General features: G+C 66.7%; 50 protein-coding genes and 1 tRNA gene. 18 read left to right on the plus strand and 33 right to left on the minus strand.

Annotated elements, in window-relative coordinates; all coding sequences use genetic code 11:
* Together MBTS_RS09410 and mobA are read left to right on the plus strand one after the other, a co-directional pair.
* Window positions 1–761 (plus strand): Mrp/NBP35 family ATP-binding protein (locus tag MBTS_RS09410; protein WP_192215493.1); only part of this gene is annotated, 761 nt, incomplete at its 5' end.
* Window positions 762–767: 6 nt separating this feature from the next.
* On the plus strand, window positions 768–1,382 hold the full coding sequence (gene mobA, locus MBTS_RS09415) for a molybdenum cofactor guanylyltransferase MobA (protein ID WP_147833239.1): 615 nt from the start codon (window positions 768–770) through the stop codon (window positions 1,380–1,382).
* 3 nt (window positions 1,383–1,385) lie between these two features.
* Here mobA and MBTS_RS09420 read toward each other — a convergent pair whose 3' ends face one another.
* The 7 genes from MBTS_RS09420 to MBTS_RS09450 form a co-directional block, all read right to left on the minus strand.
* Entirely contained in the window at window positions 1,386–2,474 is a 1,089-nt protein-coding gene (locus MBTS_RS09420) for a nucleotidyltransferase family protein (RefSeq protein ID WP_147833238.1), read from the minus strand.
* 125 nt (window positions 2,475–2,599) lie between these two features.
* Window positions 2,600–3,058: a peptidylprolyl isomerase gene (locus MBTS_RS09425; protein ID WP_018043013.1), complete on the minus strand. Its 459-nt coding sequence runs from the start codon at window positions 3,056–3,058 to the stop codon at window positions 2,600–2,602.
* Window positions 3,059–3,062: 4 nt separating this feature from the next.
* On the minus strand, window positions 3,063–3,563 hold the full coding sequence (locus MBTS_RS09430) for a hypothetical protein (protein ID WP_147833237.1): 501 nt from the start codon (window positions 3,561–3,563) through the stop codon (window positions 3,063–3,065).
* Window positions 3,560–4,126, minus strand: a complete 567-nt coding sequence (locus MBTS_RS09435) for a peptidylprolyl isomerase (RefSeq protein WP_018043011.1) — start codon at window positions 4,124–4,126, stop codon at window positions 3,560–3,562. The genes MBTS_RS09430 and MBTS_RS09435 overlap by 4 nt, the downstream gene beginning before the upstream one ends.
* Window positions 4,127–4,170: 44 nt before the next feature.
* Window positions 4,171–4,671, minus strand: coding sequence for a pantetheine-phosphate adenylyltransferase (gene coaD / locus MBTS_RS09440; protein WP_056144642.1), 501 nt, complete (start codon window positions 4,669–4,671; stop codon window positions 4,171–4,173).
* A 444-nt stretch (window positions 4,672–5,115) separates the two neighbouring features.
* Window positions 5,116–7,872 (minus strand): DNA gyrase subunit A, encoded by a 2,757-nt coding sequence (gene gyrA / locus MBTS_RS09445; protein ID WP_018043009.1) that lies wholly within the window; start codon window positions 7,870–7,872, stop codon window positions 5,116–5,118.
* Between the two features lie 358 nt (window positions 7,873–8,230).
* Window positions 8,231–8,605, minus strand: a complete 375-nt coding sequence (locus MBTS_RS09450; protein ID WP_192215494.1) for a YciI family protein — start codon at window positions 8,603–8,605, stop codon at window positions 8,231–8,233.
* A 127-nt stretch (window positions 8,606–8,732) separates the two neighbouring features.
* On the opposite strand from MBTS_RS09450, the gene MBTS_RS09455 reads away from it, so the two are divergent.
* Window positions 8,733–9,425 (plus strand): HAD family hydrolase, encoded by a 693-nt coding sequence (locus MBTS_RS09455; RefSeq protein WP_192215495.1) that lies wholly within the window; start codon window positions 8,733–8,735, stop codon window positions 9,423–9,425.
* A gap of 251 nt (window positions 9,426–9,676) precedes the next feature.
* Here the strand turns inward: MBTS_RS09455 and ssb are convergent, their stop codons facing one another.
* The gene (gene ssb / locus MBTS_RS09460) at window positions 9,677–10,246 is read right to left on the minus strand and encodes a single-stranded DNA-binding protein (RefSeq protein ID WP_192215496.1); all 570 of its coding nucleotides are present in this window, start codon (window positions 10,244–10,246) and stop codon (window positions 9,677–9,679) included.
* 181 nt (window positions 10,247–10,427) lie between these two features.
* Window positions 10,428–11,444, minus strand: coding sequence for an NADP-dependent oxidoreductase (locus MBTS_RS09465; RefSeq protein WP_192215497.1), 1,017 nt, complete (start codon window positions 11,442–11,444; stop codon window positions 10,428–10,430).
* Window positions 11,445–11,620: 176 nt separating this feature from the next.
* On the opposite strand from MBTS_RS09465, the gene MBTS_RS09470 reads away from it, so the two are divergent.
* The gene (locus MBTS_RS09470; protein ID WP_056144630.1) at window positions 11,621–12,025 is read left to right on the plus strand and encodes a DUF4174 domain-containing protein; all 405 of its coding nucleotides are present in this window, start codon (window positions 11,621–11,623) and stop codon (window positions 12,023–12,025) included.
* A gap of 73 nt (window positions 12,026–12,098) precedes the next feature.
* Here the strand turns inward: MBTS_RS09470 and MBTS_RS09475 are convergent, their stop codons facing one another.
* Entirely contained in the window at window positions 12,099–12,566 is a 468-nt protein-coding gene (locus MBTS_RS09475; RefSeq protein ID WP_056144627.1) for a hypothetical protein, read from the minus strand.
* 224 nt (window positions 12,567–12,790) lie between these two features.
* On the opposite strand from MBTS_RS09475, the gene MBTS_RS09480 reads away from it, so the two are divergent.
* Window positions 12,791–13,552, plus strand: a complete 762-nt coding sequence (locus MBTS_RS09480) for a phosphodiester glycosidase family protein (protein WP_147830211.1) — start codon at window positions 12,791–12,793, stop codon at window positions 13,550–13,552.
* A 10-nt stretch (window positions 13,553–13,562) separates the two neighbouring features.
* Here MBTS_RS09480 and MBTS_RS09485 read toward each other — a convergent pair whose 3' ends face one another.
* The 4 genes from MBTS_RS09485 to MBTS_RS09500 all read right to left on the minus strand — a co-directional run bounded on the left by MBTS_RS09485 (window position 13,563) and on the right by MBTS_RS09500 (window position 17,529).
* Window positions 13,563–13,919: a hypothetical protein gene (locus MBTS_RS09485; protein ID WP_056144625.1), complete on the minus strand. Its 357-nt coding sequence runs from the start codon at window positions 13,917–13,919 to the stop codon at window positions 13,563–13,565.
* 20 nt (window positions 13,920–13,939) lie between these two features.
* Window positions 13,940–15,058: an NADH:flavin oxidoreductase/NADH oxidase gene (locus MBTS_RS09490; protein WP_192215498.1), complete on the minus strand. Its 1,119-nt coding sequence runs from the start codon at window positions 15,056–15,058 to the stop codon at window positions 13,940–13,942.
* A 164-nt stretch (window positions 15,059–15,222) separates the two neighbouring features.
* A complete protein-coding gene (locus tag MBTS_RS09495; RefSeq protein WP_192215499.1) occupies window positions 15,223–17,166 on the minus strand; it encodes a propionyl-CoA synthetase in 1,944 nt (647 codons plus the stop codon).
* 180 nt (window positions 17,167–17,346) lie between these two features.
* Window positions 17,347–17,529 carry a YdcH family protein gene (locus tag MBTS_RS09500; RefSeq protein WP_018042998.1) on the minus strand — a complete coding sequence of 61 codons (183 nt, stop codon included), beginning with the start codon at window positions 17,527–17,529 and terminating at the stop codon, window positions 17,347–17,349.
* A 222-nt stretch (window positions 17,530–17,751) separates the two neighbouring features.
* Between MBTS_RS09500 and MBTS_RS09505 the strand changes: the two genes are divergently transcribed.
* The 3 genes from MBTS_RS09505 (at window position 17,752) to MBTS_RS09515 (ending at window position 19,751) form a co-directional block, all read left to right on the plus strand.
* Window positions 17,752–17,970, plus strand: a complete 219-nt coding sequence (locus tag MBTS_RS09505; RefSeq protein ID WP_018042997.1) for a YdcH family protein — start codon at window positions 17,752–17,754, stop codon at window positions 17,968–17,970.
* Between the two features lie 183 nt (window positions 17,971–18,153).
* The gene (gene purE, locus MBTS_RS09510) at window positions 18,154–18,651 is read left to right on the plus strand and encodes a 5-(carboxyamino)imidazole ribonucleotide mutase (RefSeq protein ID WP_018042996.1); all 498 of its coding nucleotides are present in this window, start codon (window positions 18,154–18,156) and stop codon (window positions 18,649–18,651) included.
* The gene (locus tag MBTS_RS09515; protein WP_373321309.1) at window positions 18,648–19,751 is read left to right on the plus strand and encodes a 5-(carboxyamino)imidazole ribonucleotide synthase; all 1,104 of its coding nucleotides are present in this window, start codon (window positions 18,648–18,650) and stop codon (window positions 19,749–19,751) included. The genes purE and MBTS_RS09515 overlap by 4 nt, the downstream gene beginning before the upstream one ends.
* Window positions 19,752–19,758: 7 nt before the next feature.
* Here the strand turns inward: MBTS_RS09515 and MBTS_RS24120 are convergent, their stop codons facing one another.
* A complete protein-coding gene (locus tag MBTS_RS24120) occupies window positions 19,759–20,511 on the minus strand; it encodes a helix-turn-helix domain-containing protein (protein ID WP_210322739.1) in 753 nt (250 codons plus the stop codon).
* A gap of 959 nt (window positions 20,512–21,470) precedes the next feature.
* Here MBTS_RS24120 and MBTS_RS23520 point away from each other — a divergent pair.
* From MBTS_RS23520 to MBTS_RS09535, 4 genes are all read left to right on the plus strand, one after another.
* Window positions 21,471–21,698 (plus strand): hypothetical protein, encoded by a 228-nt coding sequence (locus MBTS_RS23520; protein WP_210322740.1) that lies wholly within the window; start codon window positions 21,471–21,473, stop codon window positions 21,696–21,698.
* Between the two features lie 1,140 nt (window positions 21,699–22,838).
* Window positions 22,839–23,711 carry a tetratricopeptide repeat protein gene (locus tag MBTS_RS09525; protein ID WP_043764308.1) on the plus strand — a complete coding sequence of 291 codons (873 nt, stop codon included), beginning with the start codon at window positions 22,839–22,841 and terminating at the stop codon, window positions 23,709–23,711.
* A 10-nt stretch (window positions 23,712–23,721) separates the two neighbouring features.
* Complete coding sequence (locus MBTS_RS09530; RefSeq protein WP_147830195.1) at window positions 23,722–24,231, plus strand: lysozyme inhibitor LprI family protein; 510 nt, start codon at window positions 23,722–23,724, stop codon at window positions 24,229–24,231.
* Between the two features lie 261 nt (window positions 24,232–24,492).
* On the plus strand, window positions 24,493–25,536 hold the full coding sequence (locus MBTS_RS09535; RefSeq protein ID WP_147830193.1) for a YihY/virulence factor BrkB family protein: 1,044 nt from the start codon (window positions 24,493–24,495) through the stop codon (window positions 25,534–25,536).
* Between the two features lie 71 nt (window positions 25,537–25,607).
* On the opposite strand, the gene MBTS_RS09540 is transcribed toward MBTS_RS09535, so the two are convergent.
* The 4 genes from MBTS_RS09540 to MBTS_RS09555 form a co-directional block, all read right to left on the minus strand.
* A complete protein-coding gene (locus MBTS_RS09540; protein ID WP_147830191.1) occupies window positions 25,608–26,063 on the minus strand; it encodes a GNAT family N-acetyltransferase in 456 nt (151 codons plus the stop codon).
* A gap of 5 nt (window positions 26,064–26,068) precedes the next feature.
* Complete coding sequence (gene glpX / locus MBTS_RS09545) at window positions 26,069–27,064, minus strand: class II fructose-bisphosphatase (RefSeq protein ID WP_026175788.1); 996 nt, start codon at window positions 27,062–27,064, stop codon at window positions 26,069–26,071.
* Window positions 27,065–27,112: 48 nt separating this feature from the next.
* Entirely contained in the window at window positions 27,113–28,435 is a 1,323-nt protein-coding gene (locus MBTS_RS09550; RefSeq protein ID WP_192215500.1) for a homoserine dehydrogenase, read from the minus strand.
* A gap of 187 nt (window positions 28,436–28,622) precedes the next feature.
* A complete protein-coding gene (locus MBTS_RS09555; protein WP_056144593.1) occupies window positions 28,623–29,345 on the minus strand; it encodes a ceramidase domain-containing protein in 723 nt (240 codons plus the stop codon).
* Window positions 29,346–29,431: 86 nt separating this feature from the next.
* On the opposite strand from MBTS_RS09555, the gene xth reads away from it, so the two are divergent.
* The 4 genes from xth (at window position 29,432) to MBTS_RS09575 (ending at window position 32,975) form a co-directional block, all read left to right on the plus strand.
* The gene (xth, locus tag MBTS_RS09560; protein WP_147830187.1) at window positions 29,432–30,226 is read left to right on the plus strand and encodes an exodeoxyribonuclease III; all 795 of its coding nucleotides are present in this window, start codon (window positions 29,432–29,434) and stop codon (window positions 30,224–30,226) included.
* Window positions 30,227–30,385: 159 nt separating this feature from the next.
* Window positions 30,386–31,633, plus strand: coding sequence for a BtaA family protein (locus MBTS_RS09565; RefSeq protein ID WP_056144588.1), 1,248 nt, complete (start codon window positions 30,386–30,388; stop codon window positions 31,631–31,633).
* A gap of 26 nt (window positions 31,634–31,659) precedes the next feature.
* Window positions 31,660–32,286 carry a class I SAM-dependent methyltransferase gene (locus MBTS_RS09570; protein WP_147830220.1) on the plus strand — a complete coding sequence of 209 codons (627 nt, stop codon included), beginning with the start codon at window positions 31,660–31,662 and terminating at the stop codon, window positions 32,284–32,286.
* A gap of 65 nt (window positions 32,287–32,351) precedes the next feature.
* Window positions 32,352–32,975, plus strand: a complete 624-nt coding sequence (locus MBTS_RS09575) for a glutathione S-transferase family protein (RefSeq protein WP_056144801.1) — start codon at window positions 32,352–32,354, stop codon at window positions 32,973–32,975.
* Between the two features lie 141 nt (window positions 32,976–33,116).
* Here the strand turns inward: MBTS_RS09575 and MBTS_RS09580 are convergent, their stop codons facing one another.
* From MBTS_RS09580 to MBTS_RS09630, 11 genes are all read right to left on the minus strand, one after another.
* On the minus strand, window positions 33,117–34,016 hold the full coding sequence (locus MBTS_RS09580; RefSeq protein ID WP_056144582.1) for a tetratricopeptide repeat protein: 900 nt from the start codon (window positions 34,014–34,016) through the stop codon (window positions 33,117–33,119).
* Window positions 34,003–35,733 (minus strand): dihydroxy-acid dehydratase, encoded by a 1,731-nt coding sequence (gene ilvD, locus MBTS_RS09585; protein WP_192215501.1) that lies wholly within the window; start codon window positions 35,731–35,733, stop codon window positions 34,003–34,005. Before ilvD ends, MBTS_RS09580 begins: the two co-directional genes overlap by 14 nt.
* 417 nt (window positions 35,734–36,150) lie before the next feature.
* A complete protein-coding gene (gene eutC / locus MBTS_RS09590; RefSeq protein WP_147830185.1) occupies window positions 36,151–36,960 on the minus strand; it encodes an ethanolamine ammonia-lyase subunit EutC in 810 nt (269 codons plus the stop codon).
* On the minus strand, window positions 36,957–38,357 hold the full coding sequence (locus MBTS_RS09595) for an ethanolamine ammonia-lyase subunit EutB (RefSeq protein WP_147830183.1): 1,401 nt from the start codon (window positions 38,355–38,357) through the stop codon (window positions 36,957–36,959). The genes eutC and MBTS_RS09595 overlap by 4 nt, the downstream gene beginning before the upstream one ends.
* 69 nt (window positions 38,358–38,426) lie before the next feature.
* Window positions 38,427–39,182 (minus strand): hypothetical protein, encoded by a 756-nt coding sequence (locus MBTS_RS09600; protein ID WP_192215502.1) that lies wholly within the window; start codon window positions 39,180–39,182, stop codon window positions 38,427–38,429.
* Window positions 39,183–39,439: 257 nt separating this feature from the next.
* The gene (locus tag MBTS_RS09605; protein WP_192215503.1) at window positions 39,440–40,300 is read right to left on the minus strand and encodes a transglutaminase-like domain-containing protein; all 861 of its coding nucleotides are present in this window, start codon (window positions 40,298–40,300) and stop codon (window positions 39,440–39,442) included.
* 149 nt (window positions 40,301–40,449) lie between these two features.
* Complete coding sequence (locus MBTS_RS09610; protein ID WP_192215504.1) at window positions 40,450–41,043, minus strand: LutC/YkgG family protein; 594 nt, start codon at window positions 41,041–41,043, stop codon at window positions 40,450–40,452.
* A gap of 163 nt (window positions 41,044–41,206) precedes the next feature.
* The gene (locus MBTS_RS09615) at window positions 41,207–42,796 is read right to left on the minus strand and encodes a lactate utilization protein B (protein WP_056144566.1); all 1,590 of its coding nucleotides are present in this window, start codon (window positions 42,794–42,796) and stop codon (window positions 41,207–41,209) included.
* The gene (locus tag MBTS_RS09620; RefSeq protein WP_018042973.1) at window positions 42,793–43,536 is read right to left on the minus strand and encodes a (Fe-S)-binding protein; all 744 of its coding nucleotides are present in this window, start codon (window positions 43,534–43,536) and stop codon (window positions 42,793–42,795) included. Before MBTS_RS09620 ends, MBTS_RS09615 begins: the two co-directional genes overlap by 4 nt.
* A 93-nt stretch (window positions 43,537–43,629) precedes the next feature.
* A complete protein-coding gene (poxB, locus tag MBTS_RS09625; RefSeq protein WP_192215505.1) occupies window positions 43,630–45,390 on the minus strand; it encodes a ubiquinone-dependent pyruvate dehydrogenase in 1,761 nt (586 codons plus the stop codon).
* Window positions 45,391–45,471: 81 nt separating this feature from the next.
* Entirely contained in the window at window positions 45,472–46,071 is a 600-nt protein-coding gene (locus MBTS_RS09630; RefSeq protein WP_056144559.1) for a cysteine hydrolase family protein, read from the minus strand.
* A 298-nt stretch (window positions 46,072–46,369) separates the two neighbouring features.
* On the opposite strand from MBTS_RS09630, the gene MBTS_RS09635 reads away from it, so the two are divergent.
* A complete protein-coding gene (locus MBTS_RS09635; RefSeq protein ID WP_056157678.1) occupies window positions 46,370–46,660 on the plus strand; it encodes a GCG_CRPN prefix-to-repeats domain-containing protein in 291 nt (96 codons plus the stop codon).
* A gap of 185 nt (window positions 46,661–46,845) precedes the next feature.
* Here MBTS_RS09635 and MBTS_RS09640 read toward each other — a convergent pair.
* From MBTS_RS09640 to argC, 3 genes are all read right to left on the minus strand, one after another.
* Window positions 46,846–46,922, minus strand: a tRNA-Arg gene (locus MBTS_RS09640).
* A gap of 716 nt (window positions 46,923–47,638) precedes the next feature.
* Window positions 47,639–48,172: a Ros/MucR family transcriptional regulator gene (locus tag MBTS_RS09645; protein ID WP_056158029.1), complete on the minus strand. Its 534-nt coding sequence runs from the start codon at window positions 48,170–48,172 to the stop codon at window positions 47,639–47,641.
* 1,433 nt (window positions 48,173–49,605) lie between these two features.
* On the minus strand, window positions 49,606–50,541 hold the full coding sequence (argC, locus tag MBTS_RS09650) for an N-acetyl-gamma-glutamyl-phosphate reductase (RefSeq protein WP_056144549.1): 936 nt from the start codon (window positions 50,539–50,541) through the stop codon (window positions 49,606–49,608).
* 217 nt (window positions 50,542–50,758) lie between these two features.
* Here argC and MBTS_RS09655 point away from each other — a divergent pair, with 217 nt between their 5' ends.
* Complete coding sequence (locus MBTS_RS09655; protein ID WP_192215506.1) at window positions 50,759–51,286, plus strand: DUF5872 domain-containing protein; 528 nt, start codon at window positions 50,759–50,761, stop codon at window positions 51,284–51,286.
* Window positions 51,287–51,394: the final 108 nt, after the last annotated feature.

Here is a 51,394-nt window from a genome sequence, read left to right on the forward strand (position 1 = left end):
GCAAGGGCGGCGTCGGCAAGTCCACCACCGCCTGCAACCTCGCCCTCGCCCTCTCGGCGCAGGGGCTGAAGGTCGGGCTGCTCGATGCCGACATCTACGGCCCCTCGGTGCCCAAGCTGTTCGGCCTCTCCGGCAAGCCGAAGGTGATCGAGGAGCGCCTGCTCGCGCCGATGGACGGCTACGGCATCAAGGTGATGTCCATCGGCTTCCTGATCGAGCCCGAGACGGCGATGATCTGGCGCGGCCCGATGGTGCAATCGGCCATCACCCAGATGCTGCGCGAGGTCGCCTGGGGCGAGCTCGACATCCTCGTGGTCGACATGCCGCCCGGCACCGGCGACGCCCAGCTCACCATGGCCCAGGCGACGCCGCTTTCCGGGGCCGTCATCGTCTCGACGCCGCAGGACCTGGCGCTGATCGACGCGCGGCGCGGGGTGACGATGTTCCGCAAGGTCTCGGTGCCGATCCTCGGCGTCATCGAGAACATGGCGACCTTCATCTGCCCGAATTGCGGCCATGCCTCGCACATCTTCGGCCATGGCGGCGCGCGTGAGGAAGCGGCGCGGCTCGACGTGCCGTTCCTCGGCGAGATCCCCCTGAACATGACCATTCGCGAGACCTCCGATTCCGGTCGTCCCGTGGTGGCGGTGGACCCGGACGGGCCGCACGCGAAGGTTTATCGCGGCATCGCCGCCCAGCTCTGGGCCAACCTCACCGGCGGGCCGGCCCCCCGCGCCGCGCCGCGCATCGTCATCGAGTAGCCCGGCGTGGCGCCCGTGCTCGGGGTGGTTCTGGCCGGCGGCCTGTCCCGCCGGATGGGCGGCGGCGACAAGCCGCTGAGACTCCTGGCGGGGCGCACCCTCCTCGACCGGGTGGTGGAGCGGTTCACGCCGCAATGCGGTCTCGGCATCGTCCTCAACGCCAATGGCGACCCGGCCCGGTTCGCAGAATTCCCCGGTCCGGTCTTGCCGGACGGGGTGCCCGACAATCCGGGGCCGCTCGCCGGAATCCTCGCCGCCCTCGACTACGCCGCCGCGCGCCACTCCTCCGCAACGCATGTGGCCAGCGTCACGGGCGACGCGCCGTTCCTGCCCCTCGACCTGGTGGACCGTCTCCGGACTGGCCTGTCCGGCGCGCCCATCGCCATGGCCTCCTCGGCCGGGCGAGAGCACTTCACCGTGGCGCTCTGGTCCGTGTCCCTGCGCGACGATCTCCGCGCCTCCCTCGTCGAGCGCGGCGAGCGCCGCGTCGGCGCATTCCTCCGCCGCCACGGTGCCGTGGCGGTGGACTGGCCGGCGGACCCGGTCGACCCGTTCCTCAACGTCAACACGCCGGAGGATCTGGCGCTGGCGGAGGCGCTGCTTCGTCAGGCCGATCGGTGATCGCTACGCAGGAGATGCGGGAAACCCGACCTGCGTCGGCTCGTAGCCCAGCATTTCGCCATGCGTGCAGACGGCTTGCGTGATGGCGATGCGCCCGGTCTCGTCTAGGCGTGCGACGCCTGTTTCCAGGTGACGGCGCCAGGAGGGACCTCGGCTCCACGCCTCGACCCAGGAGGCTGCCAGGGCAACGGGCTGGTTCCTGGCCAGGGCCGCGATCAGGAAGCTCGCCTGAGTCAGGTCCTTCGCCTGTTTCTCTCGCTCGGTCCGCTCGTTCGCCACGATGAGTTTGTGGACGGCGTAGCGCTCTGGAGCAGGCACCGTGACCGAGATTCCGCCGGCATGGAGCAGCGTCGAGCGGACCGGGTCCCTGATGAGGAAATCGAGATAGCGAAGCGGCTGGGCGCTGACACCGCCGAGGGCCGGCATCGGGATGAGCGCCCCGGTCAGATCGTCCGAGCCGCGGTTCGAGACGAGAAACTCGACCCGAAACCCGTTGGCGTTCGCGAAAGCGCTCGTGCGGTCCGGCCGCGACAGGTTCGGCACCGGACGGAAGCTCGCATCCACGGCCTGAAGTTCCTCGTGAACGGGAGGCATGCTCTCTCCGATCGCGACCGAGATGCCGTAATCCTGTGCGAGATCGATGTCGCCGGTCCTGAGCGCTCTCATCGGGCGCTCTCCGACGAGGCCCGGATAGGTCTGGAACGCCACCGTGCCGACCAGAACTCCGCGCAGCCGAAAGAAGCCTGCCTGCGCCAGACGTTCGACGACCCGGCCCGTCAGGGCGTCCGCTGTCGGAAACCCGGCGCTCCGCAACATCCGAACCGCGTCGATACGGGTGCGGTAATCGACTCGTTGGCGGTCATGGGCCTCGACTCGCCGCGTGGTCTCGGAATCCGCCACCGTGCCGACATAGCGGTTGGACTTCGTGCCGGTGGCGGCATCGTAGCCCTGGTAGTACCAGTATTCGCGCGCCTTGATGGTGCGCTTGATGAACTTGCCGTTCTCCGGAAAGTCGCGGTCGAACTCCGCATCGGCGCAGCGCTGATTGAGATCGGCGAAGACCGTCTGCGCGGCGGCATCGATGGACGGCATGGCTCGTACCTGCGTTACAGGAAAATCGCCGTTTTCCTGTAACGCGCGGGGCTGAGCCCCACAAACGAGAAAGGGCGTCCGCGCGGGTCACGCGCGGACGCCCTTTTCATGGACAGGCTGTCGGATCAGGCGGTGCCGACCGTGGCCTTGACGATCTTGTCCGGCGAGCGGGGCGGCTCGCCCTTGTTGAGGCTGTCCACCACGTCCATGCCTTCGGTCACCTTGCCCCAGACGGTGTATTGCTTGTCGAGGAAGCGGGCGTCGCCGAAGCAGAGGAAGAACTGCGAATTGGCCGAATGCGGGAAGTTGGTGCGGGCCATCGAGCAGGTGCCGCGCACATGCGGCTCGTCGTTGAACTCGGCCTTCAGGTCCGGCAGGTCGGAACCGCCCGAGCCGGTGCCCGTCGGGTCGCCGGTCTGGGCCATGAACCCGTCGATGACGCGGTGGAACGGCACGCCGTCGTAGAATCCCTGTCCCGCCAGCGTCTTGAGGCGCTCGACATGGTTGGGGGCGAGATCGGGGCGCAGCCCGATGACGACGCGGCCCTTGGTGGTTTCGAGGATGAGGGTTTCGGTATCGGCCATGGGGTCAGACTCCTTGTCCCTGGGGACCTTGGTAGATGAACCGCAGGGCGATCGGGCGCCCCGCGATGGCGGCGCCGAGCGCCGGCGTGATCGCGACCGGCGTGCAGCGCCGGATCGCGTCGAGGGTCGAGCGGGTCAGGATGTCCCTGCCGCGCTGATCGGCATTCTGCATCGAGAAGGTGATGCGAGGCTCGCCGATGACGGACCCGTCGCGGCGGAGCGCGAAACGGGCGGTGATCTCGGTACGCGGGAAGCCGGCGAGGCCCTGCGGCACCTCCCAGCAGGCGGCGAGTCGGGGGTAGAGCTCTTGGAGCGTGTTGGCCGGACTCGCGGCGATACCGCCCTCCGGGGCCTGCACCGTGGAGCGCAGGGACGCGGGCGGCGTCAGCGGCAGTCCGGCTCCCGCCAGGGCGGCCGATGCAAAACCCGCCGCGAGCGGGATGGCGACCGCCGACGCGGCGACGGCGAGGCGCGTCGGGCGCCTCACTGTCGCGCCTCCGGTCATTTCGCGCCTTGGGCCATCTGCATCTTCACGATCTTGTCCGGGTTCTGGACCGCGCCGCCCGGAGCGCCCGCCGCCGCCTTCTTGATCTTGTCGACGACCTCCATCCCGGAGGAGACCAGTCCGATCACGGTATACTGGCCGTTCAGGAACGGCGCGTCGCCGAGGCAGATGAAGAACTGCGAGTTCGCCGAGTTCGGATCCGACGAGCGGGCCATGCCGAGCGTGCCGCGCCGGAACGGCGATTGGGAGAATTCGGCCGGGATGTTCGGCAGGGAGGAACCGCCGGTGCCGTTGCCCTTCGGGTCGCCGGTCTGGGCCATGAACCCGTCCATGACGCGATGGAACTTCAGCCCGTCATAGAAGCCCTTCTTGATGAGGGTCTTCAGCTGGGCCACGTGCTGCGGCGCGAGATCGGGGCGCAGCTCGATGGTGACGCGGCCGTCCTTGGTGTCGAGATAGACCGTGTTGTCGTCCGCCGCCCGTGCCACGGGCGCGAACCCGATCATGGCGGCAAGCGCCAGGGACAGGAAGGCGGTCCGCCGATGGAGGGTCCGATGAGTCATGAGGGGGCGGTCTCCGGTCCGTTGAAGGAGGTGGATGGAAGGGATCAGGCTTGCGCGAAGCGCGCGGCGAGCCGTTCCGCCACGAGGGGAGGAACGAAGGGCGAGACATCGCCGCCCATGGCCGCGATCTGGCGCACCAGGGTGGCGGTGATCGGCCGAACGCCGGTGGAGGCGGGCAGGAACACGGTCTGCACCTCCGGCGCCATGGCGCCGTTCATGCCGGCGAGCTGCATCTCGTAGTCGAGATCCGTGCCGTCGCGCAGGCCGCGGATGAAGATGCTCGCGCCCGAGCGCCGTGCGGCCGACACCGCCAGATCGCCGAACGTGACGATGTCGAGGCTGGCGCCTTCGGCCTCCGCCAGGGGCGCGCAGGTCGCTTGCAGCAGATCCGCCCGTTCCTCGGGCGAGAACATGGGGGCCTTGCCCGGATGCACGCCGATGGCGATCACCAGGTGCTGCACGAGCCGGCATGCCTGACGGATGACGTCGAGGTGTCCGTTCGTGACCGGATCGAAAGAGCCAGCGTAGAGCGCGGTGCGGATCATCACCGGTGGGCGTAGAGCATTTCGCCCCGAAACGGAACCGCCCGCGACCATCCCGGCGCGCTCGGGGGCTCCCGGCGATCGAGCGGCGCACGAAAAAAGGCGGATGCCCCGATGGAGCGCCCGCCCGAAGTTTCGGTCTTCGAAGTCTGGTCGACGACGTCCGGCTTATGGATTCGCCAAGCGAGGTGCCGGAACGGCAGAGCCTTTTCGCAACTCCACGCTGCGCCGAACGTCTCGTTCGGTCCGGCGCGGACGATGGAGCGATATCTCTCTGGGGCCGAACTTATCCGTGCACCGCGGCGCCGGATATGACTTGGCTGCAACACCGAAGATCAGTGACCGAAACGAGAATGCCGGCCAAGTCTTGCGACATGACCGGCATTCGGGTCGAAAGTTTTCAGACTGATTCCGAATGATTCCAGATCAGTTGGAATAAGGCCTCTTTCAGGGGGCGTCTCCCGTGGGATCGATTGCCGTCACCTCTCCGGCATCGTCCTCACCTTCGCCTTCACCCTCGATATGCTCGACCGAGACCACGCGCTCGGTCTTCTCGGTGTTGAACACCGTGACACCCTGCGAGGCGCGGCCGACGATGCGGATATCGTCCACCGGCACACGGATGAGTTGTCCGGCATTGGTCACCAGCATGATCTGGTCGGAGGGCTGGACCGGGAAAGACGCGACGAGGTTGCCGTTGCGCGGGTTGACCCGCATGGCGGTGATGCCTTTGCCGCCGCGACCCGAGATCCGATACTCGAAGGACGAGCTGCGCTTGCCGAAGCCGCGCTCGGAGAGGGTGAGCACGAATTGCTGGGCCGCGCCCATTTCGGCGTAGCGCTCCTGGGAGAGAAGCGGCGCATCGGTGGCGATGTCCTCGGAATCGGCATCGCCGCCCTCGGTGTCGCCGATCACGGCCCGCTGCATCTTCAGGAAGGCGCCACGCTCCTCGGGCGTCGCGTCGAAGCTGTTGAGGATCGTCATCGAGATGACGCGGTCGTCCTGCGCCAGGCTGATACCGCGCACGCCGGTGGAATCGCGCCCCTTGAAGACGCGGACATCCTCGACGGGGAAGCGGATGCACTGGCCGGCCTGCGTGGTGAGCAGGACGTTCTGATCGGCGCGGCAGATCTCCACGTGGACGATGTGGTCGCCTTCATCGAGCTTCATGGCGATCTTGCCGGCGCGGTTCACCTGCACGAAGTCGGAGAGCTTGTTGCGCCTCACGCCGCCGCTGGCGGTGGCGAACATGACGTCGAGCGTCTCCCAGGAGGCTTCGTCCTCGGGCAGCGGCATGATCGTGGTGATGCGCTCCGTGCCCGCATCCATGGCGAGGATGTTGACGAGCGCCTTGCCGCGCGCGTTGGGGGCCGCCATCGGCAGGCGCCAGACCTTCTCCTTGTAGACCTGGCCCTGGTTCGAGAAGAACAGGACCGGCGTATGGGTGCTGGCCACGAACAGGCGGGTGACGAAATCCTCGTCGCGGGTGGACATGCCGGAGCGGCCCTTGCCGCCCCGGCGCTGGGCCCGGTAGGTCGAGAGCGGCACGCGCTTGACGTAGCCGGCATGGGACACGGTGACGACCATGTCCTCTCGCTGGATCAGGTCCTCGTCCTCGACGTTGGAATCCCAGTCGAGGATCATGGTCTTGCGCGGCGTCGCGTAGGCCTCGCGGACTTCGCGCAGCTCGTCCTTGACGATGGTCATGATGCGCAGGCGCGAGCGCAGGATGTCGAGGTAGTCGGCGATCTCGTCGGCGAGCTTCTGGAGCTCGTCGCCGATCTCGTCGCGGCCCAGAGCCGTGAGGCGCTGCAGGCGCAGGTCGAGGATGGCGCGGGCCTGGATCTCCGACAGGCGGTAATTGCCGTTCTCGTCCACGCGGTGGCGCGGGTCGTCCACCAGGGCGATGAGCGGCGCGATGTCGAGGGCCGGCCAGAGGCGACCCATCAGCGCCTCGCGGGCGGTGTTCGGATCGGGCGAGGTGCGGATGAGGCGGATGACCTCGTCGATATTGGCCACCGCGATGGCGAGACCGCACAACACGTGGGCGCGCTCGCGGGCCTTGCCGAGGAGGAACTTGGTCCGCCGCGAGACGACTTCTTCGCGAAAATCCACGAAGGCCGTGAGCAGGTCCTTCAGGTTCATCAACTCGGGGCGGCCGCCGTTCAGCGCCACCATGTTGCAGCCGAAGGAGGATTGCAGCGGCGTGAAGCGGTAGAGCTGGTTCAGCACCACGTCGGCCATCGAATCGCGCTTGATCTCGATGACGATGCGCATGCCGTCGCGGTCGGATTCGTCGCGCAGGTCGGAGATGCCCTCGACCCGCTTCTCCTTCACCAACTCGGCGATCTTCTCCATGAGAGTCGCCTTGTTCACCTGATACGGGATCTCGGTGAAGATCAGCGCCTCGCGCTCCTTGCGCAGCTCCTCCACATGGGACTTCGCCCGCATGATGACCGAGCCGCGGCCCGTGGCGTAGGCCTGCCGCACGCCGGCGCGGCCGAGGATCGAGCCGCCGGTGGGGAAGTCCGGGCCGGGGACGTATTCGGTCAGCTGCTCGATGGTGAGGCCGGGATCGTCGATGAGGGCGATGCAGGCGTCGATGAGCTCGCCGAGATTGTGCGGCGGGATGTTGGTGGCCATGCCCACCGCGATGCCGCCCGCTCCGTTGACGAGGAGGTTCGGGAAGCGCGCCGGCAGAACCTTCGGCTCCTCGCGCGACTCGTCGTAGTTCGGCTGGAAGTCGACGGTGTTCTTGTCGATGTCGGCGAGCAGCGCGTTGGCGGGCTTGGCCAGACGCGACTCGGTGTAGCGCATGGCCGCCGGCGGATCGCCGTCCACGGAGCCGAAATTGCCCTGCCCGTCGATGAGCATGAGCCGCATCGAGAAGTCCTGGGCCATGCGGACCAAGGCGTCGTAGATCGATTGGTCGCCATGCGGATGGTAGAGACCGATCACGTCGCCGACGATGCGGGCCGACTTGACGTATTTCCGCTCGGGCAGGTGCCCGCTCTCATAGGCCGAGTAGAGGATGCGCCGGTGCACCGGCTTCAGGCCGTCCCGCGCGTCGGGCAGAGCCCGGCTCACGATCACGCTCATGGCGTAATCGAGATAGGAGCGGCGCATCTCGTCGGTGATGGAAACGGGCTTGATGTCCGAGGCGGGCGGCGTCGCGCCGGCGCCGGTATCGTCTTTCTCTGCCAAGGTCTTCGATCTCTGCCTGTGACGGTCCCGGCGGGCCGGGTCCGCGTGGAGCGACGGGCGCTAGGGAAAGTGGGGGGCGGGGCGTTCCGCGTGGCCTCGAAAAGGCCGGCCGCGTCACGTTCCGTCTCAAGCGTCCTTCATACGCCATCCAATCCCGCCGCGCCACCGCCGCACGTCGCGACGACAGCGACAAACCCCATGCGTCGCAAGCGTTTGCGACGCCGATTTCAGCCCCTGTGGAGCCGTCGCCCTCCATCCCCATCCCCGGACGGCCGGGGCGTCGGCGGAACCCTATCCGGGCGCTGGCTCGGAATGCCACAAGGCGACCCGAAAAGCCGGGATCGGCGCGTCGTGCCGCTCACCCCGCCATAGCCCCGGCGAAATCGGACATCTCGTAGAGCGGCCGGATCTCGATCTCGCTCGGGCCGGGCATCGGGTTGGGACAGCGCTTCACCCAGTCCAGCGCTTCCTCCATGTCCTTCACCTGCCAGAGCCAGAAGCCGGCGACCAGTTCCCCGGTCGCGGCGAAGGGACCGTCGCTGACGGTGCGGGTGGCGCCGTCGAAGGCGACCCGCTTGCCCTTGGCGGAGGGGTGCAGGCCCTCGCCGGCGAGCAGGATGCCGGCCTTGGCGAGTTCTCCGTTGAACGCGCCCATGGCGGTGAGCAGGTCGAGGGAGGGCATGATCCCCGCCTCGCTGTCTGTGGTCGCCTTGACCAGAACCATGACGCGCATCGATTCGGCTCCCCTGCTCGATCGAGCCCATGGAAGCACGAAGGCACGGTTCGTGTGAACTCACAGACCGCTGGGCCGGTTACCCGACGCCATCGATCCCGCCGCATCCATCGACAGGGGCAAAGTCATGCTCACTCGCCCGAAAGCCGTCGCTTTCGACATCATCGGCACCGTGTTCAGCATGGAGCCGATGCGGCCCGCCCTGGTGGCGATGGGCCTGCCGCCGCTCGCCCTGGACTTCCTCTACACCGCCGGCCTGCGGGATATGTTCGCCCTGGCGGCGACCGGCACCTTCGCGCCGTTCCAGTCCGTCCTGTCGGGGTGCCTGGACGAGGTGCTCGCCATGCACGGCCTCTCCGCCTCGCTGGAGGACAGGAATGCGGTGGTCGGCATGATGAAGGCTCTTCCGCCGCACGAGGACGCCAAGGCGGCATTCGAGGTTCTTGCCGATTCCGGCATCCGGGTCTTCGCCCTGAGCAACGGCGCGGCCGCCACCACGACGGGACTGCTCCGCGCGGCAGGCATGGAAGGGCTCGTGGAGCGGGTTCTCTCCGTCGAGGACGTGAAGCTGTCCAAGCCGCGCGCCGAGGTCTATTGCCACGCCACGCGGGCCGCCGTCCTCGCTCCGGGCGACATGGCGATGATCGCAACCCACCCCTGGGACCTCCACGGCGCCAGGATGGCCGGCCTCATGACCGGCTACGTCGCTCGGGGTGTGCCGTACTCACCAGCACTTGAGCCGCCGGACCTGACCGGGGAGACCCTGCTGGAGGTCGCATCGGCGATGGCGCGGCTCGCGCCGTCGCAACCCGACGCCTGATGCCTGTTGTCTATCGGGGAGCCCGTCCGTCCGCTCCGTGAGCGGCTGCTGGAGTCACCCATCTGCTCTACGTCTGTTCCTCGGTTCACGAGGGGGCGATATGAGGCTCAACGGCACTCCCTCTCCTTCCAGGAAAGGGGACCCGCGCTGTCCGCGAGATATGTGACTATCGTAGCCGTGAGCGGACTTGGTGGAGGCCGATACACAATGCGTCCTGTCTGTCGGATGCCGACGACGGGAACGGCAGATCCCTAGAACGGGATATCGTCGTCGAGGTCGTAATTGGGCTTCGACGAAGCCGCCGCCGGCCGACGCTCGCCGCCCGAGGAACGGCCGCCGCCGTATTCGCCGCCGCGATCGCCGCCCCGGTCTCCCCCGCGGTCTCCGCCACGGCCGCCGCCGTAATCGCCGCCGCGGCTGATCTGGCCGCCGCCCTCGTCGTCGGCGCCCATCTCTCCGCCGCCGCCGCTGCGACCGTCGAGGAGCGTGAGTTCACCGCGGAAGCGCTGAAGAACCACCTCGGTGGTGTATTTCTCCACGCCGGACTGGTCCGCCCATTTCCGGGTCTGGAGCTGGCCCTCGATATAGACCTTCGAGCCCTTGCGCAGGTACTGCTCGGCCACGCGGGCGAGGTTCTCGTTGTAGATCACCACCGCATGCCACTCGGTCTTTTCCTTGCGCTCGCCCGACGCCTTATCCTTCCAGGACTCGGACGTGGCGATGCGCAGGTTGACCACGGGATCGCCGGAGGCGAGGCGCCGGGTCTCGGGGTCGCGCCCGAGATTGCCCACCAAAATCACCTTGTTGACGCTGCCGGCCATGCCGCTCTCCTCTCGATCGATCTCACTGACGGAAAGGGCCTCACACGCCGTCCGTCCCGTTGGCCCTTCATGAACTTCGGACAGGCGGCCCGCAATCGGGAGGGCGAATTTGTCCCCACCGATCACAGGTCGATGTTCTATCTTTGTTCGTTTTGACGCGCAAGGATCGCGCGCCTGGCCGTCACGCGATCCGCACCAGCATCTTACCGAAATTCCGGCCCTTCAGCAGCCCGATGAAGGCCTCCGGCGCCGCCTCCAACCCGTCGACGATGTCTTCCCGATGCTTGATCCGCCCGTCCCGCAGCCATGTTCCGACCTCGCTCAGGAACTCCTCTTCCTGGTCGGCGAAATCCCACACGATGAAGCCGCGCAGAGTCAGGCGCTTGGTCAGGATGGCGCGCATGACGACGGGGCTGCGGTCCGGTCCCGGCGGCAGTTCGGTAAGATTGTAGCCCGAGACGAGGCCGCAGACGGGGATGCGGGCGAAGTCGTTGAGGAGCGGCAGCACGGCGTCGAACACCGCACCGCCGACATTCTCGAAATACACGTCGATCCCGCCGGGACAGGCGGCAGCGAGCGCGCCGGGCAGGTCGTCGGTGCGGTGATCGACGGCCGCGTCGAAACCGAGCACGTCGGTGAGGTAGGCGCATTTCTCAGGGCCGCCCGCGATGCCGACGGCGCGCGCGCCCTTCAGCTTGGCGATCTGGCCGACGAGGGAGCCCACCGGCCCGGCGGCGGCGGCGACCACCACGGTCTCCCCCGCCTTCGGCTGGCCGATGGTGAGGAGGCCGGTATAGGCGGTCATGCCCGGCATGCCGAGGACACCCAAAGCCGTGCTGACCGGCGCGGCCTCGGGATCGAGCTTGCGCAGGCCACGGCCATTTGAGACGGCGAAGTCCTGCCAGCCCCCGAAGCCGGTGACCACGTCGCCCTCATGGAAATCCGGATGCCGCGAGGCCGCGACCTCCGACACGGTGGCCCCGACCATGGGCGCGCCGATGGCGACGGGCTCGGCATAGGATTTCGCCGCGCTCATCCGCCCGCGCATGTAGGGATCGAGAGAGAGGATGCGGTTGCGCAGCAGCACTTCCCCCTCCCCCGGCGTCGGGGTGCGGTTCTCCTCGAGCCGGAAATGCGCGGCCGTCGGCTCTCCGTGCGGGCGGGAGGCGAGGACGATGCTGCGGTTCATAGCGACCATGATCTGACGCTCCGGTTGGGGTGAAGGATCTTCTGGACGGGCGTTCCAGTCTCAGGGGACTTCTCGACAAGGCCGATCGGGCGCCGGTGTTCCAGCACAACGAGGCCGAGGCACCGCCTGCGCCGAGCGGCGTTGATGCGCAAGTATTCCTGCTCCGTCCCGATAGGACCGTCTCGATGACCCGCATGCTCCCCCTCGCCGCCATCGCCGCGATGTCCGGCTTCGCAGCGCCGGCTTCGGCCGACGACCCCCTCGCCGCCCATCGCTGGAAGTCGCGGGTGCTCGTCATCGTGGCCCCGGAAGGCGGAGATCCGCGCATCGAGGCGCAAAGGCGCGAGGCGCGGGCGAGACGGGCGGATTACGCCGAGCGCGACCTCGTTCTGGTGGAAGCGATCGGGACCGGTGCCGAGGCGGACCGCATCCGTCATCGGTTCGGAATCGGCGCGGGGGATTTCCGCGTCGTGCTGGTGGGCAAGGACGGCGAGGCGAAGCTCACCGAAGCCGCACCAATTCCGGCGGCCCGCCTGTTCTCGACGATCGATGCCATGCCGATGCGCAGGGATGAGAAGGTCCGGCGATGAACGCGGCGGCCGTAACGAAAAAGGGGCCGCCGAAGCGACCCCTTCCCAGATAAATCCTCCCGAGCGGAACCGCTCAGTAGCAGCGCTCGATCAGGACGCGGCGGGGTCCGTAGGGGGTCCAGCGGGTGCGCGGGACGGTGTAGCAACCGCCACCGTAGCCGCCATAGGCCGCAGGAGCGTAGCCGTAGCCATAGGCCGGGTATCCGCCATAGCCGCCGTAGCCGCCATAGAGCCCACCGGCGGCGAGGCCGAGGCCGACACCGAGGCCGAGACCGCCGAGGCCGTAACCGTAGCCACGACCGTAACCGCCGCGCCAGCCGTAGCCGCGATGTCCACCCCAGCCGCCGCCATAGCCGCGGAAGCCCGCGCCACGGAAACCGCCTCCATAGCCGCGGAAACCGCCGCCGTGTCCACCCCAGCCACCATGGCCGCCATGCCAACCACCGTGGCCACCACCCCAGCCGCCGCGGGCTTCCGCCGTCGCCGGGATCATCGCCAGAGCGCCGACCATCGCGGTCGCTGCCAGAACAATGCGTTTCATCGTCTTGTCTCCAAAGACAGGTTCTTGTCCCCAGTGGTTATAGAACACCCATGGTCCATGAACGGTTCATGGCACATTTTGTCCTGCACGCATCCGGCCGATCACAGGTCGGTGAGAGCGGCGGTCGGCACGCCTTGAAAACGCCTTCCGTTTCGGGCGAGGACACCGCGCGCCACCTCGTCCGCACGAGAGGGCGGAAGATAGCTCCGCCTCGGGATTCAACGATGATGTCACTGCGACGCGCATTTGCCGGAGCCATGCTGTTCGCGTTCGCTGCGGGTCTCGCTCCCCAGCCCGCGCGGGCCGCGCCCGCCGTCGCGTCGCCGTGCAAGGCGGTTCAGTCCGAGGGCGAGACCTTCACGGTCTGCACGGTGGATCTGCGCCGCGAGCGGGTGCGGGTGTTCTGGCTCGGCGCCGACGGTCTGCCTTATTCGTCGCTGTCGACGCTGGGGGAAAAGATCGGGCCCAAGCTCAGCTTCGCCATGAATGGCGGCATGTACGACAAGGGCCAGGCGCCGGTGGGCCTCTATGTGGAGGAGGGCCGCGAGATGAAGGGCGTCTCCACCGCCAACGGGCCGGGCAATTTCCACCTCAAGCCCAATGGCATCTTCTATGTGAAAGGCGAGCGCGCCGGCGTCGCCGACACGGCCCGCTACCTGCGCCAGAAGATCAAGCCGGATTTCGCCACCCAATCGGGGCCGATGCTGGTGATCGACGGCAAGATCCACCCGAAGATCTCCACCGACGGGCCGAGCCAGAAGATCCGCAACGGCGTCGGCGTCCGCGACGACGGCCGCACCGCCATCTTCGCCATTTCCGAGCGCCCCGTGACCTTCGGTTCCTTCGCCCGCCTGTTCAAGGACACGCTCGGCTGCGCCAACGCCCTGTTCCTCGACGGCAGCGTCTCCAGCCTCTACGCGCCGGGCATCAACCGGTCGGACATCAGCCGGCCGTTGGGGCCGCTGGTGGGGGCGGTGGCGAAGTAGGGCGGGCGGATCAGGCCAGCCGTGCCCGCTTGCCGAAGGCGACCCTGAGCCGCGCCTTGGCGAGTTCGGCGATCTCGGTCATCGATTCGATCCGCACCATCGGCATCTCCGCCCCGATGAGGCTCGTCGGCTCGAAGCTGAAGAGCAGGTGGCGCACGCCGATCTCCAAAGCCGTCACCCCGTCGGATTGGGTGAGATCCTCGCCGAAGATCTCGATGAGCGGCCCGTCCGGGTCGCCCTTCTCGATCTGGACGATGAAATAGCCGGCGGGTTCCTCCTCGTCGTCCGCGCCGGAGATCAGGCTGATGCCGTTCTCCTCGTCGTAGCGGACGCGCTGCACCGTGATCGTCGTGATGTCGTCGTCCATTGTCTTTGCCTGAAATCGGGTCAGCGTTGCCCGAACTGGGTGTCGCGGAACAGGGTCTTGAACTGGCGCGGCTGGCAGCGCCAGTACTGCTTGGGCGCGCTGACCTGCGCGCCGAGTTCGGCCGCCGCATGCCACGGCCAGCGCGGATCGTACAGCATGGCGCGGGCGAGCGAGACCGCGTCGGCCTTGCCCTCGGCCAGGATCGATTCCGCATGGGCCGCCTCGGTGATGAGGCCGACCGCGATGGTGGTGAGCCCGGTCTCGGCCTTCACCCGCTCGGCGAAGGGAACCTGATAGCCGGGCGAGAGCGGGATCTCCTGGCGGGTGGAGAGGCCCCCGGTGGAGACGTGGATCGCCGCCGAACCGCGCCGCTTGAGCGCATGGGCCAGTTCCACGGTCTCGTCGAGCGTCCAGCCGCCCTCGACCCAATCGGTGGCCGAGACCCGCATCCAGACCGGCTTGCCCGCCGGCACGACTTCGCGCACCGCCTCGAAACATTCCAGCGGAAAGCGCATCCGGTTCGCGAGGCTGCCGCCGTAATCGTCCGTGCGCTGGTTGGAGAGCGGCGACAGGAACTGGTGCAGCAGGTAGCCGTGGGCGCCGTGGAGTTCGAACCCGTCGATCCCGATGCGCAACGCGCGCTTGGCCGTCTCCACGAACTCGTCACGGATGCGCTTCAACCCCTCCGAATCGAGGGCATGGGGCGGCACCTCGCCCTCGCCATGGGCGATGGCTGACGGCGCCTCGGTGCGCCAGCCGTCGGGCGCCTCGGGATCGATCTGCGAGCCTCCGTCCCAGGGCGCCCGGCTCGACGCCTTGCGGCCGGCATGGTTGATCTGGATCGCGATGGGGATCGGCGCACGGAGCCGCACCGCATCGAGCACCCGGCCCAGCGCCAGCTCGGTCTCGTCCGAGTAGAGGCCGAGATCGGTGGGCGAGATCCGCGCCTCCGGCGAGATCGCGGTGGCCTCCAGTGTCAGCAGGCCGGCGCCCGACATGGCGAGCTGCCCCAGATGCATCAGGTGCCAATCGCCGGCTTGGCCCGCATGGGCCGAATACTGGCACATGGGGGCGACGATGATGCGGTTGGGCAGCGTCAGGCCTTCGAGGGACAGAGGCTCGAACAGGCGTGCGGTCATGTGCGGGTTCCGGTCTTCGGCTGACAGCCTAGATGGAGCACCTGAGTCGCCCGCGCCAGGGATGGACGGCTCCGTATCCGCGTTTCCATGGCGCTACGCATCTCTTTATAGCTGGCCCCCGGTTCGGGTTCCGCTGGAGCTGCACCGGTCGAGGGAGGGAACGCTCACCCCCCGATCCCCCTCCCCTTCAAGCTCTCGCCGATCTCGTCCAGCACGGCGGCGTCGTCGATGGTTGGCGGGGTGGTCCAGGCTTCGCCGTCGGCGATCTTCTTCATGGTGCCGCGCAGGATCTTGCCCGAGCGGGTTTTGGGCAGCCGTGCCACGGTGAGCGCGAGCTTGAACGCCGCCACGGGGCCGATGCGCTCGCGGATGGAGGCGACGAGTTCGCGCTCGATCTCGGCGGTGTCGCGGGAGACGCCGGATTTCAACACCACGAAGCCGCAGGGCTGTTCGCCCTTCAGCGCGTCGCGGATGCCGATGACGGCGCATTCGGCGACATCGGGATGGGCGGCCAGAACCGCCTCCATGCCCCCGGTGGAGAGCCGATGCCCGGCGACGTTGATGATGTCGTCGGTGCGCCCCAGCACCGTGACGTAGCCGTCCGCGTCGACGATCCCGGCATCCGAGGTGTCGTACCAGCCCGGATAGGTGGTGAGGTAGCTCTGGCGGAAACGCTCGTCCGAACCCCACAGGGTCGGCAGGCAGCCGGGCGGCAGCGGGAGCCGCAGGGCGATGGTACCCATCGTGTCGGGCGGCAGCGGCTTGCCGGCCTCGTCGAGCACCGCGAGGTCGTAGCCCGGCATCGGCACGCAGGCGCTGCCATGCTTCACCGGCAGCATGCCGACACCCACTGGATTGCCGGCGATGGCCCAGCCGGTCTCCGTCTGCCACCAATGGTCGATCACCGGCCGGTCCAGCGCCCGCTCGGCCCAGGCCACGGAATCCGGGTCGGCCCGCTCGCCGGCGAGGAAGAGGGAGCGGAAGCCGGAGAGGTCGTAGGAGGCGACGAGTTCGGCGCGCGGGTCGTCCTTCTTGATCGCGCGCAGGGCCGTCGGCGCCGTGAACAGGCAGGCGACGCCGTATTCCACGGCCACCCGCCAGAGCGCCCCGGCATCGGGCGTCCCCACCGGCTTGCCCTCGTAGAGAACGGTGGTGCAGCCGTGCAGAAGCGGGGCGTAGACGATGTAGGAATGGCCCACCACCCAGCCGATGTCGGAGGCGCAGAAATACACCTCGCCCGGTTTCACGTCGTAGAGGTTGGGCATCGACCACGACAGCGCGACGCAGTAGCCGCCGGTATCGCGCACCACGCCCTTCGGCTTGCCCGTCGTGCCCGAGGTATAGAGGATGTAGAGCGGGTCGGTGGCCGCGACTGGGACGCAATCGGCGCTGATCCCGGCGGCCTTCGCCCGGGCCACGGTCTCGGCCCAGTCGCGGTCCCTCCCCTCCACCAGGCCCGCCTCGGCCTGCGGGCGCTGGAGGATGAGGCAGGCCTCGGGCTTGTGCGGCGAGGCCGCGATGGCCGCGTCCAGCAGCGGCTTGTACGGCACGATCCGGCTCGGCTCGATGCCGCAGGAGGCGGCGAGCACCACCTTCGGGGCGGCGTCCGTGATGCGGATGGCGAGTTCGTTGGCGGCGAAACCGCCGAACACCACGGAATGGACCGCGCCGAGGCGCGCGCAGGCGAGCATCCCGAACAGGGCTTCGGGGATCATCGGCATGTAGATGACGACCCGGTCGCCCTTCTCCACGCCGAGCAGCGAGAGGATGCCGGCGAGCGTCGCCACTTCGTCGCGCAAGGCCGCGTAGCTGATCGTCCGCTTCGTCCCGGTGACGGGTGAATCGTACAGGATCGCCGCCTGCTCGCCCCGCCCCATCGCCACGTGGCGGTCGACGGCGTTGTGGCAGGCGTTCAGCGTCGCGTCGGGGAACCAGCGCCCATAAGCGCCCGCCTCCGGGTCGAAGGCGCGGGAGGGGGCGGTCTCCCAGTCGAGGGCAGCGGCGGCGTTCAGCCAGAACCCTTCGGGATCGGCGAGGGACGCCGCGTGGATGGGGCGGTAGGCGTCCGTCCCTTCGGTCGAATCGGGAGGTGTCGCAGCGGCCTGCATGGCGGTTCGTCCCCGGGCGGCCGGTCTGAGGATGCCGGCATCTGCGGGGGAATGTAGCCCAACCTGCCCATGACGATACAAGGGATGGCGATACAAGGGATGGCGGTACAAACGAAAACCGCCGCGCTGGGCAGCGCGGCGGCGAAGGTCAATCAAGGAAGGGGAATGATGGGGAGCTGGCTAATGCACCGAGTCCGTTTCGGCACGCAGCCGATTGATCTCGTCCTTCAGGTGAAGTTTGCGTCGCTTCAATTCCGCGATCCGTAGATCGTTCTCGGAAGGGCTTTGAATCGCGGAGTGGATTTCCCGCTCGAGGGCTTCGTGCTTGAGGGCGAGCTGGCTCAGATGCGTCTGCAGCGACATGAGTCGTTTCTCCTGTCTCGTTCCGACTCAGGCAGATTGGCACAGTATGAGCCGGCTGTCGAAACCGAAATCGGCCCTGGGGGCAACATTGGTTAATCACGATCGCCGGAGCCCTCCCCGGTGGAAGACGCGTCTTCCAGAGCCAATTGCGGGCATCGTCTTGCCGCAAGAGCGCCTGTGCCGCATGGTTTCGGGACGGTGCGTGTCGAGGCTGCAGGTGCGATGGCGGGCGAGTTCGAGGATAACGGGACGGCGGAATTCGTCGAGGAACTGGCGCGGCTCCGCCAGGAGCACCGCGACCTCGACGGGGCCATCGACGCATTGGAACTGAGCGTCGCCGGCGACCAGCTGCAGATCCAGCGCCTCAAGCGGCGCAAGCTCGGCCTGCGGGACCGGATTTCCTATTTGGAAGACCAGATCACGCCCGACATCATCGCCTAGCTTCGGTTTGCCTTGATTACAGGATTGGCCCGGGCACCGTCTTGCGGGCGGTCGCCCGCCCGCGTATGCGGCACGGTCCGGGTGCAGGATCGCGTCCCGGGATCGCGCCGCCACGAAGACATGGCCTGAACCCGGCCACGCAGACCAGGCGACCGCGATCGTCTCGGGAAGGGAGTGACGACGATGGCGGGAGCGCCCCCGGTCGCGATCATCATGGGAAGCCAGTCGGACTGGGCGACCATGCAGCACGCCGCCGACACCCTCGACGCCCTCGGCGTGCCGCACGAGGCGTTCATCGTCTCCGCCCATCGCACGCCGGATCGCCTCGTCGCCTTCGCCAAGGGTGCGAAGCAGGCGGGCTACAAGGTCGTGATCGCCGGCGCTGGCGGGGCCGCGCATCTGCCCGGCATGACCGCATCCATGACCCCGCTGCCGGTCTTCGGCGTTCCGGTGGAATCGAAAGCCCTGTCCGGCCAGGACAGCCTGCTCTCCATCGTGCAGATGCCGGCCGGCATTCCCGTGGGCACCCTCGCCATCGGCCGGGCCGGGGCCGTCAACGCGGCCCTCCTCGCCACCGCCGTCCTGGCGCTGACCGACACCGCCCTCGCCGAGCGCCTCGATGCGTGGCGGGCCGCGCAGACCGCATCCGTGGCCGAGAGGCCGGAGACACAGATTCCGTGACCGACATGTCCCTCGCGCCCGGTTCCACCCTCGGCATCGTCGGCGGCGGCCAGCTCGGCCGCATGATCGCTCTGGCCGCGGCCAATTACGGCCTCAAGGTCCATGTCTACGCCCCCGATGCGGCGAGCCCGGCCTTCGATGTCGCGGCCGAGACGACCTGCGCCGCCTATGACGATGCCGAGGCGCTCGCCCGCTTCGCGGCGAGCGTCGATGCCGTGACCTACGAGTTCGAGAACATCCCGCGCGAGACCGCCGACCTGCTGGCGCGCCACGCGCCCCTACGTCCCAGCGCCGACGCATTGTCCACCACGCAGGACAGGCTCTCCGAAAAGAGCTTCATCAACGGCCTCGGCATCGCCACCGCGCCGTTCCGGCAGGTGGACACGCCGGACGACCTCGCCCGTGCGCTGGAGGCGATCGGCCTGCCGGCCGTGCTGAAGACCCGCCGCTTCGGCTATGACGGCAAGGGCCAGCGCATCATCCGCACCGCCGAAGAGGGCGACCGGAACGCGATCTTCGCCGAGTTCGGTGGCGCGCCGCTGATCCTCGAAGGGTTCGTGCCGTTCGAGCGCGAGGTTTCGGTGGTGGCAGCGCGGTCCCCCGACGGGAGCTTCGCGGCCTTCGACCTGTGCGAGAACGAGCACCGCGATCATATCCTGGCCCTCACCCGCGTGCCCGCCCCGAACCTGTCGGAGGAGACCGCCCGGATTGCGGTGGAGATCGCCCGCCGGATCGCCGAGGCGCTGGATTATGTCGGGATTCTCGCCGTCGAGATGTTCTTGGTGCGCGACGAGGCCGGCGAGCGTCTGATCGTCAACGAGATCGCGCCGCGGGTGCACAATTCCGGTCACTGGACCATCGAGGGCGCCGTGACCTCGCAATTCGCCCAGCATGTCCGCGCCGTCTGCGGCTGGCCCCTCGGCGATGCTTCGCGCGTCGCCGGCGCCTCCGTGGAGATGCGGAACCTGATCGGCGACGACATCGACGCGTGGCAGGCGCTCCTCGCCGAATCCGGCGCGCATCTTCACCTCTACGGCAAGGGCGACGCCCGGCCGGGCCGCAAGATGGGCCATGTCACGCGGGTGATCCCGGCTTCGTGAGGACGGCTCAACCCTGCCGGAGGGCGCGGACGTCCTTCGCCGACATGCCGAACCGCCGCTTGAAAGCCTTGCTGAAGCCGGGTGCATCGGTGAAGCCGCAGGCATGCATCAGGACGTTGATGGGCGTGCGGTCGTTGGAGGCCGATGTCAGCCAGCGATGGATGCGGTCCAGCCGGGCATCGCGGATCTCGGCGGCGATCCCTTCGCCGTCGGCGAAGGCACGATAGAGTTTCGAGCGGGAAACGTTGAGCGCCGCGGCCATCGCTCGAGGCCCATACGACGCGTCATGCGAATGCCGTTCGATGTGCACGCGCGCGAGAGACTGGAGCACCTCGGACGAAGCCCGATCCCCATCGTCCCGATCTCCGACGAGCGAGCGCACGATGTGAAGCGCGCCCTCGACCGCGAGCCCGGCTTCGGCCTCCGACATCCCCGTGGCAGATCGCGCGACGTCGTGCATGTATGTCGTCAGCAACTCGGTGGAGGGACTCGCGCGGATGCGACGGCCGGTCAGGGCGTCGGCGTTCCCGACCCGTGCCTCGAAATTCACGCGAGGGACGCTGAAACGGAGCTCCCGATACGGCGACAGACCTCCCACGGCAAAGGGGCGGTCGAGCCTGATGAAGCCGATATCCCCGACGCCGACCACATGACCGCAACTGCCCTGTTCCAGGTAGCCATGCCCCGACAGGAAGAAGCTGACGACGACCTCGTCGCGGCCGGCCCGCCGGATATGGCGCAGATCGCCCTCGACGCTCACCGGGCTGCTCTCCGTGAGAAGCAACGTCGTGTGCGCTGAAAGGGCGGCCAACCGGTTGGCGGAAAATGCTTCGTGGGGGTTCGGCCGGTCCACGATGCCGAGATTCTTCAACGCGGTGTTTCGCCAGAATTCGAAGGCTCGAACAGGCTCGACGTGCTTCGTCGTTTCGACAACCGTGAGCACCTTCGCGGGGGGAAACACGCACTACTCCTGGTCTCGTTCGAGGGGAACTCATGGCCGGCGCCCGCCGCACGCGTGGAGGGGCGCATCACGTCGTGCCGACGTCACGAGCGTAATCGTCAGCCGACCCAACAACATTCGATGGCGCTGTTGGTTCACTGATGAAGTCTTGTGGTAGACTGCGTAAGTATGGAGCGGCCTGTCGCGCCGCTGCATCCGCAGCCATGATTTTGGGACGGAGAGACAATTTCTGAACGTTGACCCAATCCGCTCGATGCGGGTATTTCCATTAGCGCAGCCCGCACGTTGCGCCATCTATGATGATTGAAAGTAATAAGTATTTCTTCCAATGTCTCCTAAAGGATGCGATCATATCAAATGGCATATTTCTTATAATAGAACGGTATTTTGCATTCTATAACAAGAATTATTCCTGTAGAACGTTATGCAATTGCGGGCTGTGCTAATAACGTGACTATTTTTATCGAGAATGATAACTCTGGTTGTAATGTATAACAGTTTTCTATTATTGATCTACTATCGAAGTCACCAAGCGAGTCTTGCGCCGTATAGTTCGTTTCACCTCTCGCGAGATGGTGGGGAATGCTGCAAGACATCGGTCGTTCAGTCGCCGAGTTGCCTTCCGCGATCGTCATCGTTGAGATGTCGATCCACGTGACATGGACAAATACTGATCGAGCATCGTCGTCGCGCCATCAGTGAGACTGGCGACGAAACAAAGTTCAACTTGAAATAGCAGCATGAACAGGAGAAGTTCCATGGCTTGGATCAAGCTCACGAAGGGGTCTGGTCAAGAAATTTACGTCAATACGTCTCTTCTGATTGATGTAACCGCGTCCGGTTCCGGCTCACGGATCAGATATGCCGGACATTCCGGGGCCGCAGGTACTGTGAAACCGATATCCAGCAACGTCAATCAACCGCCTGAAGAAGTCATAGATCTGATCCGTCAGATCGAGACATCGAGACAATCAGGTCATTACTAGACCACTCTCGACCTTTGGCCACCTTATTCGTTGGTCGAAGGTGATTCGTATGCCGGCGACGTCAGGGGCACTAGTGCATACATACTAGTATCGATGTTGGAGACGCTTGGCGTTATCTTTGGTGAATCTTTAGATTCTTAAGTGAATACAATTTATTTCACGGACATTTAACGGAATATCTCGTATTGTCGCGTTGTGGCCGCTGAAGGCTGGGTTTCAGGGCTCATATCAGATGAGTTCGCCAATAAACTATGTTATTCGAGGGACCTCGCCGTGGAACGGACAATCGTCGCATTCGCCAAACCAATAGCTCTTGGACTCATTTGTTTCGTATCGATACTCTACATATCGAAGAATGTTGGAGCAGCCTTCGTCATCAGCCTCGTCCCGTTGCTGTTGGGCTGGCTCGGGATCATGGAAACGTTTGCCTAAGCGATTGCGGCGATGGTGTTCTTGGCGGCGGTGGCATGGGCCGCGACGCCGGTATCGGTCAAAAGTATTCTGGCCGAGCATTCGGAGCGTGCGCTCACCGATATCCAGCAGGAAATAAAGACGCGATAGGGCGAGCCGGTTGTATCGGGCCGGCGTGCTGATCCGGGGGGGCAAGGGCAAGGGCCGCAAGGATTCGCTGGCCTTGCCCGGCCCCGTTCCGTGGACTCGTCCTCCATCGCCAATCCGCTCAATGGATGCATTGCGCCGGGCGGATCCCGCTGGGTTCCCTCACCCCTGGGTGTTCGAGCCAGAGGCGTCGCCTCGTCGGCCGGGCTCGCGAATCTTCGATCCGGACGCCGGGCGTCTGTCCGAGACGGCCGGTCGAGCCATGGCGGGATAACCTCCAGGGTCATCGTGTAGGGCGTCGAAACTGCGTCTTGTCGGACACAGTCTGTCCTCGCCGTGACCTGCCGGACGGCCTTCGCGACCCCGCGCGGAAGCGAGCCTTACCTTCGCCACATCGCGCCGCTTCAGCGGGTGAGCCGGCGGGTTTTAAGCGCGTGTTCACCGCGATGCGAGACTGTGCCGGCACTCGTCGTCTTGTCCGGCATCCGAAGCGCTTCGAGGCGCCATGGTGGATGGGATGATCGATTGCAGCGGACGGGAGCGTGCCTCGGGGGGCATGGCGATCCCGAGGGGAGAGGGGCAATGACGTTTGTAGTGCCGCGTGCGAAGGCGGGTCTGGTCGGGGCCGTAGCGATCGCGGCGGCTTTGGCCGGGTGTGAGACCTATGGCGGTGGCGGGGCTTCGGCGACGCGCCAGTTCGCCGTGGTCGAGAGCGATGCCACGGGTGCCACCAGCGTCAACATCGCCTCGCTCACCGAGGTGATCCAGCGTAATCCCAACGATGCCGGCGCCTACGTCACCCGCGGCGCGGCCTATGCCCGCTCGGGCCAGTTCAACGACGCCATCGGCGATTTCACGAAGGCCGTCCAGATCGATCCGAATTCGGCCTCCGCCTACTACAACCGGGCGCTGGCCTACCGCCAGACCGGCCGCAACGATGGGGCGCTCGCCGACTTCTCGAAGGCCATCTCGGCCGATTCGAACTACGGTCCCGCCTATATCGGTCGCGCCAACGTGCTGCGTGCCCAGGGCGATCTCGACGGTGCGATGTCGGATCTCAACCAGGCGATCCGCCTGACGCCGGAATCGGCCGAGGCCTACCATGCGCGCGGCCTCGTGCGTCAGCGCCAGGGCCAGAACACCCAGGCCATCGGCGATTTCGATGCCGCCATCGACCGCAATCCCTTCGTCGCGGCGCCCTACGCCGCGCGGGGCCAGAGCCTCATCGCCACGAACCAGTTCGACAAGGCGATCGAGGATTACAACGCGGCCCTCAACGTCAACAACAAGGACGCCAGCTCCTGGGCCTATCGCGGCCTCGCCTACGAGAAGACGAACCGCAAGAAGGAGGCGATGGAGAGCTATCAGCGCGCCGCCCAGCTCGAACCGGGCAACCCCGTGGCCAAGCAGGGGCTGGGACGCGTCTCCGGCGGTGTCGGATCGCTGTTCAACTGACGCTTGCACCATGCTCCGAGGTGTCCCACACGGCATCGCCGCCTTGGCGATGCTGGCGCTGTCGTCGGGCGGTGGCGCCATCGCCCAGACGGATACGGGCCGTCAGGCCTCGTCCGATGTCGCCACGATCGAGCGCTGCGTCGCATCCGCAAAGGACGACGGCGCGCGCCTATCCTGCATCGGGCGCGTGTCCCAGCCCTGCATCGATGCGCCGGACGGGTCGGGCTCGTCCACCATGGGCATGAACGGGTGCTACGCCCGCGAGATCGCGGCCTGGGATACGCGCCTCAACCGGACCTACAAGGATGTGGGCGCCTCGATGAGCGAGAGCGCCGACCTCTCCCTGCGCGACACCCAGCGCGCCTGGATCGCGTTCCGCGACAAGGCCTGTGACTGGCCGTCCCTTGTCTATCCCGGCGGCTCCATCATCGGCCCGCTCAGCGGCGAATTCCTGCAGACCCAGACCGGACGGCGCGCCCTCGACCTCGACCGGATCAAGGCGGCGCTCACCGAGCGATAGGCGCCGGGTGCTGGCTCGAGGGTGACGGATGGGGCCGATGTGACGGGTCTGTAGCCGACCCGTCACAAGCGTTCGCAGCAGGCCCGAACATCTGGTTCTGATCATGGGTGGTTCGTCCGTGCGTCGGCCTTCTCGAAAGCCGATGCACCTGCGTGCCGGATGCCATAAGCTGAGAGCGTGGCTGACCGTCGGCTCCGGACGCCTGTCGGTCGCTACCCAGCCGTCCGAGCGGGCGTAGCCGGCTACCACAGAGGCGCAGCCATGGCCCGGGACGTCGACGAGGGAGACGACTGGCGCTCGGTGGGCACGCGTTCGCAGGATGCCGCCGCCCTCGAGACGGCACGGCAGCGGGCGCAGGAGCCCGACCGGGGCCGCGATGCGAGCCGTCCCTCCGACATTCCGAAAGCGGGATGGAAGGACATCTTCCGGCGCGTCCTCTGGGCATTGCCGCAGGATCGCGTGCTGACCACCGCCGGCGGCGTCGCCTTCTTCGCCCTGCTCGCCGTGTTTCCCGGCCTCGTTGCCGTGGTCTCGATCTACGGAGTGTTCTCCGATCCCAACGTGATCAGCCAGCATGTCGGCCTCCTGACCTACATCCTCCCCGCCGCCGCACTGGATCTGCTCTCCGAACAGCTCGTGCGGATCGCCGAACGCAGCACGGGGTCGCTCGGTCTCACCTCGACGATCAGCCTGCTCATCGCCCTGTGGAGCGCGAATTCCGGAGCCAGCGCCCTCTTCGATGCCCTCAACGTCATTTACCGGGAGCGAGAGGACCGGACCCTGGTCCGGTTCTACGCCACCACCTTCCTGTTCACCCTCGGCGGCGCCGCGTTTCTCCTCCTGACGATCAGCACGGTCGTCGTCCTTCCCGCCATCATGGAAAGCTTTGGGTTCGGGGGATTGGCCGACACGATCCTGTCCGTGGCGCGGTGGCCGGTCATCCTCGTCGTGGTGAGCTTCAGCCTGTCGCTGATCTATCGCTACGGCCCGAGCCGGCGCCGGGCGAAATGGCGCTGGGTGACCTGGGGCAGTACGCTGGCGGCGTTTCTCTGGGTCTGCACCTCCGGGGTGTTCTCCTGGTACGTCGCCAGCTTCGACAGCTACAACCGCATCTACGGATCGCTCGGCGCCGGCATCGGCTTGATGTCGTGGATGTGGCTGTCGATTGTGGTGGTCCTGCTCGGCGCCGAGATCAATTCCGAGATGGAACGCCAGACCGCCCGCGACAGCACGGAGGGACGTCCGAAACCCCTCGGCGGCCGGGACGCCTTCGCCGCCGACAACGTCGGACCGGGCCGGGAATAGATCACGTGCGACCCAACTCGGCTGTTCGGATCGTGACTCCGATGTCGGATCTCTACCGCTCGATCGCCCGCTCAGCCCGGAACCAGGATCCGCCGGTACTGGATGAAACCCGGCCGGTCGGCGAGCTTGTCGTAGAGCGCGCGTGCCGGCGCGTTGTCCTCCATCGTCAGCCAGTAGACGCGGTCGGCCCCGGCGTGACGGGCTTCCGCCGTCACCGCCTCGATCAGGGCGCGGGCGACGCCCCTGCCCCGCGACGACGGCGCCGTAAACAGGTCCTGCAGGTAGCAGTAGGGTCCGCGCGTCCAGGCCGAGGCGTGGAAGATGTAATGGACGAGCCCCACCAAGACGCCATCCTCCTCGGCCACCAGGGCGTGGAGCGGCACCAGCGGGTCGTGCAGGCGAGACCATGTCAGGTCGCGCATCTCCGGTCCGATCGCGGCCCGGTAGAAGTCGAGATAGCCCGACCACAAGCCCTCCCAGGCCTCGCGCTCGTCGGGCCGTACCGGGCGGATCGTCGGATCCGACACGGCGCTCAGGCCTCGAAACGCTCGGGCCGGCGATGTTCACCGACGATGCGGCGGACCGTACCGGTGGCGGACCGGTAGATGACCGTCTCGGTCACGATCATGCCGGACTTGAACCGCACGCCCTGCAGGAGCGCACCGTCGGTGACGCCGGTGGCGGCCACGATCACGTCGCCCCGCGCCATGTCGGCGAGCTCGTACTTCCGGTTCGGATCGCTGATGCCCATGCGGGCCGCGCGCTCGCGCTTGTCGTGGCTGTCGAGGATCAGCCGGCCCTGCATGTGGCCGCCGATGCAGCGCAGGACGCCGGCCGCGATGACCCCTTCGGGCGCCGCGCCGATGCCGAGATAGATGTCGGCACCGGTCTCGTCGGGGCTCGTCGTGTGGATGATGCCGGCGATGTCGCCGTCCGAGATCAGGCGGATTCCTGCGCCGGTCTCGCGCACGGCCGCCACGAGGGCCATGTGGCGCGGCCGGTCGAGGATGATCGCGGTGATCTCGGATGGGGCGCAGCCCTTGTGCCGGGCGAGCGCAGCGATGTTGTCGGCCGGGCTGGCGTCGAGATCGACGAGGCCCTGGGGGTAGCCTGGGCCGATGGCGATCTTCTGCATGTAGACGTCGGGCGCCGCCAGCAGCGACCCGTGCTCGGCGAGCGCCATCACGGCGATGGCGCCGGGCATGTCCTTGGCACAGAGGGTCGTCCCCTCCAGGGGGTCGACGGCGATGTCGACCTTCGGGCCGGCGCCGGTGCCGAGCTGCTCGCCGATATAGAGCATCGGCGCTTCGTCGCGCTCGCCCTCGCCGATGACGACGGTGCCGTTGATGGGCAGGAGGTTGAGCTCGCGCCGCATGGCGTCGACGGCGGCCTGGTCGGCCTCCTTCTCCCGCCCCTGCCCGCGCAGGCGGGCGGCGGCGATGGCGGCGCGCTCGGTCACCCGCGCCAGTTCGAGGCTCATGGTGCGGGATACCGGACGTCCCACCCCCCCAACGATATCGTCCGCCATCTTGGTCCCGTCCCTCACCTGGTGTCTGGGCCGCGATGGGCGGCCTTCTTATTCGCGTTCGATCCGGATCAATTGCGGCGCCTCGGCGAGGAGGCCATCGGCCGCGATGGCGTCGAGCGCCGCGCGGATGGTCCCTTCGGTGGCGGCGTAGGTGATCAGCACCAGGGGCACCGGCTGGCCGGAGCGGCCATGCGGGTCCTTGCTGGCGGCGCTCTCCGAGCGGCGCTGCAGGATGCTCTCGATGGAGATGTCGCGCTCGGCCATCCGCGTGGCGACGCCGGCCGCGACGCCGGGCCGGTCATGGACCGTGAGGCGAATGTAGTAGCCGCCCTCGTGCCGCTGCATCGCCACCCGCTCCGACGGGGCGAGGCTCGCGGTGGGGCGTCCGAAGGTCGGGCGCGCGACGCCGGCCGCGATGTCGGCGATGTCGGCCACCACCGCCGAGGCGGTCGCCTCGCCGCCGGCTCCTGGGCCGATCAGGGTGAGTTCACCCACCGCATCCGCATCGATGGTGACCGCGTTGGTGACGCCCATCACCTGGGCGATGGCGGAGGATTTCGGCACCATCGTCGGGTGGACGCGCTGCTCGATTCCGCCCTCGGCCACCTGCGCGACGCCGAGCAGCTTGATCCGGTAGCCGAGTTCCTCGGCCATGGTGAGATCGAGGGGTTGGATCGCCGAGATGCCTTCCACCGAGACACCCTCGGCATCGATCTCCACACCGAAGGCGAGGCTGACCAGGATGGCGAGCTTGTGGGCGGTGTCGAACCCCTCGACGTCGAAGGTCGGGTCGGCCTCGGCATAGCCCAAGGCCTGCGCGTCCTTGAGGCAGGCCTTGAAGGTCAGGCCCTCCCGCTCCATCCGGGTGAGGATGTAGTTGCAGGTGCCGTTCATGATTCCGTAGACGCGCGACACGGCATTGCCGGTGAGCCCCTCGCGCAGGGCCTTGATGACGGGGATGCCGCCGGCCACGGACGCCTCGTAGGCCAGGGTCACGCCCTTGGCCTCGGCGGCCTTCGCCAGGGCCGCGCCGTGATGGGCGAGGAGGGCCTTGTTGGCGGTGACCACGTGCTTGCCGGCAGCGATGGCGGCTTCCACCGTGGCCTTGGCCGGCCCTTCCGAGCCGCCGATGAGCTCCACCACGCAATCGACCTCGCCCGAGGAGGCCAGGGCGACGGGATCGTCGAACCAGGTCACGCCGGTGAGATCGAGGCCGCGGTCGCGAGTCTTGTCGCGAGAGGAGACGGCGGTGACGCGCACCTCGCGGCCCGTGGCGGCGGCGATGGCTCCTGCGCGGCGAGCGACCATCCGAACGACGGAAGCACCGACGGTGCCGAGACCGGCGACGCCGAGGCGGAGGCTCTGTGACATGGACGCGATCCGTATCTGACTTCGCTCGGCCGAGAGCGGGTTACCCGTCGTCCAAGCCTGTGCGCGACGCCGCTCCTTCGAACGGCCGGCTCTTCTGCAACGAATCCCTGTGTGGTGCAAGAAAACCCGTGGTTCCTCGCGACGCGGCGTCGAGGGGGAAAATCGGAGACCGACGGAGCCGTCCTCCTCAGGGTGCGGAACGCCGATCGTCAACCGCTGCCTCGAAGCGCCAGGCCGTGGCGATGAGGCCGTAGAGGACGGCTGCGTTGAGGCAATGCCAGAGGAAATGGGTGCCGATCGGCAGGCTTGGGCAGATGGCGGCGTCCAGGGTCCGGAAGGTCAGGGAGAGGGCGAACAGCGCGGCGATGGCGAGGAGCGAGAGGCCGGCGCGGCTCCGTGCCGGGCCGAGGAAGCATGTCTGGGGCATCAGCAAGCCGGCGGCGACGCCGACGAGGGCCAGGATGGCGGGCGCGTAGGCGATGGAACCGTTGCTCAAGCGGTCGACCGATTGGCCCGTGAGCGCGTCGAGGGCCGGTTCCAGCCCGGCCGCGAAGCCGGCAAAGCCGAGTGTCGTCAGGATCGCCGGAACGAGGGAAAGGCCGAGGAGACGCCGAAGGGCCAGGAAGAAATAGGCGTAGATGAAGAGGGCGATGGGGATGACGTCGGCGAGCATCGCCCAGCGGACGGCGAGGGTGTGGAACAGGAACGACCCGATGCCGACGAGGGCGACGAGCCCGGCCAGCGCCGTCGCCGCCCGGTCGCGTTTCGGGCCGGAGCCGGCGAGGCGGAAGGCCAGGAACGCGGCGACGAGGAAGGCGCCGTTGGAGGCGGCGTTCAGCGGCTCGGCCCAGAAGCTCGCATCCCCGCGCTCGCAATAGGCCCGGATCGGTGCGAACCAGCCGTCGGACATCCTGACTTCCTCCCCCGCGCATGCCTTGCCAGCCCGACGCGAAGGCCCGATGACGGGCGGCCCTCTCCGACCGGATCTCAGAGCCCATGCGGATCGCCACCTGGAACGTCAATTCGATCAAGCAGCGGGTCGGCCATCTCGTCGGCTTCCTCGACGAGGCCAAGCCCGACGTGGTCTGCCTGCAGGAGTTGAAATGCCAGGACGAGGGCTTTCCCCGCGCCGAGATCGAGGCGGCTGGCTACGCCGTCGAGACGCTCGGGCAGAAAGCCTATAACGGCGTGGCGCTGCTGGTGCGGGCGCCGCTCGGCATGAGCGAGGTCCGCCGTGGCCTGCCCGGCGACGAGACCGACGAGCAATCCCGCTACATCGAGGCGCTGATCTCGGGAGAGGATCTGGCCCCCGTCCGGGTGGCCTCGATCTACCTGCCCAACGGCAATCCGACGCCGGGACCGAAATACACCTACAAGCTCGGCTTCATGGAGCGGTTGCGGCTTCATGCGCGCGCGCTCCTAGCCGATGAGGAGGCCCTGGTACTGGCGGGCGATTACAACGTGATCCCCGAGCCCGAGGACGCGGCGGATGCGAGCGCCTGGGTGAACGACGCGCTGTTCCTTCCCGAGACCCGTTCCGCCTTCCGCGCCCTCCTCGCCGAAGGATTCACCGAGGCCCTGCGCGCCTGCGACCCCTCCCCCGGCCTCTACACGTTCTGGGATTACCAGGCCGGCTGCTGGCAGCGGAACCAGGGCATCCGCATCGACCACCTGCTGCTTTCGCCGCAGGCGGCCGACCGCCTTGTCTCCGCCTCCGTGCAGAAGCACCTGCGCGGCCTGGAGAAACCCTCGGACCACGTGCCGGTGACGGTCGAGCTGCGACCGCGCTGAACGGGGCCCGCGCCATGGATGTGCCGGGCGGGGCAGGACAGGTGAACGAATGATCCGTCCCCGGAGCCATCCGGAGACGATCCTCCGTCACCGGGCGGTCATGCGGATGCCGTAACGGCCCTGGCGTCGATCACGCCAACCAGCGACGCGAGACCTCGCATGACGCGCGCAGCACGGGCCATCCGCCGCGAGACGAGTCTGGGGCTCACCCAGGCCGTCCATCGCAACCGGGCTTTCTCGAAGGCGGGCGTGTCGGAACGCCTGTTCACGGCGGCCTTCAGCGGTCTGGTCTATCCGCAGATCTGGGAAGATCCGGTGGTGGACATGGCGGCACTCCGGCTGCAGCCCGACGACCACGTCGTCACCATCGCCTCGGGGGGCTGCAACGCGCTCTCCTACCTTACGGCCAACCCGGCCCGGATCAGCGCCGTCGACCTCAACGGCGCCCATGTGGCCCTGGGGAAGCTCAAGCTTGCCGCCCTCCGGCATCTGCCCGACCATGCCGCTTTCTTCGGCTTCTTCGGCCGCCCTGCCCGGCCCGAGAACGTCGCTGCCTATGACGAGATCATCCGCCAGCATCTCGACGCCACGTCCCGCGCCTATTGGGAGGCCCGACGCCTCGACGGGCGCCGCCGCATCTCGGCCTTCGAGCACGGCTTCTACCGCTACGGCCTGCTCGGCCGCTTCATCGGTGCGGGGCATTGGCTCGCCCGCCGCTACGGCTGCGATCTCGGCGCCGTGCTGACGGCGCGGGACCTCGCCGAACAGCGGACGATCTTCGAGGCCGAACTGGCCCCGCTCTTCGAGAAGACCTTCATCCGCTGGCTCATCCGCCAGCCGGCCTCGCTCTACGGTCTCGGCATTCCGCCGGCGCAATACGTCGCCCTTGCGGGCGATGGCCCCGGCGGGATGGCGGCCGTCTTGCGTCACCGTCTGGAGCGTCTCGCCTGCGGCTTCCCGATCCGGTCCAACTACTTCGCCTGGCAGGCCTTCGGCCGCGCCTACGACACCGCGCCCGACGCATCGCTGCCGCCCTATCTCCAGGCCGGGAACCACGCGGCCCTGCGCGAGCGCGCCGGCCGCCTCGACTTCCGCCAGCAATCGATGACCGAATTCCTGCGGGAGAGCCCGGCCGCCAGCGTCGATGCCGTGATCCTCCTCGATGCGCAGGACTGGATGACGGATGCCGACCTCACCGACCTGTGGACCCAGATTACCCGCGCGGCCCGGCCCGGCGCCCGCGTGATCTTCAGGACGGCGGCGGACGAGCGCCGGCTGCCCGGCCGGGTGCCGGATTCCATCCTCGGTGCCTGGGATTATGCCGAGGAGGAGAGCCGCCGCCTCGGCGAGCAGGACCGGTCGTCAATATACGGGGCGTTCCACCTCTACCGGCTGGCCTCGTCGTGAGCGAGGCGGCGCGGCTGATGGACCGGATGTACCGGCACCAGCGGCACATCTACGATGCGAGCCGGAAATTCTACCTCCTCGGCCGCGACGGCATGATCGCGGATCTCACGCCTCCCGCCGGGGGCAGCGTGCTGGAGATCGGCTGCGGCACCGGGCGCAACCTCGTGCGCATCGCGCGGACCTACCCGGATGCCCGCTGCTTCGGCCTCGATGTCTCGTCCGAGATGCTCGATACGGCTGGCCGCGCCACCGCCCGCGCGGGCCTCGCCCACCGCATCCGCCTCTCGCGAGGCGATGCCACGGCCTTCGATCCCGCCCCCCTGTTCGGGGAGGCCGAGTTCGACCGGATCGTGATCTCCTACGCCCTGTCGATGATCCCGCCCTGGCGCGCCGTCCTCGCCGAGGCCGCCGGTCACCTCGCGCCCGGCGGCTCCCTGCACGTGGTCGATTTCGGCGATCAGGGCGGTCTGCCCATGCCGGCCCGATGGCTGCTCAACCGATGGCTCGCGGGGTTCCACGTCACTCCGCGTCAGGGGCTCGCCGACACTCTCGGCGAGGTCGCGCGGACGTCGCGGCGACGCGCCCGGATCGTGCAGCGGTTCGGCGGCTATGCCGTGCATGGGGTGATCGAGCCGGATCGAAGCCCTATCTGAGGGGACGGACGGCAAGAGCCATTCGGCCTGCCCCTTCCTCCCGCCACAACAGGTTGTTTCTCCGCATGATTCTCTACGGCACGAGCTATTCGCCCTTCGTCCGCAAGATCCTCGTCACGCTGGCCGAGAAGGACGTCGCTTTCGAGCACAAGCCCGTTTTCTTCCACGCGCCGGACGAGTCGTTCCAGGCCTGCAGCCCGCTGGGCAAGATCCCGGCGATCGAGGATGACGGCTTTCGGCTGGCCGATTCCTCGGCGATCTCCGCCTATATCGAGGCCAAGCACCCGAATCCGGCCCTGTGGCCGCAGGCGCCGAAGGAGCGCGCACGCGCCGTCTGGTTCGACAAGTTCGGCGATACCGAGCTGTTCCCGGTGCTGATCAAGCCCTTCGCCGAGCGCGTGGTGAAGCCCGTCCTAATGGGCAAGCCCGGCGACGAGGCCGTGGCGGTGAAGGCGGTGACGGACGAGTTCCCGAAGCTCTACGATTACCTGGAGAGCCAGATCGACGGCCCCTACCTCGTGGGCGGCGTCTTCAGCATCGCCGACATCGCGGTCGCCACGACCTTCCACAACCTCCGGCTCGCCAAGGAGCCCGTCGATGCGAGCCGCTGGCCGAAGCTCGCCGCCTATATCGACGCGACGCTCTCGCGTCCGTCTTTCGTCACGGCGATCGCGGCGCCAACGAACTGAGCCAGCCGGGAGCCGGCTGTCGCTTCCTTTCCGGATCGCCTGGAGCGCTCTGCGCCGAAGGGTATGCCGGTTCGGCGAAAAGGAGCGCGGCACAACAAAAGCCTAGAGATGTGCCCCGACCCGAGGTGGTCGGGCGCAGCTCTAGCGACGGCGCCGGGACGATCCGGTGACCTGCGATTGAGCCTGGAGGGCCTGGGCCTGAGCCTGGGCCTTCTCTTCTTCCGAGGCGGTGGCCCAGGCCTTGTCGGACAGGGTGACGATCCAGTCGTCCTTGCGCCCTTGCGCCGATTCCCGCGCCAGCGACAGCCACATCAGGCCACGGGCCCGCTGGGCCGGAACGCCCTGCCCGTTGACCAAGAGGTCACCCAGCAGAGCCTGGGCCGGAGCATGGCCCTTTTCGGCCGCGAGGTTGAACCAGCGCGCCGCCTGACGTGGGTCGGCATCCACGCCGGTCCCTTCGAGGTAGAGTCGCGCGAGATTGTACTGGGCGTTCGGGTCGCCGAAATACGACGCCGCGTAGTTGAACATGTCGTAGGCCCGCTCCGGGTTCGGGCGCACGTAGGTGCCCTTGATCCCGTCGAGGAAATACGTGCCGAGCGCCGTGAAGGCGCTGGCGACCACGCCCGAATTCTGGGTGTCCGGCCCGTCATCGGTGTTGTCGTCGGCGATGCGCGAGAAGAACTCGAAGGCCTTCAGGTCGTCATGGGGCACGCCGTCGCCCTCGGCATACATCCGGCCGAGCTTCCACAGGGCAAGGGCGTGGCCCTGGCCTGCGGCGTATTCGAGGGCGCGGGCGGCACCCTCCTTGTCGCCGGCATTGTAGTCGCGGACGCCCGAGCGAAGGGCTTCGCGCGCCGTGCGGTAACCGCCCGTCGCGGGCACGGGCGTGCGCGCGGCGGGGTCAAGCGCCAGGGCCGAGGTGGCGCCGACGAGGAGCAGCGCGAGGGCCGCTCCCATCCGCCTCACCCGACGTGCGGCGCGACCGGGATCGGCCCCTGCCGGCCGCGCGGGCCGGCGAAGGTCAGTCCTAGACATCCGCATAGGTTTGAATCTCCTCGGCGCCCCCGGGATGGGTGACGGCGCCGTCCACCGCGGGACCGACGGTCTGCATGTATTTCCAGAGATAGCCGGAGGTCGCGGTGTTGGTCCGCGGCGTCCATTCCGCCCGCCGCTTGGCGAATTCCTCGTCGGTCACGGCCACGTCGAGCGTGCCCTTGATCGCGTCGAGGGTGATCATGTCGCCATCGCGGATCAGGCCGATCGGCCCGCCGATGGCGGCTTCGGGACCCACATGGCCGACGCAGAAACCGCGCGTCGCGCCGGAGAAGCGGCCGTCGGTGATGAGCGCGACTTTGTCGCCCATGCCCTGGCCGTAGAGCGCGGCGGTGGTCGACAGCATCTCGCGCATGCCGGGGCCGCCCTTCGGGCCTTCGTAGCGGATGACGAGAACCTCGCCCTCTTTGTAGGTGCGCTTCTGGACCGCCTCGAAACACGCTTCCTCGCCGTCGAACACGCGGGCCGGGCCGGTGAAGACCTGCTTGTCTTCCGACATGCCGGCGACCTTCACGATGGCGCCCTGGGGCGCGAGGTTGCCGCGCAGGCCGACGACGCCGCCGGTGACGGTGATGGGCGCGTTGGCGGGCCGGACCACGTCCTGGTCCGGGTTCCATGCGACGTGCTCCATGTTCTCGGCGATGGTGCGGCCTGTCACCGTCATGCAGTCGCCGTTGATGAAGCCGTGGTCGAGGAGCGTCTTGATCAGGAGCGGAATACCGCCGACCTCGAACATGTCCTTGGCGACGTAGCGTCCGCCCGGCTTCAGGTCGGCGATGTAGGGCGTGCGCTTGAAGATCTCGGCCACGTCGAACAGGTCGAACTTGATGCCGCATTCATGCGCGATCGCCGGCAGGTGCAGGGCCGCGTTGGTGGAGCCGCCCGAGGCCGCGACGGCGGCGGCGGCGTTCTCCAGGCTCTTGCGGGTGACGATGTCGCGCGGGCGGATGTTCTTGGCGATGAGCTCCATCACCTTCTCGCCCGCGGTCATGCAGAATCTGTCGCGGATCTCGTAAGGGGCCGGGGCGCCGGCCGAGTAGGGCAGCGCGAGGCCGATGGCCTCGGAGACCGTGGCCATGGTGTTGGCGGTGAACTGCGCGCCGCAGGCCCCGGCCGAGGGGCAGGCGACCTGCTCCAGCTCGTCGAGATCGTCGAGGCTCATGTCGCCGACGGCGTGCTTGCCCACCGCTTCGAACAGGTCCTGCACCGTGACGGGCTTGCCTCGGAACGAGCCGGGCAGGATCGAGCCGCCATAGATGAAGATCGACGGCACGTTGAGACGCACCATGGCCATCATCATGCCCGGCAGGGATTTGTCGCAGCCGGCCAGCCCGACGAGGGCGTCGTAGGCATGGCCGCGCATGGTCAACTCGACCGAATCGGCGATGACCTCGCGGGAGGGCAGCGAGGCGCGCATGCCGGCATGGCCCATGGCGATGCCGTCGGTGACGGTGATGGTGCAGAACTCGCGCGGCGTTCCGTTGGCGGCGGCGACACCCTTCTTCACCGCCTGCGCCTGGCGCATCAGCGAGATGTTGCAGGGCGCGGCCTCGTTCCAGCAGGAGGCGACGCCCACCAGCGGCTGGTGAATCTGTTCCTTGGTGAGACCCATGGCGTAGAGATACGAACGGTGCGGCGCCCGCTCGGGGCCCTCCGTGACGTGGCGGCTCGGAAGCTTCGACTTGTCTGTGGTACGCACGTCCATCGTCTCTCTCGGCCCCGGTCTCAGGCGCTTCGGGTGAAGCCCGGCTGTCGGCTCTCAACGCGATGGCATGCGACGCCGGTGAAGCGTCGTTCGACACCGTGAAACGCAGTCTCGGAATTCAGCGGTAAAGTGTTGGGGAAACTGTCGTTTACCGCGGATGTTGAGGTGGTCCCGGTTTATGGCGGGATCGCGGCGAATGAGGGCGTGTCCCAAGGCGAAGTCGGGATGCTTTCGCGGTGTTGCGACCCCGCCACAGCCACGCTTCGTCGGTGAGGACGGCGGGCGGGATCGGAGTCGGGGAGCGTTCGGCAAGACGACTTGCTGCGCCGCGAGCCGTGACGCGGCCCTAAATGGCGGATCTTCCGGGAGGAGGGAGCGCGTGGCGCTCGGGCTTCGCGGATGGCGTAGGCCGTTTCGTCAGGTCCGGGATGCGGTATCCATTCCGTCTTCCAGAGCCTGCTGACGTGGCGGCGGCTCCAGTTCCGGCCCGCTGCCGTCCTTGAGGTTCACGCCCGTGATTCCGCGCACGAAGGCCTCGCGCAGGAGCCAGTCGAGCTTGAACGCGGCGAGGTCGTGCGAGAGCCCGGCGGGTCGGACGTTCGAGATGCAGTTGCGTTCGGCATCCGAACGCCCGACGCGCGGGTCGAGGGTCAGGTAGATGCCGAGGCTGTCGGGCGAGGACAGGCCGGGCCGCTCGCCGATGAGCACGGCGACGGCACGGGCCTTCAGCGCCGCGCCGATCCCGTCGCCGAGGGCGACGCGCCCCTGCGTCGCCACCACGATGGGCGCCAGCGTCCATCCGGCCTTGTCGATATGCGGCTTGAAGGCGGCGAGGAACCCGGCCGCGCCCTCGTGCACCGCCCGGGCCGAGAGACCGTCCGCCACGACGATGGCGAGGTCCACCGGCTCAGAAGGTTTTTCGGCCAGGATCGTCGCGCTGTCCTCACCGAGCGTGCGGCCGAGGTCTGGCCGGCGCAGGTAGGTGGCGCGGTCCGGCGCCGCCGAGGCGAGGGTGAGGGTGGGATAGCCCAGCGCCTCGATCCCCGCGGCGACCTCGGCGGCATCCATCGGCGTGTGGACCGCGTCCCGCGCCTGGGCATGGGCGAGGCCGAAGCGCAGCACCTCGATGGTGGGCATGCCGGTGCCGGCGCGCCCGAGGCCGATCCGCGCCGGCGTCAGGCGGCTCAATCTGGTCCACGGATCCTCGGAGATGTCCTCGGCGCTCATGCGGCGATTCCCTTCTGCGCGGACAGGCCGGGAGCCGCCGCGATGAGCCGCGCGCTCGGCCCCTCTGGCAGGAGCGCGCCCTCGGCGTCGGTGAGGCCGATCTGTTCGAGCCACGCCTCGAATTCCGGCGCGCGTTTCAGGCCGAGCACCTCGCGCACGTAGAGCGAGTCGTGGAACGAGGTGGATTGGTAGTTCAGCATCACGTCGTCGGCGCCGGGAATGCCCATGACGAAGGTGCAGCCGGCCGCTCCCAGCAGGGTCAGCAGCGTGTCCATGTCGTTCTGGTCGGCTTCGGCATGGTTGGTGTAGCAGACGTCGCAGCCGAGCGGCAGGCCCATGAGCTTGCCGCAGAAATGGTCCTCCAGCCCGGCCCGGATGATCTCCCGCCCGTCATAGAGATATTCCGGCCCGATGAAGCCGACCACGGTGTTGACGAGGAGCGGCCGGAACGGGCGCGCGACGGCGTAGGCCCGTGCCTCAAGGGTCTGCTGGTCGATGCCGTGATGGGCATTGGCCGAGAGCGCCGAACCCTGACCGGTCTCGAAATACATGCAGTTGTCGCCCACCGTGCCGCGTTTGAGGGCGAGCGCCGCCTCGTGCGCCTCCTTCAGGACGGCCAAGGTGACGCCGAAACTGGCATTGGCCTTCTGCGTGCCCGCGATGGACTGGAACACGAGATCCACCGGCAGGCCCCGGTTCATCGCCTCCAGGGTGGTGGTGACATGGGTGAGGATGCAGCCCTGCGTCGGGATCGCGAGACGCTGGATCAGGTCGTCGAAGAGGTGGAGGAGACCGCTCAGGGTGGAGACCGAGTCGGAGGCCGGGTTGAGGCCGATCACCGCATCGCCGCAGCCATAAGACAGCCCGTCGACGATGGCGGCGGTGATGCCGGCGGCATCGTCGGTGGGGTGGTTGGGCTGGAGGCGGACGGAGAGCCGGCCGGGCAGACCGATCGTGTTGCGGAACTTCGTCACCACCCGGCATTTGCGCGCCACCAGGATCAGGTCCTGATGGCGCATGATCTTCGAGACGGCGGCGGCGATCTCCGGCGTGATGCCGGGCGAGATCCGGGTCAGCGTCTCGGAGGACGCCTTGATCAGGAACTCGCGGAAATCGCCGACGGTGAGATGCGCGATCTCCCTGAAGGCCACCGCATCGTGCGTGTCGAGGATGAGGCGGGTGACGTCGTCCTCCTCGTAGGGAATGAGGGGTTTCGCCAGGATCTCCGACAGCGGCACCTCGGACAGGCACCAGCGCGCCGCCATCCCCTCTTCCGCCGATTCCGCCGCGATGCCGGCGAGCCGGTCGCCCGAGCGGAGCGGCGTGGCCTTGGCCATCAGCGTCGCGAGATCCGCGAAGACGTGGGTCTTGGGGCCGACGATATGGCGATAGGTCATGTCTCAATGCTCCTGCATCGCCGTCGCGAAAACCATGCGTCGCGAAAATCGAGCCACCCGGCAGGGTGGTTATCCCACCTCTCGCCTTGGGCTGAAAAGACCGAGGTCTCTAAAGATCTGCGCCTCGAGGACGGCGCGAAGGACGAGGCCGAACAGGGAGAACGGGAGAATCAGAATTTCCGTGAGGATCGAGGGCGGCGTCCCTGCCCTACCCACTGGCTGATCGCTGGAGGCGAAGACCAGAACGCCCAGAAGGAGCGCGAGCGCCACGAGCGGGAGGGCCACGCGAAAGCCGATGTAGAAGATGGTCCAGACCTGACCGACCGTGGCCCGAAACGCGGCCTGCGGCGTGACCTCCAATCCCTCGATCGCGAGGGTGGGTCCGACGGTGAAGAGACGGCTTGTCAGCCAGATGGTGAGGACGAAAGCGGGAATCATCAGGAGACCGAGCGCAGCCATGGGAAGGATCGCCACCCGCGCCCACAGGATGCCGATGAGAAACCATCCGAGGTGATAGGCGATAAGATCCTTCCGCCGCATCGCCTCGTTCAGCAGGGTCTGGGCGCTCTCCGGCCGCAAGCCGAGGACATGACGATAGATCGCCATCGTGTAAGGGACGAGGAGGATGGTGACGGCGATCTCGATGAGAGCGGCCGTCAGTGATCCGCTCGAGTTTTTCGAACCGCTCATACGGGCGGTGAGGAGCGACTGAACGATCATGGCGAGGGTGACGAGCCCCGTCTCGCGCCACAGGGAAGTGACCGCGCGAAACGCATCGCGGTAGGCCGCGAATGTGGATCCGCGCGTCTGAAGAGGGGCTGCCATCGTGCCTCGTTCCCTACCGTCGTGCGCATGGGAAAAGCCGATCTATAGCCGGCCGAACCATCGTTCGACTGAAAAAAGCGAGGGTGATCCCCTTCAATCCAGTATCAGGCATGGGAGGGGGGCAAGGCTTAGCGTCCGGCGGGATGTGTCGGCTCGATGTCGACCCCACATGACATCGCAGCCGAATATCGCGCGTGCCTCCTTCCAGATGAACCGGACCAGGATCACAGGATGCCGTCATCCTGTGATCCTGTCGTTCAGGCCGCGCCCGCATGCGGGGCCGGCAACTCCGTCGAGATCGCGTCCACCGTGCGCTGGGGCGGGCTGCCGAGGCCGTCGGAGCGGGCGATGCGGATCTGCTGGTTGACCGGCTGCATGTTGCCGTAGGGCGTCGAGAACGCGATCTCGGCCGCATCCCGGCCGACGCCGATGCGCACCAGCCCGTCGAGATCGGCCTGACGGGTGGCGTCGAACAGCCACCAGCGGCCGTCGAGATAGGCCTCGAACACTGCGTGGAAGTCGCTCGGCACAAGGCCGTGGGCGTAGCAGCTCACGAAGCGGGCGGGGATGCCCAGGGCCCGGCAGAAGGCCGTTCCGATGTGAGCGAAATCGCGGCACACGCCGGCGCGCTTGAGCAGGCTCTCGTCGGCGGTGGTCTCACCGTCGCTGGTGCCGGGCTGATAGGTCAGGTGATCGTGGATCCAATTGCAGATCGCGTTGACGCGCTGATGTCCCTTGGGGTGCGCCCCGAACTCGGCCTGCGCGAAGGGCGTCAGCCGGTCGGAGGAGACGAAGCGGCTCGGCAGCAGGAAGGGAAGGATGTCGAGGGGAAGCTGCGAGATCGGCGTCTCGTTGATCGTGGCCGGATCGGCCCGGTGGACGGTGAGTTCGACCTCGGCGTTGTATTCCAACGAGAACTGGCCGGCGGGGACGTTCACGCCGAGATAGCGGTTCTGCAGGTCGGGCGAGATGTAGATTTCCCGCTTCAGGTCCGGCTTGAGCGTCAGCGTCTCGCTCAGAATCTCGAGGCTCTTCAAACGAGCCACTTGGATATTGAAGATGAAGGTCGTGTCCGAGAGTATGTTATAAGACAGACTGCAACCGAGCGTGTAGCGCATGGACGTTCCTTCCTCCGTTAGGGATGTCCTAGCAAGGATTACGCCCGTCGTGGCGACAAGGATCCTGCGGGAAAGGCCGAGTTCTGCCGTTTCCCGGGGGCAGTGCCAGGGGAGGCGCAGCCCACCCGTCGCCCCTTGAGGCCGACCTGTCAGGCGCGGGGGAGCAGGATCACCGTGAGCGAGCGCACGCCCTGCGCGCCGTGGATCAGAACGCCCTCGATATCGGCGGTGGCCGACGGACCGGTATGGAGCACGGCATAGGCGGCGCGGCCGAAATCCGGCCGGCGATAGGCCGCCTGGATGTTGACCAGGATGTCGGCGGGATCGAGCAGCACGACGAGGTGCTGGGCGAGATAGGCCACCGCGTTCACCTTCAACTCGTCCTGTGTGAACAGCACGGACCCTGTCTCGGCCACGCCGAACACGGCGCGGACGACGGCGACGTCGACATCGGCGAGATCAGCGGGCAACGCCACGCGGGAGAGATCGCGGTTGCCGGCGATCTCCGGCACCGCCGAGGCGATCACCGCGCTGTCGTCCAGCCGCTCGCGCACGGCGGAGAAGGGGTCCTCACCCGGAGCCGGCGCCGCGATGCGCCCGCCCATGCGCTTCAGGCGCTCGCCGAACTCCGCCACGAGATCGTCACCGACAAGCGGCTCGAAGTCCGGGATGTCCGGCAGGGGATGGTCGCCGGCGGGGCGGTTCTTACGGATGCGGGCCAGGGTGTCGTCGCGGGAGTTCATCGGCCGACACTCCAACGACGATCACTCGGCCATAGGGCGTCTCTCAGGACGTGGCTCCTCTGGATACTCCCCCTCACCTTCGGCTGCCGCCTCGGCGCGCTCCCCGACGAGGGGGAGGCGCGCCTCGGCCGGAGTGAGCCGTGGAGCACGACATTCGGCCCGCTCACGCGTCCGTCTCCGGCTTCTTGTCCATCCGGTTCTGCTTGTACCAGCTGTGGAAGCTCTGGCGCGGGCTGTCGGGCATCTCGCGTCCCTTCCCCCAGGTGTTGAGCGGGTTGTAGACCGCAAAGCGCGGCAGCGCCCTGAGGGCGGAATCAGCGGCACCGATGGCGGCGCGGTAGGTGGCGGGCCGGCTCAGCACCTGCCCCGCCGCCTTCATCATGCCCTGCTTCAGGAGCGGGATCTGATGCTCCTCCGCCAGGACCTTGCGCCAGGCGAAGATCTGCTCGTGAATGTTGATCTTCACCGGGCAGACATTGGTGCAGCTGCCGTTCATGGTCGAGGAGAACGGCAGGGTCGAGTATTTCCGCTTGTTGAAGGTCGGGTCGATGATGAGGCCGATCGGGCCGGAATAGGTCGCACCGTAGGAAAGGCCGCCGCTGCGCCGGTAGACCGGGCAGGTGTTCATGCAGGCGCCGCAGCGTATGCATTTGAGCGAGGTCCAGAATTCCTCCATGCCGAGCCGCTCGGAGCGGCCGTTATCGACCAGCACGTAGTGCATTTCGCTGCCCTCGCGGGGCGCGCGGAAATGCGAGGTGTACTGGGTGATCGGCGAGCCGAGGGCCGAGCGTGCGAGCAGGCGCAGGAACACGCCCAGATGTTCGATGCGCGGGATCAGCTTCTCGATGCCGATGGAATGGATCTGAAGCTTCGGCACGTTGCCCGAGAGGTCGGCATTGCCCTCGTTGGTGCAGGTCACCACCGTGCCGGTCTCGGCAATGGCGAAGTTGCAGCCGGTCATGCCTGCATCCGCCTCCAGGATGAGGGGTCGCGTATGCATGCGCTGGCTCTCGGCCAGGTAATGGGCGTCGTCGTTCTCCGGGTCGGTGCCCATGGTCTTGGCGAAGACGGCGGCCACGTCGAACCGGGTCTTGTGCACCGCCGGCACCACCACGTGGCTCGGCTCCTCGTTGTCGAGCTGCTGGATGCGCTCGCCGAGATCGGTCTCGATCACCTCGATGCCCGTGCCGGCCATGTAGTGCCGGAAACCGCATTCCTCGGTGAGCATCGACTTCGACTTGATCAACGACTTGGCGCCGTGATCCTTCAGGATGCCGTGGACGATACGGTTGTGCTCGGCCCCGTCCGCCGCCCAATGGACATGGACTCCGTTGGCCTTCGCATTTGCCTCGAATTCTTCGAGATACCGATCGAGATTCGACAGGGTGTGCGCCTTGATCTGCGAGGCGAGGTCGCGCAGCTCCTCCCATTCCGGAATCCCGAACGCGGCCGTGTCGCGCTTCTTGCGAAGATCCCACAGGCGTTCGTCATGGGCCTTCTGGTGAAGTGGGGCCGCAAGGAAGCGCTCGGCGGCCTCGGCCTGATCGATCGGCCGGTTACCACGAATTTTTGCGCCGCGCGGTTGCGCTTCGCGCACCGCCTTCGCTTTGGGCTCCGCTCCGATCGGCCTCGTGGTCGCTTCGGCATGGTCGAGGCGGCGGCCATCCTGGCCGCGCTCGCTCTCGTCGCCGGCCTTGGCGACGTCCGGATGGATCATACGGTCGCGGGGACCGCTCTCCTCATGCGCGCTCATGCCGAGACTCCGTTGAGGATGCGGGCGATATGGATGAACTTGAGCGGCACGCCGATCCGGGCGGCGCAGCCCTTCTGGTGCATCATGCAGGATGAGTCGGAAGAGACGACGTATTCGGCCCCGGCACGGCTGTGGTCGCTGACCTTGTCGTAGCCCATCTTGGCGGACACGGCCGGCTCGAACACGCTGAACGTGCCGCCGAATCCGCAGCATTCGTCCGGCCGTGCCGGTGTGACGATCTCGATCCCCTTCACCTTGGACAGGAGATCGAGGGGCTTCGAATAGGCCGGCTTGTTGAGCTCGGAAGGCCGCGCGTGATGGATGCCGCGCAGGGCGTTGCAGTTCGAATGGTAGCCGACCTTGTGTGGGAACTCCGCCCAGGGGAAGGCATCGACCTTCAGCACGTCGTGCAGAAACTCCACCAGTTCGAAGGTCTTGGCACGGACGTCCTTCACCTCGTCCGTCTGCGGGATCGCGGTGAGATGCTCGCGCACCTGATGCACGCAGGAGCCGGACGGGGCGACGATGTAGTCGAACGGGGCGAAGTTCCTGACGAAGAGCGCCTCCGTCGCCGCAGCCTCGGCATGGCAACCGGTATTGGTCATCGGCTGGCCGCAGCAGGTCTGGTCGAAAGGATAGGCCACGTCGAGGCCGAAGCGTTCCAGCAATTCCAGCGTCGCGATGCCGACTTCAGGCTCGAAAGCATCGACGTAGCACGGCACGAACAGTCCGATGCGCATGGAAACCGGTCTTCTCTCCTGGGATGCGGCCGCCGTTCAACCCGTCGGCCGCATCACCGTTCAGTTTGGATACGTTCAAAGATAGAGCGTGGTCTACCGGATGATGTTGGTCTTGGCGAGATCGAGAACCGAATCTCCGCGGCCACTCATCACCGCACGCAGCACGTAGAGGCTGAACCCCTTCACCTGCTGTCCGTCGATCTTCGGGGGGATCGAGAGTTCCTGGCGGTTGACCACCACGTCGAGGACGGCCGGTCCGTCATGAGCGAGCACATCCCGGACCGCGCCCTCCAGTTCGGCCGGATCCTCCACCCGAACCGCGTGAAGGCCGACGGCCCGGGCCATGGCGGCGAAGTCCGGATTCTCGAGGGCGACACCGGTCTCGAGATAGCCAGCGGCCTTCATCTCCATCTCGACGAAGCCGAGGGAGCCGTTGTTGTAGATCACGACCTTCAACGGTAGCTTCTCCTGCCGCAGGGTCAGCAGATCGCCCATCAGCATGGTGAATCCGCCGTCGCCCGAGAGGGCCACGACCTGCCGGCCGGGACAGGCCGCCTGTGCGCCGATGCCCTGCGCCATGGCATTGGCCATGGAACCATGCACCCACGAACCGAGGAGACGGCGCTTGCCGTTCATCTTCAGGTAGCGAGCGGCCCAGATCGTCGGTGTGCCGACATCCGCCGTGAAGACGGCGTCGTCCGCCGCCGCCTCGCTGACGAGCTTGGTGAGGTATTGCGGATGGATCGGGGACTTGGCCGATTTCAATCCGAACCAGCCCTTGGTCGGCGCCCCGGTGGCGAGATCGTCGAGGTCTTCGCGGGCCTTGGCGTAATGTTTCAGGCTGGCATCGAGCCAGGCCCGGTCGGACTTGACGCCGAGCTTCGGCAGGAGCGCCGCGATCGTGTCGCGCACGTCGCCGACCAGGCCGAGATCGAGCTTCGTGCGCCGGCCGAGCTGGTTCGGCCGCAGATCGATCTGCGCCACCTTGGCATGGGCCGGATAGAACTGCTTGTAGGGAAAATCGGTGCCCAGCATCAGCAGCGTGTCGCAGTCGCGCATCGCCGCGTAGCCGGACGAGAAGCCGATGAGGCCGGTCATGCCGACATCGAAGGGGTTGTCGTATTCCACATATTCCTTGCCGCCGAGGGCATGGACGATGGGGCTCTTCAGGGCCTCGGCGAGTTGCAGCAGTTCGGCATGGGCGCCGGCGCAACCCCGGCCGCAGAGCAACGTGATTTTCGACGAGCCGTCGAGCAGTTCGGCGAGCGCATCGAGCTCGGCATCGGCGGGGCGGATAACGGGTTTGGTCGGCAGCAGGCCGGCATTGGGCGCGATGGCCCGGGCCGGCGCATCCTTCAACGCCACGTCGCCGGGGATGATCACCACGGCGACACCGCGCTCACCCACCGCGGCGCGGATGGCGTTCTCGAGGACGAACGGCAGCTGCGAGGGATCGGACACGAGTTCGCAATAATGGCTGCACTGCGCGAACAGGGCCTTCGGGTCCGTCTCCTGGAAGTAGCCGGAGCCGATCTCGGCCGAGGGGATATGCGCGGCGATGGCCAGGACCGGCGTCCGGGTCCGGTGACAATCGAACAACCCGTTGACGAGATGGACATGGCCGGGGCCGCAGGAACCGGCGCAGACCGCCAGCTCTCCCGTGAGTTGGCTTTCCGCGCCCGCCGCGAAGGCTCCGACCTCCTCGTGGCGTACATGCACCCAGTCGATGACGCCCCGCGCCCGGATCGACTCCGTGATGGCGTTGAGGCTGTCGCCGACGACACCGTAGATCCGCCGCACACCCACCTGCTGCAAGGTTTCGACGACGAGATCCGCGACGATGTCGATCTTCATGGGTTCAACTCCTGCTTCAGAAGCCGAACGATGATGCGCCGCACACGTTCCCGTCCGGCGGATACGAGGCGCCGGGACGGGTCAATCCGCGATGTCGCCGACACCCGGAGCGATCACGGCAAAGAGATCGCCGAGGGTGGCGAGGCTCGCGGCCTGCAGAGCGCTCGCGCTCACCACCAAACCATCGGGGCCGGGCAAGGCACGGGTGGCCGTGGTGGACGCCACAACCGTAGGGCTGAAGCCGAGGTTGAAGGCGCCGCGCGCCGTCGAGTTGATGCACATATGCGTCATGAATCCGGCGAGCAGCACCGACTGTACGCCGGATTCCTCGAGATGGTTCTGCAGGTTCGTGCCGACGAAGGCGTTGGGGTAATTCTTGACGATGACCGTCTCGCCGGATTGCGGCGCCACCTCGTCGCTGATCCGCCCGATGGCGGTGGAGATGTCATAGGGCGAGCCCTGCCCGGCGTCGTGCTGGATGTGGACAATGGGGATGCCGGCCTCCCTGGCACGGTCGAGGAGTTCGCGCGCGGCGCGGATGGCGGGCTCCACCTGCTCCAGCCGCATGATTCCCTCGCGGTAGGTGTTCTGCAGGTCGATCATGATCAGGGCGGAGGCGCGCAATCGGGCCGGCGCCGGGCTCAGGCCCGAGACGTCGCGAAGGGTCTTGAGGTCTGGCATGGCGAGGTTCCGATCTGTCGAAGGCATGGTGGGCGTAAGAACGCGGCGGGGGAGGAGACCCCATCCACGGTCGACGTCAATCCCATCCGTCACGGCGGGGGCGCCCGCACCCGGTCGGAGCGTAAGGCTCGCGTTCGCGCCTTTCTCAATCACGAAATCGCGCGTTCAAGCACCGGGTCGCCATCGGTTGATCCAGGCAGCGAAAATGTCAGAATTTGTTCAGCGATCGGGTGTCTTGATGCAGCACGCCCCGAGGTGAAGCTGTGGTCCCGAGGGGATGCGATCCGGAGTTGATGTCATGAAACACGTGAAGACTTTCGGCCTCATCGGCGCCGTCATCGGTGGCCTGACGATGGCTGCAGCGAGCACGACGACAGCCCAGGCCGCCGGCGGCTGCGGCTACGGTTTTTATCCGTCCGCGTTCGGATGCCGGGCCACATCCCGTGCGTACGGCTACTACGCGCCTCGTCCGGTGCCTGTCTACGGCTATGGCTACGGCTATAGGCCCCGTCCGTATTACCGGCCTTACGCCTATGGCCCCGTCCCCTATGCCTACGCCCCCCGACCCTACGTGCGGTTCGGCTACTGAGCGGTGAAGGGCTATGCTCCCGGCCGGGCCGGGAGCATCCTTGCCCACGGGCGAGGCCCGGGGTGCATCCATGACGATCCACAAGGCGCTTCCGAGCCAATCGGAGGCGCCTTCTTCATGTCCTGAGAGGAAGCGGAGACCGAGGTGACCGGATCAGCCTCGCGTCATCACCACGAAGGTGTGCGTGGCGACCCCGGTTGGGCTCGAACCAACGACCTGCCGCTTAGAAGGCGGCTGCTCTATCCAGCTGAGCTACGGAGTCGGGGTGCCGCGCCCCGTCTAGCACCGCCCTCCCCACCTGTCATTAGCCTCGGGCGAACCCTGGCTTCACACGGCGAGAGCCTGCTGGAGGAAGCGACGACGTGCGTTCGGTCGCCTCGGCGGGGGCCGGTCTGGGATCCCGCAGCCTCAGCGACCTCGGGACCGGGCTAGGCATGCCGCGCAGGCCTTCCGCTTATCGTCGGCTCTGCCTGGGCAAGCTCGCGCAGCGGAAGTCTCGTGAGAGACGGTCGGACAGGAGGTCCGCTATGGAGCTGCAAAGCTATAGGCGGCCACAGACGGTGTGTCTTCGGCCGGGGGAACTCATCGACGGGACTCGTAATCGACCTCGCCAAGGCGGCGGGTGCCCTCCGAGGCCGTGACCGAGACTACAAAATCGAACGCCCCGACAGCGCGGCCTCCTTGCCAGAGGTCCCGAACCCGCATCGCCGAACTTCCGGCAGACCTCTCAGCAGCAGCGCCGGCCCTCCCCGGCCTCAGCGAGGAGACTCATGGTACAAGTCCAAACCGGTAGTCGATAGTGAAGCTGCCATGCATCTTACGATGACCGATCGTCAGCTCTCACCACAGTCGCACATACATTCAGCAAAGCTGTCCAGTCATGAGTAAGCCCACTCCCGGCATCGCGCTGGGAGTGGGCATTCTTGTCACCGATTGGATACATCCGACGTCGCCCAAACAGGCGCCGTCGGACGGGCATCAGGCCGCCTGCTTCTTGCGGGGGCCACGGCGCTTCTTTTCGGGCGGGGCGGCGACGGCCTCCTCCTCCGGCTCGCTCACGACCTCCTCGGGCGCAGCCTTGGATACGGGGGATACGGTCTTGCGGCGCTGCTGACCGAGACCAAGGGCGCGAGCCAATTCTGAACGCTGTTCGGAATAGGCAGCCGACGTCATCGGGTAGTCCGGCTGCAGGCCCCATTTGGCCCGATACTGTTCGGGGGTCAGACCGCGGAGTGTGAGGTGCCGCCGAAGCGTCTTGTACTGCTTGCCGTCCTCGAAGCTGACCAAGTAATCCGGCGTCACGGAGCGGCGGATTTCCTGTGGCGTCGCCTTCGGCGGGCCGGTCTCAGCGGCAGGTGCGCTGCTCGTGCTCACCGAGCGGATGGCCTCGTGCACATCGCTGAGGAGCTTAGGCAGTTCGGCGCTCTGGACGTGATTGTTGCTCACATACGCGGAGACGATATCCGCGGCCAAGGTGATGAGACGGGCTGAGTCGGTGTCGGATTCACTCATGATATTCGCGCCATCGCTTCGCTATGTTGATACTGTACGCTAGCCTATGCTCCGTTCGCGCGTGTAGCAAGATGTTATTGAAAGAAATCCACTGGTTTACGGATCAATCGTTCAAATATTTCGCGTGTTCGCCGTCTGCGAGCCCCACATCCTTGGTTGCGCATACGTTTGGAGGGTGAAGCGAACAGAATTTACCGAGTGTTCTGCCGCATTAGAGCGTCACGGAAGCCTGCTCAACATAGGGTCCAGCGAAGGACGGCATGAAGAACTTTGCCACCGGCGCGAGGCATCGGTAAAAACGGTCTCAACCAATCATTGCAGATTTTTCGGCTTCGGAAGCCTAGGCGGTCGAGCCTGGCGTTCATGCCAGTCGATCCCAACTGCGGATATGTTTGACAACGGTCCTTGGGCGGACACCGTGCGGTCGCCAGCCGCGATCGTCGCTCTCTCTTTGGCGGTACTTCCGTTCAAGTGTCCGTCAGAACGCTCCCCTTCCAACACTTGCCGGTCTACGAACGAGTCGGCCACATAACGCTTGGCAGCCCTCGAATCGCGATCATCGTGATCTATGCCAGCAGATTGCACGGAGTCTGCGATGATGTGTACTCTCATGAAGTCGTATGTATGCTCTCCCTCTAATGTTTTAAGCTGAGGCGCCGGATGGCGCGGCAGGTGTGTTTGTATCTCTTTCGCCGGAAATCGTCTCCGCCACCGGACAAACGATCATCTTGTCACAGGACGGAGCAAGGCCAATCGGCCACGGTCAGAGAATCGCCAGGGGATCCCGCTTCTCTTGTCAAAAGTGAATGAACCGCCTCTCTCACAACGTCATCGAGCATCGATCCCTAACTTGATCGATCATAAACAGTTCCTCGGCTGCGCATTTAAACCGTATTTTTAGACAATAAAATCGATCGGTCTTGCTAGCTTCGATGGCGAATCTTGCAAAATAATTCGGTCGTCACTGGTCTCTCGGCACCAGAAAGCCGGTCTGTGACTGGAGGCGACGGTGGGCAGCCTCGCTGGAACGCGATCGACAGGCGTTAGCGGTGCCCCAATAGGCTGGCACCGATGCAATTCGGGCGCGCGGAGATGGCGGGGACTGGGCGCCCGCAGGAATAGCTCGGCGCGAGTCGGGAAACGGCTTCCGCGATGGGCGGAAGACATTGCTGTGCCTCTTCTGGATAATTGGATCGTGCTTTCCCGGTGCGCGACCGGTTGCATGCTACGGGCTGATCCCCGCGCAGACCCTCGATGATGGTGCTGAACGACCCAGTGGCGGTCGTGATCCCGGCCCCTGGAATCGCGACGTGCCGTCGTCGCGCGAGGTCATCATCGCGAGGGGCGGGAACGTAGCGATCGGGCGGATTGAGGCATGTCCGGCACCGAGGACATGACGTTATTCGACCTCTTCCCCAATCCGCGTCGCGATATCAATCCAGACCGAGCATGAGGCCGATATTCTGCACGGCGGCGCCCGATGCGCCTTTGCCGAGATTGTCGAGCCGGGCCACGAGCAACGCATGAGCATGGTCAGGCGTACCATAAACCCGTAATTCGAGGTGATCGCTGTCGTTCAGAGCTTCGGCGTACGGCTTATCGTCCGGGTTGGTCCGAACCACGGTCACCATCGTGCTTCCGGCGTAATGCGCAGTGAGGGCCGCTTGCAGCGCAGCAGCATCCGGATTCCCCGGCAGAGTATCGAGGTGGAGCGGGATACTCACCAGCATGCCCTGGCGGAAGTTTCCCACGGACGGGATGAAGATCGGCCGCCGGGTCAGGCCGCCATAGACCTGCAGTTCCGGCAGGTGCTTGTGAGCAAAGCCGAGACCATAGAGCTGAAAAGCCGGTGCCTCTCCGGCCTCATATGCCTCGATCATGTTCTTGCCGCCGCCGCTATAGCCGCTGACCGCGTTGACGCTGATCGGCGTATCGGGCGGCAGCAATCCAGCATCGACCAGTGGCCGCACGAGAGCGATGGCACCGGTGGGATAGCAGCCGGGATTCGCGACGCGCCGCGCCTCGCGGATCACTTGTGCCTGACCGGCATTCAATTCGGCAAAACCGTAAGCCCAGCCAGGGCTGACGCGATGGGCGGTGCTCGCATCCAGGATGCGGGGTCCGCCATTGGGCAGGCCATCGGCCAAGGCCACCGTTTCCTTCGCCGCATCGTCGGGCAGGCAGAGAACGACGAGATCCACATCCGCCAGAAGGGCGCGTTTGACTGCTATGTCCTTGCGGCTCTCGTGCGGGATGCTCTTCAGGGAAACACGGCCCTCGCGCTCCAGGCGTTCGCGAATGCCAAGGCCGGTGGTGCCGGCCTCCCCATCGATGAACACTGTAGGCTTTGCCACTGCGCTCTCACTCATTCCAAAAGTCCCGTTCGTCTCGCCTGGGATGGGAGCCGCCCTGCGCGTTCGCGGGGTGGAGGCTGCGGCCTCTCAAGTCAACATCGCGGTTTTACGACGTTTCCGGCTGCGCCGCCTGTATCGTGTTGCTTTTTCACGGATTGATGACACGCCGTCCACCGGGAACCGGCCCCCTCGGTGCAGGTTGATCGCACGGAAACAAGCATAGGCTCGAACGATGGCGGCCAGCGCTGAAAAGACCGACCCTAAACTATGGGACAGGATCAAGTCCGAGGTGACCGCTTCCGACAAGGGAGGCAAGGCTGGGCAATGGTCGGCCCGCAAGGCCCAGGCGGCAACGAAGGCTTATAAGGAGGCCGGAGGCGGCTACAAGGGCAAGAAATCCGACGAGAACAGCCTGACGCAATGGTCGAACGAGGAATGGGATACGAAATCCGGCAAGCCCAGCGGTAAGACCGGGGAGCGCTATCTTCCAAAGAAGGCACGCTCATCCTTGTCGAAGGACGAGTATGACCGCTCCACGAGAAAGAAGCGCGCGGACACCAAGGACGGCAAGCAGTTCTCCAATCAGCCAAAGGATGTGGCCGAGAAATCCGCGGCCGCCAGGAAGGCCGGGACCAAGCAAGGAAGGGCGTCCGGCGGCCCAACGAAGGCGGATCTGATGCGGAAGGCCAAGTCCGCGAACATTCGTGGCCGGTCAACTATGTCGAAGGACGAGCTCGAAAAGGCGCTCCATGCCGCGTGACCTGTCTCTTATACAACTCTGACGCTGCCGACGAATAGCGAGGTGCAGGTGTCGGTGGTTCGGGGACGGTTAATGCAAATAAGCATACACATGATTGGACGTGCAGCG

Origin of the sequence: Methylobacterium bullatum (assembly GCF_014845095.1) — a bacterium.
Taxonomy (GTDB): domain Bacteria; phylum Pseudomonadota; class Alphaproteobacteria; order Rhizobiales; family Beijerinckiaceae; genus Methylobacterium; species Methylobacterium bullatum.

Coding starts and splice junctions, on each gene's coding strand:
- MBTS_RS09420 (WP_147833238.1), bottom strand. CDS start 2,474: ATGCCGTCCATCGATGCCGCCGCGCAGACGGTCTTCGCCGATCTCAAT.
- MBTS_RS09425 (WP_018043013.1), bottom strand. CDS start 3,058: ATGGCCGATACCGAAACCCTCATCCTCGAAACCACCAAGGGCCGCGTC.
- MBTS_RS09430 (WP_147833237.1), bottom strand. CDS start 3,563: ATGACCGGAGGCGCGACAGTGAGGCGCCCGACGCGCCTCGCCGTCGCC.
- MBTS_RS09435 (WP_018043011.1), bottom strand. CDS start 4,126: ATGACTCATCGGACCCTCCATCGGCGGACCGCCTTCCTGTCCCTGGCG.
- coaD (WP_056144642.1), bottom strand. CDS start 4,671: ATGATCCGCACCGCGCTCTACGCTGGCTCTTTCGATCCGGTCACGAAC.
- MBTS_RS09450 (WP_192215494.1), bottom strand. CDS start 8,605: ATGCGCGTCATGGTTCTGGTCAAGGCGACCACAGACAGCGAGGCGGGG.
- MBTS_RS09455 (WP_192215495.1), top strand. CDS start 8,733: ATGCTCACTCGCCCGAAAGCCGTCGCTTTCGACATCATCGGCACCGTG.
- ssb (WP_192215496.1), bottom strand. CDS start 10,246: ATGGCCGGCAGCGTCAACAAGGTGATTTTGGTGGGCAATCTCGGGCGC.
- MBTS_RS09465 (WP_192215497.1), bottom strand. CDS start 11,444: ATGGTCGCTATGAACCGCAGCATCGTCCTCGCCTCCCGCCCGCACGGA.
- MBTS_RS09470 (WP_056144630.1), top strand. CDS start 11,621: ATGACCCGCATGCTCCCCCTCGCCGCCATCGCCGCGATGTCCGGCTTC.
- MBTS_RS09475 (WP_056144627.1), bottom strand. CDS start 12,566: ATGAAACGCATTGTTCTGGCAGCGACCGCGATGGTCGGCGCTCTGGCG.
- MBTS_RS09480 (WP_147830211.1), top strand. CDS start 12,791: ATGATGTCACTGCGACGCGCATTTGCCGGAGCCATGCTGTTCGCGTTC.
- MBTS_RS09485 (WP_056144625.1), bottom strand. CDS start 13,919: ATGGACGACGACATCACGACGATCACGGTGCAGCGCGTCCGCTACGAC.
- MBTS_RS09490 (WP_192215498.1), bottom strand. CDS start 15,058: ATGACCGCACGCCTGTTCGAGCCTCTGTCCCTCGAAGGCCTGACGCTG.
- MBTS_RS09495 (WP_192215499.1), bottom strand. CDS start 17,166: ATGCAGGCCGCTGCGACACCTCCCGATTCGACCGAAGGGACGGACGCC.
- MBTS_RS09500 (WP_018042998.1), bottom strand. CDS start 17,529: ATGTCGCTGCAGACGCATCTGAGCCAGCTCGCCCTCAAGCACGAAGCC.
- MBTS_RS09505 (WP_018042997.1), top strand. CDS start 17,752: ATGGCGGGCGAGTTCGAGGATAACGGGACGGCGGAATTCGTCGAGGAA.
- purE (WP_018042996.1), top strand. CDS start 18,154: ATGGCGGGAGCGCCCCCGGTCGCGATCATCATGGGAAGCCAGTCGGAC.
- MBTS_RS23520 (WP_210322740.1), top strand. CDS start 21,471: ATGGCTTGGATCAAGCTCACGAAGGGGTCTGGTCAAGAAATTTACGTC.
- MBTS_RS09525 (WP_043764308.1), top strand. CDS start 22,839: ATGACGTTTGTAGTGCCGCGTGCGAAGGCGGGTCTGGTCGGGGCCGTA.
- MBTS_RS09530 (WP_147830195.1), top strand. CDS start 23,722: ATGCTCCGAGGTGTCCCACACGGCATCGCCGCCTTGGCGATGCTGGCG.
- MBTS_RS09535 (WP_147830193.1), top strand. CDS start 24,493: ATGGCCCGGGACGTCGACGAGGGAGACGACTGGCGCTCGGTGGGCACG.
- glpX (WP_026175788.1), bottom strand. CDS start 27,064: ATGGCGGACGATATCGTTGGGGGGGTGGGACGTCCGGTATCCCGCACC.
- MBTS_RS09550 (WP_192215500.1), bottom strand. CDS start 28,435: ATGTCACAGAGCCTCCGCCTCGGCGTCGCCGGTCTCGGCACCGTCGGT.
- MBTS_RS09555 (WP_056144593.1), bottom strand. CDS start 29,345: ATGTCCGACGGCTGGTTCGCACCGATCCGGGCCTATTGCGAGCGCGGG.
- xth (WP_147830187.1), top strand. CDS start 29,432: ATGCGGATCGCCACCTGGAACGTCAATTCGATCAAGCAGCGGGTCGGC.
- MBTS_RS09565 (WP_056144588.1), top strand. CDS start 30,386: ATGACGCGCGCAGCACGGGCCATCCGCCGCGAGACGAGTCTGGGGCTC.
- MBTS_RS09570 (WP_147830220.1), top strand. CDS start 31,660: ATGTACCGGCACCAGCGGCACATCTACGATGCGAGCCGGAAATTCTAC.
- MBTS_RS09575 (WP_056144801.1), top strand. CDS start 32,352: ATGATTCTCTACGGCACGAGCTATTCGCCCTTCGTCCGCAAGATCCTC.
- MBTS_RS09580 (WP_056144582.1), bottom strand. CDS start 34,016: ATGCGGATGTCTAGGACTGACCTTCGCCGGCCCGCGCGGCCGGCAGGG.
- ilvD (WP_192215501.1), bottom strand. CDS start 35,733: ATGGACGTGCGTACCACAGACAAGTCGAAGCTTCCGAGCCGCCACGTC.
- eutC (WP_147830185.1), bottom strand. CDS start 36,960: ATGAGCGCCGAGGACATCTCCGAGGATCCGTGGACCAGATTGAGCCGC.
- MBTS_RS09595 (WP_147830183.1), bottom strand. CDS start 38,357: ATGACCTATCGCCATATCGTCGGCCCCAAGACCCACGTCTTCGCGGAT.
- MBTS_RS09600 (WP_192215502.1), bottom strand. CDS start 39,182: ATGGCAGCCCCTCTTCAGACGCGCGGATCCACATTCGCGGCCTACCGC.
- MBTS_RS09605 (WP_192215503.1), bottom strand. CDS start 40,300: ATGCGCTACACGCTCGGTTGCAGTCTGTCTTATAACATACTCTCGGAC.
- MBTS_RS09610 (WP_192215504.1), bottom strand. CDS start 41,043: ATGAACTCCCGCGACGACACCCTGGCCCGCATCCGTAAGAACCGCCCC.
- MBTS_RS09615 (WP_056144566.1), bottom strand. CDS start 42,796: ATGAGCGCGCATGAGGAGAGCGGTCCCCGCGACCGTATGATCCATCCG.
- MBTS_RS09620 (WP_018042973.1), bottom strand. CDS start 43,536: ATGCGCATCGGACTGTTCGTGCCGTGCTACGTCGATGCTTTCGAGCCT.
- poxB (WP_192215505.1), bottom strand. CDS start 45,390: ATGAAGATCGACATCGTCGCGGATCTCGTCGTCGAAACCTTGCAGCAG.
- MBTS_RS09630 (WP_056144559.1), bottom strand. CDS start 46,071: ATGCCAGACCTCAAGACCCTTCGCGACGTCTCGGGCCTGAGCCCGGCG.
- MBTS_RS09635 (WP_056157678.1), top strand. CDS start 46,370: ATGAAACACGTGAAGACTTTCGGCCTCATCGGCGCCGTCATCGGTGGC.
- MBTS_RS09645 (WP_056158029.1), bottom strand. CDS start 48,172: ATGAGTGAATCCGACACCGACTCAGCCCGTCTCATCACCTTGGCCGCG.
- argC (WP_056144549.1), bottom strand. CDS start 50,541: ATGAGTGAGAGCGCAGTGGCAAAGCCTACAGTGTTCATCGATGGGGAG.
- MBTS_RS09655 (WP_192215506.1), top strand. CDS start 50,759: ATGGCGGCCAGCGCTGAAAAGACCGACCCTAAACTATGGGACAGGATC.